General features: G+C 71.6%; 51 protein-coding genes, 1 pseudogene and 1 riboswitch (2 of these 53 cut by a window edge). Of the genes and pseudogenes, 14 read left to right on the top strand and 38 right to left on the bottom strand.

Going from position 1 to position 56256, the window contains the following annotated elements:
• Nucleotides 1-980, top strand: the 3' portion of a protein-coding gene (locus tag ACIGDI_RS15940; RefSeq protein WP_399896245.1) for a YbfB/YjiJ family MFS transporter. It extends 241 nt beyond the left edge of the window; 980 of the gene's 1221 nt are visible here — the last part of the coding sequence; the start codon falls outside the window, past its left edge; the stop codon is at nt 978-980.
• A gap of 13 nt (nt 981-993) precedes the next feature.
• The gene (locus ACIGDI_RS15945; protein ID WP_399896248.1) at nt 994-1599 is read left to right on the top strand and encodes a GPP34 family phosphoprotein; all 606 of its coding nucleotides are present in this window, start codon (nt 994-996) and stop codon (nt 1597-1599) included.
• Between the two features lie 412 nt (nt 1600-2011).
• On the opposite strand, the gene ACIGDI_RS15950 is transcribed toward ACIGDI_RS15945, so the two are convergent.
• The 8 genes from ACIGDI_RS15950 to ACIGDI_RS15985 all read right to left on the bottom strand — a co-directional run bounded on the left by ACIGDI_RS15950 (nt 2012) and on the right by ACIGDI_RS15985 (nt 9593).
• Entirely contained in the window at nt 2012-2611 is a 600-nt protein-coding gene (locus ACIGDI_RS15950) for a TetR/AcrR family transcriptional regulator (RefSeq protein ID WP_399896251.1), read from the bottom strand.
• Nucleotides 2612-2668: 57 nt separating this feature from the next.
• Nucleotides 2669-3253: a GAF domain-containing protein gene (locus ACIGDI_RS15955; RefSeq protein ID WP_399896254.1), complete on the bottom strand. Its 585-nt coding sequence runs from the start codon at nt 3251-3253 to the stop codon at nt 2669-2671.
• A gap of 61 nt (nt 3254-3314) precedes the next feature.
• Nucleotides 3315-3914: an ATP/GTP-binding protein gene (locus tag ACIGDI_RS15960; RefSeq protein WP_058921822.1), complete on the bottom strand. Its 600-nt coding sequence runs from the start codon at nt 3912-3914 to the stop codon at nt 3315-3317.
• A complete protein-coding gene (locus ACIGDI_RS15965) occupies nt 3892-4263 on the bottom strand; it encodes a DUF742 domain-containing protein (RefSeq protein WP_272174712.1) in 372 nt (123 codons plus the stop codon). Before ACIGDI_RS15965 ends, ACIGDI_RS15960 begins: the two co-directional genes overlap by 23 nt.
• A 2-nt stretch (nt 4264-4265) precedes the next feature.
• Nucleotides 4266-4700, bottom strand: a complete 435-nt coding sequence (locus ACIGDI_RS15970) for a roadblock/LC7 domain-containing protein (protein ID WP_272174322.1) — start codon at nt 4698-4700, stop codon at nt 4266-4268.
• 68 nt (nt 4701-4768) lie between these two features.
• A complete protein-coding gene (locus ACIGDI_RS15975; RefSeq protein WP_399896259.1) occupies nt 4769-6847 on the bottom strand; it encodes an ATP-binding protein in 2079 nt (692 codons plus the stop codon).
• A gap of 529 nt (nt 6848-7376) precedes the next feature.
• Nucleotides 7377-8045 carry a hypothetical protein gene (locus ACIGDI_RS15980; RefSeq protein ID WP_399896262.1) on the bottom strand — a complete coding sequence of 223 codons (669 nt, stop codon included), beginning with the start codon at nt 8043-8045 and terminating at the stop codon, nt 7377-7379.
• Nucleotides 8046-8348: 303 nt separating this feature from the next.
• Nucleotides 8349-9593 carry an MBL fold metallo-hydrolase gene (locus ACIGDI_RS15985; protein WP_399896265.1) on the bottom strand — a complete coding sequence of 415 codons (1245 nt, stop codon included), beginning with the start codon at nt 9591-9593 and terminating at the stop codon, nt 8349-8351.
• Between the two features lie 425 nt (nt 9594-10018).
• On the opposite strand from ACIGDI_RS15985, the gene ACIGDI_RS15990 reads away from it, so the two are divergent.
• The 3 genes from ACIGDI_RS15990 (at nt 10019) to ACIGDI_RS16000 (ending at nt 12279) form a co-directional block, all read left to right on the top strand.
• The gene (locus ACIGDI_RS15990) at nt 10019-11197 is read left to right on the top strand and encodes a Glu/Leu/Phe/Val dehydrogenase dimerization domain-containing protein (RefSeq protein WP_399896268.1); all 1179 of its coding nucleotides are present in this window, start codon (nt 10019-10021) and stop codon (nt 11195-11197) included.
• A 124-nt stretch (nt 11198-11321) separates the two neighbouring features.
• Nucleotides 11322-11654, top strand: a complete 333-nt coding sequence (locus tag ACIGDI_RS15995; protein WP_399896271.1) for a hypothetical protein — start codon at nt 11322-11324, stop codon at nt 11652-11654.
• A 4-nt stretch (nt 11655-11658) separates the two neighbouring features.
• A complete protein-coding gene (locus tag ACIGDI_RS16000) occupies nt 11659-12279 on the top strand; it encodes a TetR/AcrR family transcriptional regulator (RefSeq protein WP_399896274.1) in 621 nt (206 codons plus the stop codon).
• A gap of 103 nt (nt 12280-12382) precedes the next feature.
• Here the strand turns inward: ACIGDI_RS16000 and ACIGDI_RS16005 are convergent, their stop codons facing one another.
• The 3 genes from ACIGDI_RS16005 to ACIGDI_RS16015 form a co-directional block, all read right to left on the bottom strand.
• Nucleotides 12383-13168, bottom strand: a complete 786-nt coding sequence (locus ACIGDI_RS16005; RefSeq protein ID WP_399897631.1) for an SGNH/GDSL hydrolase family protein — start codon at nt 13166-13168, stop codon at nt 12383-12385.
• A gap of 245 nt (nt 13169-13413) precedes the next feature.
• Nucleotides 13414-14349: a peptidoglycan DD-metalloendopeptidase family protein gene (locus ACIGDI_RS16010; protein ID WP_399896277.1), complete on the bottom strand. Its 936-nt coding sequence runs from the start codon at nt 14347-14349 to the stop codon at nt 13414-13416.
• A gap of 4 nt (nt 14350-14353) precedes the next feature.
• A riboswitch (cyclic di-AMP (ydaO/yuaA leader) is annotated at nt 14354-14511 on the bottom strand.
• 314 nt (nt 14512-14825) lie between these two features.
• The gene (locus tag ACIGDI_RS16015) at nt 14826-16898 is read right to left on the bottom strand and encodes an alpha-galactosidase (RefSeq protein WP_399896279.1); all 2073 of its coding nucleotides are present in this window, start codon (nt 16896-16898) and stop codon (nt 14826-14828) included.
• A gap of 170 nt (nt 16899-17068) precedes the next feature.
• On the opposite strand from ACIGDI_RS16015, the gene ACIGDI_RS16020 reads away from it, so the two are divergent.
• On the top strand, nt 17069-17866 hold the full coding sequence (locus ACIGDI_RS16020) for a tyrosine-protein phosphatase (RefSeq protein ID WP_399896282.1): 798 nt from the start codon (nt 17069-17071) through the stop codon (nt 17864-17866).
• A gap of 12 nt (nt 17867-17878) precedes the next feature.
• On the opposite strand, the gene ACIGDI_RS16025 is transcribed toward ACIGDI_RS16020, so the two are convergent.
• The 20 genes from ACIGDI_RS16025 to ACIGDI_RS16120 form a co-directional block, all read right to left on the bottom strand.
• Nucleotides 17879-18004, bottom strand: coding sequence for a DUF6126 family protein (locus ACIGDI_RS16025; RefSeq protein WP_399896285.1), 126 nt, complete (start codon nt 18002-18004; stop codon nt 17879-17881).
• Nucleotides 18001-18621 carry a helix-turn-helix domain-containing protein gene (locus ACIGDI_RS16030; protein ID WP_399896287.1) on the bottom strand — a complete coding sequence of 207 codons (621 nt, stop codon included), beginning with the start codon at nt 18619-18621 and terminating at the stop codon, nt 18001-18003. Before ACIGDI_RS16030 ends, ACIGDI_RS16025 begins: the two co-directional genes overlap by 4 nt.
• A 73-nt stretch (nt 18622-18694) precedes the next feature.
• A complete protein-coding gene (locus ACIGDI_RS16035; protein ID WP_399896290.1) occupies nt 18695-20080 on the bottom strand; it encodes an aspartate aminotransferase family protein in 1386 nt (461 codons plus the stop codon).
• Nucleotides 20077-22011 (bottom strand): 1-deoxy-D-xylulose-5-phosphate synthase, encoded by a 1935-nt coding sequence (dxs, locus tag ACIGDI_RS16040; protein WP_399896293.1) that lies wholly within the window; start codon nt 22009-22011, stop codon nt 20077-20079. Before dxs ends, ACIGDI_RS16035 begins: the two co-directional genes overlap by 4 nt.
• Before the next feature lie 27 nt (nt 22012-22038).
• Nucleotides 22039-23196 carry a flavodoxin-dependent (E)-4-hydroxy-3-methylbut-2-enyl-diphosphate synthase gene (gene ispG / locus ACIGDI_RS16045; protein WP_399896296.1) on the bottom strand — a complete coding sequence of 386 codons (1158 nt, stop codon included), beginning with the start codon at nt 23194-23196 and terminating at the stop codon, nt 22039-22041.
• 4 nt (nt 23197-23200) lie between these two features.
• Nucleotides 23201-24223, bottom strand: coding sequence for an adenosyl-hopene transferase HpnH (hpnH, locus tag ACIGDI_RS16050; protein WP_399896299.1), 1023 nt, complete (start codon nt 24221-24223; stop codon nt 23201-23203).
• A 5-nt stretch (nt 24224-24228) separates the two neighbouring features.
• The gene (locus ACIGDI_RS16055) at nt 24229-24996 is read right to left on the bottom strand and encodes a 1-hydroxy-2-methyl-2-butenyl 4-diphosphate reductase (protein WP_399896302.1); all 768 of its coding nucleotides are present in this window, start codon (nt 24994-24996) and stop codon (nt 24229-24231) included.
• Nucleotides 24996-26987 (bottom strand): squalene--hopene cyclase, encoded by a 1992-nt coding sequence (shc, locus tag ACIGDI_RS16060; RefSeq protein WP_399896305.1) that lies wholly within the window; start codon nt 26985-26987, stop codon nt 24996-24998. The genes ACIGDI_RS16055 and shc overlap by 1 nt, the downstream gene beginning before the upstream one ends.
• A gap of 119 nt (nt 26988-27106) precedes the next feature.
• On the bottom strand, nt 27107-28171 hold the full coding sequence (locus ACIGDI_RS16065) for a polyprenyl synthetase family protein (protein WP_399897634.1): 1065 nt from the start codon (nt 28169-28171) through the stop codon (nt 27107-27109).
• 68 nt (nt 28172-28239) lie between these two features.
• The gene (gene hpnE, locus ACIGDI_RS16070; RefSeq protein WP_399896309.1) at nt 28240-29667 is read right to left on the bottom strand and encodes a hydroxysqualene dehydroxylase HpnE; all 1428 of its coding nucleotides are present in this window, start codon (nt 29665-29667) and stop codon (nt 28240-28242) included.
• Entirely contained in the window at nt 29664-29801 is a 138-nt protein-coding gene (locus tag ACIGDI_RS16075; protein ID WP_399896312.1) for a DUF6380 family protein, read from the bottom strand. The genes hpnE and ACIGDI_RS16075 overlap by 4 nt, the downstream gene beginning before the upstream one ends.
• Nucleotides 29801-30751, bottom strand: a complete 951-nt coding sequence (gene hpnD, locus ACIGDI_RS16080; protein WP_399896315.1) for a presqualene diphosphate synthase HpnD — start codon at nt 30749-30751, stop codon at nt 29801-29803. The genes ACIGDI_RS16075 and hpnD overlap by 1 nt, the downstream gene beginning before the upstream one ends.
• On the bottom strand, nt 30748-31650 hold the full coding sequence (gene hpnC, locus ACIGDI_RS16085) for a squalene synthase HpnC (RefSeq protein ID WP_399896317.1): 903 nt from the start codon (nt 31648-31650) through the stop codon (nt 30748-30750). The genes hpnD and hpnC overlap by 4 nt, the downstream gene beginning before the upstream one ends.
• A gap of 386 nt (nt 31651-32036) precedes the next feature.
• Complete coding sequence (locus ACIGDI_RS16090) at nt 32037-32816, bottom strand: ABC transporter ATP-binding protein (protein WP_200700133.1); 780 nt, start codon at nt 32814-32816, stop codon at nt 32037-32039.
• The gene (locus tag ACIGDI_RS16095) at nt 32809-33738 is read right to left on the bottom strand and encodes an ABC transporter permease (RefSeq protein WP_399896321.1); all 930 of its coding nucleotides are present in this window, start codon (nt 33736-33738) and stop codon (nt 32809-32811) included. The genes ACIGDI_RS16090 and ACIGDI_RS16095 overlap by 8 nt, the downstream gene beginning before the upstream one ends.
• Nucleotides 33739-33835: 97 nt before the next feature.
• Entirely contained in the window at nt 33836-34708 is an 873-nt protein-coding gene (locus tag ACIGDI_RS16100) for a glycosyltransferase family 2 protein (protein ID WP_399897637.1), read from the bottom strand.
• A gap of 5 nt (nt 34709-34713) precedes the next feature.
• Nucleotides 34714-35493: a CDP-alcohol phosphatidyltransferase family protein gene (locus tag ACIGDI_RS16105; RefSeq protein ID WP_399896324.1), complete on the bottom strand. Its 780-nt coding sequence runs from the start codon at nt 35491-35493 to the stop codon at nt 34714-34716.
• Nucleotides 35471-36532, bottom strand: coding sequence for an iron-containing alcohol dehydrogenase family protein (locus ACIGDI_RS16110; RefSeq protein ID WP_399896327.1), 1062 nt, complete (start codon nt 36530-36532; stop codon nt 35471-35473). Before ACIGDI_RS16110 ends, ACIGDI_RS16105 begins: the two co-directional genes overlap by 23 nt.
• The gene (locus tag ACIGDI_RS16115) at nt 36520-37272 is read right to left on the bottom strand and encodes a phosphocholine cytidylyltransferase family protein (RefSeq protein WP_272174306.1); all 753 of its coding nucleotides are present in this window, start codon (nt 37270-37272) and stop codon (nt 36520-36522) included. The genes ACIGDI_RS16110 and ACIGDI_RS16115 overlap by 13 nt, the downstream gene beginning before the upstream one ends.
• Entirely contained in the window at nt 37269-39056 is a 1788-nt protein-coding gene (locus ACIGDI_RS16120) for a DUF5941 domain-containing protein (protein ID WP_399896331.1), read from the bottom strand. Before ACIGDI_RS16120 ends, ACIGDI_RS16115 begins: the two co-directional genes overlap by 4 nt.
• A 279-nt stretch (nt 39057-39335) precedes the next feature.
• Between ACIGDI_RS16120 and galE the strand changes: the two genes are divergently transcribed.
• From galE to idi, 3 genes are all read left to right on the top strand, one after another.
• The gene (galE, locus tag ACIGDI_RS16125) at nt 39336-40304 is read left to right on the top strand and encodes a UDP-glucose 4-epimerase GalE (RefSeq protein WP_399896334.1); all 969 of its coding nucleotides are present in this window, start codon (nt 39336-39338) and stop codon (nt 40302-40304) included.
• Nucleotides 40305-40438: 134 nt separating this feature from the next.
• Nucleotides 40439-41380 (top strand): cation diffusion facilitator family transporter, encoded by a 942-nt coding sequence (locus tag ACIGDI_RS16130; RefSeq protein ID WP_399896337.1) that lies wholly within the window; start codon nt 40439-40441, stop codon nt 41378-41380.
• A gap of 254 nt (nt 41381-41634) precedes the next feature.
• Nucleotides 41635-42228 carry an isopentenyl-diphosphate Delta-isomerase gene (idi, locus tag ACIGDI_RS16135; RefSeq protein ID WP_399896340.1) on the top strand — a complete coding sequence of 198 codons (594 nt, stop codon included), beginning with the start codon at nt 41635-41637 and terminating at the stop codon, nt 42226-42228.
• Nucleotides 42229-42231: 3 nt separating this feature from the next.
• Here idi and ACIGDI_RS16140 read toward each other — a convergent pair whose 3' ends face one another.
• The gene (locus ACIGDI_RS16140; protein WP_399897641.1) at nt 42232-42741 is read right to left on the bottom strand and encodes an ATP-binding protein; all 510 of its coding nucleotides are present in this window, start codon (nt 42739-42741) and stop codon (nt 42232-42234) included.
• Between the two features lie 224 nt (nt 42742-42965).
• Here ACIGDI_RS16140 and ACIGDI_RS16145 point away from each other — a divergent pair, with 224 nt between their 5' ends.
• The gene (locus ACIGDI_RS16145) at nt 42966-43721 is read left to right on the top strand and encodes an enoyl-CoA hydratase/isomerase family protein (RefSeq protein ID WP_399896343.1); all 756 of its coding nucleotides are present in this window, start codon (nt 42966-42968) and stop codon (nt 43719-43721) included.
• Here ACIGDI_RS16145 and ACIGDI_RS16150 read toward each other — a convergent pair.
• A pseudogene (locus tag ACIGDI_RS16150) lies at nt 43693-44343 on the bottom strand (DJ-1/PfpI family protein). The gene ACIGDI_RS16145 and the pseudogene ACIGDI_RS16150 overlap by 29 nt on opposite strands.
• A 34-nt stretch (nt 44344-44377) precedes the next feature.
• Nucleotides 44378-45331 carry a GlxA family transcriptional regulator gene (locus ACIGDI_RS16155; protein ID WP_399896346.1) on the bottom strand — a complete coding sequence of 318 codons (954 nt, stop codon included), beginning with the start codon at nt 45329-45331 and terminating at the stop codon, nt 44378-44380.
• 139 nt (nt 45332-45470) lie between these two features.
• Here ACIGDI_RS16155 and ACIGDI_RS16160 point away from each other — a divergent pair, with 139 nt between their 5' ends.
• Together ACIGDI_RS16160 and ACIGDI_RS16165 are read left to right on the top strand one after the other, a co-directional pair.
• A complete protein-coding gene (locus ACIGDI_RS16160) occupies nt 45471-45602 on the top strand; it encodes an LPFR motif small protein (protein ID WP_260844787.1) in 132 nt (43 codons plus the stop codon).
• 101 nt (nt 45603-45703) lie between these two features.
• Nucleotides 45704-48094, top strand: a complete 2391-nt coding sequence (locus tag ACIGDI_RS16165; RefSeq protein ID WP_399896349.1) for a Tex family protein — start codon at nt 45704-45706, stop codon at nt 48092-48094.
• Between the two features lie 93 nt (nt 48095-48187).
• On the opposite strand, the gene ACIGDI_RS16170 is transcribed toward ACIGDI_RS16165, so the two are convergent.
• Together ACIGDI_RS16170 and ACIGDI_RS16175 are read right to left on the bottom strand one after the other, a co-directional pair.
• Nucleotides 48188-49828, bottom strand: coding sequence for an ABC-F family ATP-binding cassette domain-containing protein (locus tag ACIGDI_RS16170; RefSeq protein WP_399896352.1), 1641 nt, complete (start codon nt 49826-49828; stop codon nt 48188-48190).
• A 37-nt stretch (nt 49829-49865) separates the two neighbouring features.
• The gene (locus ACIGDI_RS16175) at nt 49866-50888 is read right to left on the bottom strand and encodes an oxidoreductase (protein WP_399896355.1); all 1023 of its coding nucleotides are present in this window, start codon (nt 50886-50888) and stop codon (nt 49866-49868) included.
• A 66-nt stretch (nt 50889-50954) separates the two neighbouring features.
• Between ACIGDI_RS16175 and ACIGDI_RS16180 the strand changes: the two genes are divergently transcribed.
• Nucleotides 50955-51911: an NAD(P)/FAD-dependent oxidoreductase gene (locus ACIGDI_RS16180; protein WP_399896358.1), complete on the top strand. Its 957-nt coding sequence runs from the start codon at nt 50955-50957 to the stop codon at nt 51909-51911.
• A 16-nt stretch (nt 51912-51927) separates the two neighbouring features.
• On the opposite strand, the gene ACIGDI_RS16185 is transcribed toward ACIGDI_RS16180, so the two are convergent.
• Entirely contained in the window at nt 51928-53889 is a 1962-nt protein-coding gene (locus ACIGDI_RS16185) for a Xaa-Pro dipeptidyl-peptidase (RefSeq protein ID WP_399896361.1), read from the bottom strand.
• Nucleotides 53890-54090: 201 nt separating this feature from the next.
• Between ACIGDI_RS16185 and ACIGDI_RS16190 the strand changes: the two genes are divergently transcribed.
• The gene (locus ACIGDI_RS16190; RefSeq protein ID WP_399896364.1) at nt 54091-55578 is read left to right on the top strand and encodes a M1 family metallopeptidase; all 1488 of its coding nucleotides are present in this window, start codon (nt 54091-54093) and stop codon (nt 55576-55578) included.
• 15 nt (nt 55579-55593) lie between these two features.
• Here the strand turns inward: ACIGDI_RS16190 and ACIGDI_RS16195 are convergent, their stop codons facing one another.
• Nucleotides 55594-56256, bottom strand: partial view of an adenosine kinase gene (locus ACIGDI_RS16195; protein ID WP_399896367.1) — the 3' portion only. Its footprint extends 240 nt past the window's final position; 663 of the gene's 903 nt are visible here — the last part of the coding sequence; its start codon lies off the right edge, out of view — the gene reads right to left on this strand; the stop codon is at nt 55594-55596.

The raw sequence follows: 56256 nt of genomic DNA on the forward strand, positions 1-56256 counted from the left end.
TGCTGCTGCTGACCGGGACGCTCGCGGCGATGCCGCTCACCCGCAGCACAGCGGTGTGGGCGCTGCTGCGGCTGGCGGCCGGGGCGGCCAGCGCCCTGGTGTTCGTCGTCGCGGCCGGATCCCTCCTGCACCACCTGCGCGACCACCCGCCGCACCTGTCCGGCTGGGCGTTCGGCGGCGTGGGCGGCGGAATCGCCCTGTCGGGCGTCCTGGTGCTGGCCCTGCGGTCCTTCGGCGACTGGCGTACGGCCTGGTGGGCGGCGGCCGCTCTCACCGCGCTGCTCACCGCCGCCTGCTGGAACCTGCGACCGGAGGCGGCGCCCGCCGCCCGGGTGGCCGGGGGCGGCTCGCGGCCCCGCACGCACCGCTGGTTCGGCGCGCTGTTCGTCAGCTACACCCTGGAGGGCGTCGGGTACATCGTCGCCGGGACCTTCCTGGTCGCGGCGATCGGGCAGGAGGCCCCCGGCCCGGTCGGCAGCGGCGCCTGGGTGCTCGTGGGGCTGGCCGCCGTACCGTCCTCGGCGCTGTGGGCGCGGCTGGGGCGCCGCTGGTCACGTCCCGGGCTGCTGGTCGCGGCGCTCGTCGTGCAGGCGGCCGGGATCGCCCTGCCCGCCCTGGCCGGGGGTACGGCGGCCGCCTACGGCTCGGCGGTGCTGTTCGGCGGCACGTTCATCGGCGTCAGCACGCTCGCCCTCGCCACCGGGGCCCACCTGCGCTTCCCGCGCTCGGTCGCCCTGCTGACCGCCGGATACTCCGTCGGCCAGATCCTCGGCCCCCTGGCGGTGGCGCCGCTGCTGCACCACGGATACCGGCAGGCGCTGCTCCTGGCCGCCCTGGTCGTCCTCGCCGCGGCAGCGGCCGCCGCCGTGCTGCGCGTCGGTTTCCCGCACCACATGGTCGTAAGGGAACGCACGGAACCGCTCGGGCGGCGACAATCGAGCGAGGAAGCGGGCGCGCTCGCCCCGCATTCGGCCGACTGACGTGGAGCCGCACATGACCACCGCACGGGACCTCGCGATCGTCGCCCTGGACGTGGCGACCGACACGCCGGTGGAACAGGGCGACCTGTCGCTCGCGCTCGCGGCGGCCGAGGTGTTCGACCTCGTCGAGGCGAAAGCCCTCGTCCTGGACGGCGACCGCATCCTGCCCAGCGCCCAGTCCCCCACGGGCGACCGGCTGTTGGACGAGGCCGCCGCGGCGCTCGTACGGCAGGAGCCGTACGAGTCGGTCGAGGACTGGCTGTGGCGCCGGGGCCGCGGGCTGTCCGCGGCCTACGTCGAGGACCTGGAGCGGGTCGGGCTGACGGCCCGGCCCCGGGGCCGCCGGATTCCGCTGCGGACCGGGCGCTCGGTCCTGGTCGACTCGGCGGCCCGGCGCGCGGCCGAGGAGCGCCGGGCGGCGGGCGAACCCGTCCTCGCCGCCCTCGCCGCCGCGGCCGGCATCGGAGCCGAACCGGCCGAGATCCCCGAGGAGTTGGCGGGCGAGACGCCCACGACCGTGCTGGCCGCCGTCGGAAACGCGGTGATGGAACTGGAGGCGGTACGGCAACGACGCCAGATCGAGGACGCGGCGTTCGACAATGTGTGGCGGGGTTATTAGGGGTGGTGGCCTGGGCCGGGGGGCGGCGGGCGGCATCCAGGGCGGGCCAGCCACCTACGGCCTGCGGCGAGCGGCGTACGACGTGCTCGCGGCCAGCGGCATACGGCGTCCCGCGCGAATAGCGGCGGGCCCGCGGCGAGCGGCGTTCGGCGTTCGGCGTTCGGCGTCCCGCACGGGTAGCGGTGGGCGTGCGGTGTGCGGCAAGCGACCTGCGGCAAGCGGCGGGCCCGTGGCCAGCGGCCAGCGGCCAGCGGGCCAGCGGGCCAGCGGGCCAGCGGGCCAGCGGGCCAGCGGGCCAGCGGGCCAGCGGGCCAGCGGCCAGCGAGCGTGCCCGGCGTCGGGACACCGCCGAGATCCGTCAGCTCGGTCCTGGATACGTCAGCTCGGCCCTGTGCCGGCCGGCCCCCGGCGGTCAGGCGGCGGTGGCGCCCAGCAGGGCCCGGCAGTTGTCCCACAGGGGGCTCAGGCGGCCGGTGTCGTTGTAGAGCTTGGCGAACATCACCTGGCCCTCGAGCTGGGCCACCACCGCGCGCGCGGCCGCGCGGGTGTCGGTGGCGGTGGTCTCACCGCGCTCACGGGCCTCGGCGATCACCGCCTCGACCATGTCGATCTGCGCTTCGAAGATCTCCTGCAACCGCTCGCGGACGGCCTCGGTCTGGTTGCTGAGCTCCAGCGTGAGGTTGCCGAACAAGCAGCCCGAGACGGTGCCGCAGCCCTCCTGGACGGCCCGCTGTCCGGCCTCCGTCTCCTCGAACAGCCGCCGCAGCCGCCGCAAGGGCTCCGCGTCGCCGCCCAGAGCGCGCGTCCAGTCGCGCTTCTGGGCCGCCCAGTGCTCGTCGACGACGGCGAGCGCGAGCGCCTCCTTGGACTCGAAGAAGTAGTAGAAACTCCCCTTCGGCACCCCGGCGGCCTTGCAGATCTCGGCCACGCCCAGGGCGGAGTAGCCGCGCCCCTCGATCAGCGAGCGCGCGGCACCGAGGATCTTCTGCTTGGCGTCGCTGGTGCGTCCCATGCGGACAGTGTACGGAAGTATTAGACCGGTCGGCTAGTGAGAGCGGCCGGCCCCCGGTCACAGCAGCGGAAGCCCGTCCGCCTCGCGCCGCTCCAGCCGCGCCACCAGCTCCGCCGCCGAGGCCTTGATGCTCTCCAGTCCGGGCCTGCCCCACGGCCGCGGCTCCACGTCGGCCACGCACACCGTGCCGAGCACCATGCCCGTACTGTCGACGAGCGGTGCGCCCAGGTAGGAGCGGACGCCGAACTCGTCGACGATCGCGTTGCCCGCGAACCGCGGGTAGTCGCGCACGTCCTCCAGCACCAGCGCCTTGCGCCGGACCACCACATGGGGGCAGAAGCCGTGGTCGCGGGTGAGTTCGCGGCCGAGGACCGGTGCGCTGCCGTCGGCCCTGACGACGGCGGCCGGCGGTACGTCCGGCACGTGCAGGCCCGCGAAGAACTGCCGGTTCTCGTCGATGAAGTTGACCATGGCGTACGGCGCCCCGGTGACCTCGGCGAGGCGGCCGGCGTAGGCGTCGAGCCAGGGGTCCGGGCGTTCGTTCAGGCCGAGTTGGCACAGGCGCCGGGTGCGGGCGGGGGCCTCCTTGTCCTCCGGGGTGAGCAGCAGTCGACCGGCGGGGCGCGACGGGTCGTACCTCATGGGCGGGCTCCGTCACTGTGGACGCAGGTCATGTAGGGGCTCCATGGCGGGTGTTCGGGAATCACATGTGGGCGCCGTGGCTCGGCGCGTGGGCCGGGGCGTGTGCGATGAGGTGGCGGACGAGGGTGAGCAGGGTCTGCACGCCCGAGCTGGAGATACGGGCGTCGCAGCGCACGACGGGGATCTCCGGGGGCAGGTCGATGGCGGCCCGGACCTCTTCGGGGTCGTAGCGGTAGGAGCCGTCGAACTCGTTGATGGCGACGATGAATCCGAGGCCGCGCTGCTCGAAGAAGTCGACCGCGGCGAAGCACTCCTCCAGGCGGCGGGTGTCGGCCAGGATGACCGCGCCGAGCGCCCCTTCGGAGAGTTCGTCCCACATGAACCAGAACCGCTCCTGCCCGGGCGTGCCGAACAGATAGAGCACATGCTCCGGATCGAGGGTGATGCGGCCGAAGTCCATGGCCACCGTCGTCTCGACCTTGTTCTCGATCCCGTCGAGACGGTCGGTCGCGGCGCTGACCGTGGTGAGCAGCTCCTCCGTGCTCAGCGGCGCGATCTCGCTCACCGCGCCCACGAAGGTCGTCTTGCCGACTCCGAACCCTCCCGCGACCAGGATCTTCAGTGCGGTCGGGAAGGGGTCAGAGCTGTCGTCGTAGTCCATCGAGCACTGCCTCCAGTAGGGCCCGGTCGGTCGGGGCGTGGTGGAACTCGGGGGGCTTGGTGGTCAGCGCCCCGCAGTCGACGAGGTCCGACAGCAGCACCTTGGTGACCACCGCCGGCAGCTTGAGATGCGCGGCCAGCTCGGCGACCGAGACGGGCGCGCGGCACAGGTCGAGGGCCTGCTGGTGCTCGGGGCCGAGATAGCCGAGGGGCGTGGCGCCCGTGGCCATCACGTGCGACAGGAGGTCGAGGGAGATGGTCGGCCGGGTGCGGCCGTTGCTGACCGTGAAGGGGCGCACCAGCCGGCCGGCCGCGTCGTCGAGCCAGGGCCCGTCGCCCGCCGCCGCCACGTTCAAGGCCTCATCGCCGTGGGTTCGACGGCGTGCTGCCGGGGTGCGGTGGCCAGGTACGGGCGGACGCTCTTGACCAGCATGGCCATCTCGTAGCCGAGCACGGCCGCGTCGGCCTCGCGGCCGGCGAGCACCGCGAGACAGGTCCCGGAGCCCGCGGTGGTCACGAACAGCAGCGTCGAGTCGAGTTCGACGACGACCTGGCGGACCTCTCCGCCGTCGCCGAAGCGGACCCCGGCGCTGCGGCCGAGGGAGTACAGGCCTGAGGCCAGCGCCGCCATGTGGTCGGCGCTGTCCGCGTCGAGGCCGTGGACCGACTTCACGAGCCCGTCGCAGGAGAGGAGTACCGCGCTGGTGGTGTGCGGTACGCGCTGCACGAGGCCGCTCATCAGCCAGTCGAGATCGGATGCATGGCCGGTCGGCGCATCGCTCGCCATGGTGGATCGACTCCTTGGGGTACGAAGGTCTGCGGGAGCGGTGGGGGCGGGGGTGGGGGCTGCGGTGGTCATCCGGCGGGTGCGCTCCCGTCGCGCCGGGTGGGGTGGTCGGTGCCGCGCGCGGAGGCGGGGCGCGCCTGGGCTATGTGGGCCGGGTCCATGGGCGATACGCCCATGGGCGAACCGTCCCTGGGGGGCCGGTCCCTGGGTGACACGTCCATGGGGCGCGGCGGAGTGGTGGCGGTGACCTCCGTGCGGTGATCGTCCGGGCGGGCGGTGGGGAACCTGTGCGGGCGCTCCATGTGCGGTGACGACATGTGGTCCGCCCCGGTGTGCGCAGCCCCCGTGTGTTCCGACTCCAGGTGCGCGGACTCCGGGTGCTCCGACTCCAGGTGCGCTGACTCCAGGTGCTGCTGGGCCTCGGCGAGACCGATGCCGCGCTGGAAGGCGGCCATCAGTCCGGGGTCATGACCGGCGACGTGGTCGGCGTCCGGGCGGGGTGCCGGGCCGTCGCGCAGCTGCGGCGCGATGTGTTCCTGGGCGCGGCGGCGGGGGAGCTGCGGGGGCCTGCCCATGGTGCCTCGGACGGTGCCGCCGCGGGGCGTGGGCGGCGCGGTCACGTGGTCCGCGACGAGGTGCCGGTCGTCGGGCCTGATGCCGGGAAGCGCCTCCGCCGGGTTGGGCCGCTCCTCGTGGGAGCCGCGCACGGGCAGGGGCGCGGGACCGCCGCCTGCCGTGGTTCCGTGCGCCACGGCGCCGTCCCACTGCTCGCCGTGGCGCGCTGCGGACGGCGGGGATGCGGCCCGGCGCCCGGTGACGTCGGCTCCGTTCCGGGGCGAGGACTGGAGCTGCGGCTGCGGCTGCGGGGGTTGTGGCGCTACGGCCGCTGCCGTGCCGCCGGTGCCGCCCTGCGGCTGCGCCGCGCCCCCGGGCAGGCCGGGCGTCGGCCCCAGCAGCCCCTGCGGTACGACGAGTACGGCCTGCACTCCGCCGTAGATGTTGGTCTGCAGCCTCACGTTGATGCCGTGCCGACGCGCCAGCTGCGAGACCACGAACAGTCCGATCCGGCCGTCGGCGAGCAGGCTCGCGACGTTGACCTGGTCGGGGTCGGCCAGCAGGGCGTTCATCTTCTTCTGCTCGGCGACGGGCATGCCGAGACCCCGGTCCTCGACCTCGACGGCGAGGCCGGAGGTGACGAGGGTGGCCCGGAGCAGGACCTGGGTGTGCGGGGCGGAGAACACCGAGGCGTTCTCGACGAGTTCGGCGAGCAGGTGGATGACGTCGGCGACGGCGTGGCCGCGCAGTTTGCCGTCGATCGGCGGCACCAGCTTGACCCGGGAGTACTGCTCGACCTCGGCGATGGCGGAGCGCAGCACCTCGGTCATGGGGACGGGGTGGCTCCACTGGCGGCGGGAGACCGCGCCGCCGAGGACGGCGAGGTTCTCCGCGTGCCGTCGGATGCGGGTGGCGAGGTGGTCGACGTGGAAGAGGCCCTTGAGCAGGTCCGGGTCCTCGATCTCGTTCTCCAGCTCGTCGAGGATCGAGATCTCCCGGTGCACCAGGGACTGGAGCCGCCGGGCGAGGTTCACGAAGACCTCGAGCTTCTGCTCGCTGCCGGCCTGGCTGGAGAGCTGGGCGGCCTGCACGACGGCGGTGACGGCGCCGTCGTGCGCGCGGGCGAGGTCGGCGGCGAGCAGCTCGAAGTCCTCGGCGTCGTCGGCGGGCGCGACGCGCGGCTTGCGCTGGGGCGGGGCGTCGCCGCGGCGCAGTGCCTCGACGAGGGCACGCAGGTCGGCCTCGCCGCGAGCGGTACTGCGGCGCAGGGCGCCGATGCGGTCGCTCACGGCCCTGGCGGCCCGGTCGGCGGCGACGGCGGCGATCACGATGCCCGCCAGGGCGACGGAGACGGCGCCTGCGAGGACGCCCCACAGGGTGAGGCCGGGGCGGGCTCCGGTGGAGCGGACCGTGAACAGGACGGCCGCGCTGGCGCTCAGGGCGACCGCGACGGGCGGCAGCACGGCGAGCCGGAGCAGCTGGGGCCGTATGTGGGTTTCGGGCAGCGAGGGCGCTGTGCGGGCGACCGGTCGTCCGTGCCGTCCGCCCTCGCGGCGGTCTGCGCGTGCGGCCGGTGCGCGGAGGTGAGACATCGGATTCCTCGTCGTGCTGGTCCGTCGGTGCCTGGGGCGCGGGCGTGCGCGGTTCGGGCATGCGCCGTCGTGTCGGTCGAGAGGGGGGCAGGAATGCGGCCCCGCTTCGCCCGACGGACACTCACAGTAGTCGGCAAGGCATCATGTGCGGTGGGCAGTTGACAAAGTCCCACGCGGAGCGTCCCGCTCTGGTATGAGGCGTCGTACGACAGACCGATAAACCCAGGGGCCGGGCGATCCCGCCCGACAACGGATCGATCAGAGCTGGTCAGAAGCGGTCACGGCGAAGCAGGGGCCCTGTCGCCGTGATTGCGGGGACGGAAAGGAACCGACCGCGGAAACCGCCCACCCCTTGTCCGCTCCCCACCCCGACCGGACCGTTTCGACCCCTTTCTCGCCCACCCGAGTCACCGCCTGAACGTCACTGTCCGTGTCAACCACGAGGACGCGACATCACCCGCCAGGAGACCGCGAAGCCCGGAAATCAGAGACGCGCCCCACGACGCATGATCGACAGCGGCGCGTCCGGTCAAGGCCGAACTTCGGCAGCCTTGCCCTCCTCGACGCGCGTCTGCGCGGCCGACAGCGTGAGGCTCCCCGCGCACACGGCCCGGTGCAAGGAGTTCTCCAGCCGGTCGTCGACACGGGCTCGCGCGACGGGCACAGGCCTCAGGTTGGCCGGATCGGAGGCGGCTCCTCCGAGCTCCAGGGGGATGATGTGGTCTTCTTCGTAGTGCGCGGGGTTCTTGTCGCTCACACCGGACGCCGCGAGTTGCCGCCGCTTCAGCTGTTCGGTCAGGTCGGACGGCGGCCGTACAGCCGCTGTCCAGCCCCGGACGCAGATCGTGTAGTGGATCGTGGACTGGGTCACGGCCGGGTCGAGGGCTCCGGGCGCTCCACCGGGGACCGGCCGGGAGAACCCGCCGGCGCCCACCGGATGCGGCGACGCCTGGCTGAGCGTGCCGCCGCGCACCGTGTAGGAGCCCGCGTAGTCGGCGGTACTGCCGTCGGTGTGAACGGCGTGCAGGTGGACCTGTACGGAGTCCCCCGCCACGGAGTCGACGCGGATCTCGTCGGCGGCGGTGTCGGCGAAACCGGCGACGAACTGCTCGTAGGACCGCGCGAAGTGGCTGCCGCCGAGGTCCCAGGCCCGAGAGTAGTCATGGCGGTTGATCGCGGCGTAGTACTCCTCCACCACGGAAACCGGGTCTGGTCCCCCGCCCTGGGTCATGGTCCGCGCAACGTGCGCGATCCGGAGCGGTCCGGTTTCAGCGGCGCCCGTTACGGCGGGGCGGCCGGGCGGCTGCGGGTGAGCGGTCAGTCCCAGGGCGGCGACGGCACAGAGCCCGGCCACGGCCTTCGACGTCCACATCGGCCCTCCCGGGCGAGACGTGTGCGGCCTGTAGAGGACTTTTTATGATAATCGACCCATTTCAGGCCGAACAGTCGATCCGCTCCGGGCCCCCTTCGGACCCGCCGCCCGGAGCCGCCCCCACCGGCCTCACCCAGCAGGTACCGCCTCCGGCTCCCCCGTGCCCTCGTCCGCGCCCCGTCCGGCGTCGGCGTGGTCGTCGGTCGCCGAGTTGGCCGCCGTCTTGATCGCCGCTCCGGTGAGGGCCGTCGGCCAGCCGCCGTCGGGGGTGTGGGCGACCTCGCGCCACCAGGGGGCGGAGGGGATCGTCTCGGCGGTGGGTTCGAAGGGCTCGCCGGGGCGGGGCAGGGCGATGCGGGAGCCGGTGGCGTGGGCGGCCTCGATGGTGCCCTCGCCGGGCTCGGCCCAGGGGTGGGGTGCCAGGTTGAAGGTGGCCCAGTGGATCGGCAGCATCACGCCGTGCGGCTGTCCGCCCTGGAGGTCGAGGTGGGCCCGCATGCCCTCCTCGGGCGTCATGTGGATGTCGGGCCAGAAGTCGGAGTACGCGCCGATCTGGATCATGGTGGCGTCGAAGGGGCCGTGCGCGGCGCCGATGTCCCGGAAGCCGTCGAAGTAGCCGGTGTCGCCGCTGTGGTAGACGCGGTGCTCGTCCCCGGCGACGGACCACGACGCCCACAGGGTGTGCTGGGTGTTGCGCATCCCGCGGCCGCAGAAGTGGCGGGCCGGAGTGGCGGTCAGCGTGAGGCCGCCGACCTTCGTCGCCTCGTGCCAGTCCAGCTCGCGCAGCCGGTCGGCGGAGACTCCCCAGTGTTCGAGGTGGGCGCCGACGCCCAGCGGGACGGCGAAGAGGGTGTCCGTGTCGGCCAGCGCCTTGATGGTGGGCAGGTCCAGGTGGTCGTAGTGGTCGTGCGAGATGACGACGACGTCGACCGGGCCGAGCGCGGCCAGTGGCAGCGGCACCGGGTGCACCCGCTTGGGGCCGATGAAGGGGAACGGGGAGCAGCGCTGACCCCAGACGGGGTCGAAGAGCACCCGGTGACCGTCGATCTCCGCGAGCACGCTGGAGTGCCCCATCCAGGTCAGCCGCAGCCCGGTGGCCGGCGGCTTCGCGATGTCGGCGAGGGTGGTGGCGTGCACCGGAACGGTGCCCCGGGGGCCGCGGCGGGGCCGCTCGTCCTTGTCGAAGTAGACCTTCGCGAAGTCCACCATCGAGATGGAGGGGCGGCTCGTCGGGCCGCCGGGATTCTGGAAGACCCCGTCCTTGAAGTGCGGTGATCTGCGGATGCGCGCCAGGCGCTCACCGGTGGGATCCGCGCCGAAAGCCTCGGGCTGCAGCGCCTTGAGCCCGGAGCTCAGGGGACGGAAACCGGACACGGTACCTCCAGGTGGAGTCGGTGAGGCATTCCATTATGGTCGGCTCCACTGACAACACCCGAGTCATGCGGTCCCGGCGGGCTCTTTCCAAGGAAAGCCCAAAGATACGGCCGCTCTCGACCTCTGCCATGCAGAGGTCGAACTGCCGCTCCCCGGCTCACCTGCGCACCGCGGCGCCCGCTCCCGCGGGAGGCGGGAGGCGGAGCCACCACCTGGGAAACCGGGGACGCCCGGCGCCCATTCCCGCCGCCGCCACGGAACCTCGTCGGAGCCGTGATCCTGCCCCTCCCCCGGGCTCCGTTGACAAGCGGAGGCACCCTCTCGATACTGACCGACGATTCAGTAATTCCCCTCGCCGCCGTACCCGCCGGGGCGCTCGCCCCGCCGCCCGGTCCCCGTCTGATCGCCGTCTCCGAGGAGACCTCATGACCGCCCCCCTGATGTCGCTCACCTGGACCGACCACATCACCGGCCGCCAGGGCTTCCTGGTCGTCGACCGGCTGGTGCGCGGTGTCGCCAGCGGCGGACTGCGGATGCGCGAGGGATGCACGCTGGACGAGGTCACCGGCCTCGCCCGCGGGATGACCATGAAGGAAGCACTGCACTACAACCCCGAAGGTCGTTACGTCCCGCTGGGCGGCGCCAAGGGCGGCATCGACTGCGATCCCCGGGACGCGGCGGCCTACGGACTGCTGGTGCGCTACCTGCGCGCCATGAAGCCGTACGTCGAAGGCTTCTGGACCACCGGTGAGGACCTCGGCCTCACCCAGGACACGGTGGAGCGGGCGGCGGCCGAGGCGGGACTCGTCTCCACCATCCAGGCGGTGTACCCGCTGCTCGACGACGAGGTGACGGCGCGGCGGCGGCTCGCGGACGCCTTCGCCGTCGAGGTGGACGGCATCGGCCTGGACGAACTGGTGGGCGGCTGCGGCGTCGCGGAGTCGGCGCTGGCCGCCCTGGACCGGGCGGGCGTGCCGCACGCCGGGACGCGGGTCGCCGTGCAGGGTCTGGGCACCATGGGCGGGGCCACGGCCCGCTTCCTCGCGCGCGCGGGGCTCACGATCGTGGCGGTGGCCGACATCAAGGGCACCATCGCCAACCCGGCCGGCCTCGACGTGGAGGCGCTGCTGGCGGCGCGCGACGGGTACGGCACCGTGGACCGGGCGGTGTTGCGGCCCGGGGACCGCGAACTGCCGGGCGACGCCTGGCTGGCGGCCGAGGCGGAGGTGCTGGTGCCTGCGGCCGTCTCGTACGCGATCGACGCGGCGGACCAGGAGCGGATCCGGGCCCGTTGGATCGTCGAGGCGGCCAACATGCCCGTACTGCCCGAGGCGGAGGAACTGCTGGCCACGCGCGGTGTCACCGTGCTGCCCGACGTCGTCGTCAACTCCGGGACCAACGCCTGGTGGTGGTGGACCCTGTTCGGCGACATCGGCCCGGACGCGGACGAGGCGTTCGCCCATACGCGCCGCTCGATGCGCGCCCTGGTCGAGCAGATGCTGGCCCGCGCGGAGGCCGACGGCACGACCCCGCGCGCGGCCGCCCACGCCATCGTCGCGGACCGGCTGCCGGTGATCGCGGAGCGGTTCGGCTGGTACCGCTGAGGGCGGCGGCCGGAAGGGCCGGTCCACTGCCGACGACCTCGGGTCGAGGCACGCGGGCTGACCCGCGCGAAACGGCCGATCCGGGGCGGGAGTTGAGGACGCGCCCCGGATAGGGTCGGACACCATGACGATTCGTCTGTGCTGCCTGCTCTGGGCCCGTCCCGGCGCCGCCGGGGCCCTGGCCGCGTACGAGGACAAGGTGCTGGCCCTGCTCGGCGAGCACGACGGCCGGATTCTGCAGCGTGCGCGGGCCGACGGCGCCGAGGGCCGCCCGGACGAGATCCAGCTGATCGAGTTCGCCTCGCAGGCCGGTTACGACGGGTTCATGGCCGACGAGCGCCGCACGTCTCTGGCCGGCGATCGCGACGCGGCGATCGCCAGGACCGAGCTGTACCCGGTGGAACTGGTCGAAACAACGGTCTCACCCGGCGCCGTCAGGGACGACGGAATAGGGTGACGACGTGGCGAGAGTGCGGTTGAGCGTGGCCGAGCGGCGTGAGGAACTGCTGCGGGCGGCCATCCAGCAGATCGAGGCGCGGGGCGTGGCGGCGGTCAGGATCGCCGACGTGGCGTCGGCCCTCGGCGTCAGCAACGCCCTGGTGCTGTACCACTTCTCGACGAAGGAGAAGCTGGTCGCCGCCGCGTTCACCTACGCCGCCGAGGACGACCTGGCCCATCTGCGCAAGCTGCTCGGCCGTCGCACCACGGCGCTACGGCGACTGCGCGCCGCCGTGCGCTGGTACGCGCCGACCGGCCAGGCCAAGGGCTGGCGGCTGTGGATCGAGGGCTGGGCGGCGGCGCTGCGCGAGCCCGCGTTGCGGGAGGTGGCGCGGGACCTCGACAAACGGTGGAAGGCGGCGCTCGCCGAGGTCATCGCGGAGGGCGTGGCCGCGGGCGAGTTCCACTGCCCCGACCCCTTCGGTACGGCCCTGCGCCTGACGGCCCTGCTGGACGGGCTGGCGGTCCAGCTGACCTCGTACGCCGGAGCGGTCTCACGGGCCCGGGCGCAGGAGTGGGTGGACGAGGCACTGGCGCGCGAACTGGGTCTGGACCGAGCGGCGTTGACCGCTTCGCAGACATGAGCTCTGCAAGTAGGGACCATCACAGACCTGGGCCCTCTCGGGTTCGCCCAGTCACAGAATGAGGCCCCCCGGTTCGCACCAGGAGGCCCCACCCAGTCAACCGTCACGCGACGGCGGCGATCCGTGTCCGGATGTCCTCGGGTGACAGCGCGCCCTTCGCCGTGACGTGGTCGCCGGACGACTCGCCGCGCAGTCGGCGCCCGATCCACGGCACCAGGTACTCGCGCGCCCACTGCACGTCGTCCCGCCGTACCTCCAGCGTGCCGCGCGGCGGCAGCGGCGGCCAGGGCTGGTCGGGGTCGGCCGGGATCTCCAGGCCGAGGACCTGTCCGGCGCGCAGCGCCACGCGCGTGTGGCCCTCGGGCGAGAGGTGGAGCCGGTCGCCGTCCCACGCCCTGCGGTCCTGAACCGACTTCAGCGACCACAGGTCGAGCACGGGGCAGCCGTACCGGTCGGCGATGGCCCGCACATGCCCGTTGTAGGTGGCGATCTTGCCGCGCAGGTGCTTCAGCACGGGCACGCCACGGGTGTCGAACCCGGTCGTCACCATGACGGTGCCGGCGACCTGCGTGAGCCGGATGATCGCGCGCTCGAAGCGCTCGGCCACCTCGTCGGGGTCGGTGCCCGGCCGGATGATGTCGTTGCCGCCCGCGCAGAAGGAGACCAGGTCCGGGGCCAGCTCGACGGCCTGCGGGAGCTGGTCCGCAACGATCTGGTCGAGCAGTTTGCCGCGCACCGCGAGGTTCGTGTACCTGAAGTCGCCCTCGGGACGCCGGTCGGCGAGGAGTACCGCGAAGCGGTCCGCCCAGCCGACGAAGGCCCCGTCGGGGCCGGGGTCGCCGACGCCCTCGGTGAAGCTGTCCCCCACCGCGACGTACGACCCGATCACTGATCTGCTGTCACTCTTCGAATCGTCTGCCACAGCCGTCATGATTCACCTTCGAATGTGACCTACGCGACCGTAGGCAGGGCTTGACGGTCGGTGAGATAAGCCACTCGCAAAGTGTTGACCAAGGTCGGAATAACCCCTCGATGTGCGCTGTTGCTGGGTCAACAGTCGGACACACCGAAGGCCGGACCCGGGGATCGAGGTCCGGCCTTCGGCAGCGTGTCAGGCGGCGTGGCGGCGGGGGGTCAGCCGACGGCGACGCCCTTGGAGCGGAGGTAGGCGACCGGGTCCACGTCGGAGCCGTAGTTCGGCGTGGTCCGGATCTCGAAGTGCAGGTGCGGGCCGGTGACATTGCCCGTAGCGCCGGAGAGGCCGACCTGCTGGCCCGCGCTCACGCTCTGGCCGGCCGAGACGGAGAGCTGCGAGAGGTGCCCGTACTGGGCGTAGTAGCCGTCGGCGAGCCTGATGACGACCTGGTTGCCGTACGCGCCGCCCCAGCCGGCGGAGACGACGGTGCCCGCGCCCACGGCCTTGAGGGGGGTACCGGTGGGGACGACGAAGTCGACGCCGGTGTGGTAGCCGCTGGACCACATGCTGCCGGCCACGCGGTAGCCGGTGCCGACGGTGGCGCCGGAGACGGGGAGCTGGAAGCCCGTGGCGGAGGCGGTGGTCGCGGCAGCGCTGCGGGTGGTGCCCTCACCGGAGGAGGACGAGCGCTCCTTCGACGAGGTCGAACCCTGCGAGGACGAGGACTTGGCCGTGGAGGACCTGTGGGCGCTCGTCGCGGCCTTCTTGCCGATCGTGAGCTTCAGACCGGGGTGGATGAGCGACGGGTCGTCGCCGACGACGGTGCGGTTGTCGGCGTAGAGCTTGTGCCAGCCACCGCTGACGTGCTGCTCCTCGGCGATCTTCGAAAGGTAGTCACCGGACCGGACCGAATAGACGTGCACCGCCTTTTCGGAGGCGGAGTTCTTCTTTTCGGTCGCCTTCTTCACGGTATTCGGAAGGGACTGAACGGCCTTTTCCGAAACCGACTGGGAAGCGGACTGGGCGGTGGCCGCGTGGGCACCCGTGGCACCCATCAGCGGGAGGGCGAGCGCGGCGCCGCCGGTTCCGGCGACGGCGATGGAGCGAGTGAAGCGCTGGGACTTCGGACGACGGTGCTTACCCTTCGCGGGCATGGCGAATTCCTCTCCGGCGCCTGCGAGGTGAGCTGTCGGGTGCGGGCTGGAGATGCCCGGCCGCGCGCTGGTCGCGGCTGTACCCCTAGCCGTTCCGGAGACCGGAACAGGCGTTGTACCTGTGGGTCCCCCGCTCCTGCCGTACACGGGTGATTGGTGCGGGCTCCGGGCGGCGGCAGGATTGGGCGTCCGTCCGGATTGGTGTGGAACGTAAGCGACGAGGACGCGAAGGGACAAGCGACGGTTCCCCGTGAATCCGTTTCCCTTGATCCTCTGCGGAAATCCACGGTCACTCTCCGTGAATTTCCGCTTCGTCCCACTCTTCAATCCGCAGGAAAGACAGATTGATTACGTGAGCATGACGAGGTACGCACCGTCACGGCTATGACGCTGCTCACGTGACGCTGCTCCAGCTTCCCTTGTCACAGCGCGAGTTGGAATGAAGCCCAATCAACGCAGCAATTCGGACAGAAGAGTCAGATGCGGCGCAGGCGGAGAACTGCCGCATCGAGGTCGCCCCGAAGTCCGGTATGCAGACCGTGATGCAGCAATACGGCACCTCGATGCACTTCGCCCGTTTCGAGGCATTCGTACGACGCTGTCGGGTCGAGGGCACGCAGCCGCAGGGCCGGCACGGGCTCGCCGTAGCTCTGTGCCTGCAGCCAGGCGAGGACGACGCTCTGGTCCCCGCGCGCGTACTGCACGGCGCTCAGCCCGCCCGTCGGCGGCCTGAGGCGGTGGAGCTCGCCGTGCTGGACGAGCGGCCGGATCTCCTTGTAGAGGCTCACCCAGTCGCGGGCCTCGGCCAGCTCCTCCTCGGTCCACTGCGTGAGGTCCCCGCCCACCCCGAGCACTCCGGCCATGGCACTGACGAACCGGAAGCGCAGCGAGCTGACGCGCCCGTTGAGCTGGGTGTTGGGGCTGTCGGTGACCCAGGCGGCCATCACGCGCGCGGGGTGGATCTGGCTGAAGCCGTGCTGGATGGCGAGCCGGTCGAGCGGATCGGTGTTGTCGGAGGTCCACACCTGGTCCGTACGGCTCATGATCCCGAGGTCGATCCGTCCGCCACCGCCCGAGCAGGACTCGAAGACGACACCGGGGTGGGCCGCCCGCAGCCGGTCCAGCAAGGCGTAGAGGGTGTGGACGTGGTCGACCCAGAGGCGCTGCGGGTAGGCGTCACCGGGCCAGCCGGCGTCCGTGAAGCAACGGTTGAAGTCCCACTTCACGTAGTCGATCTGAGCGCTGGACAGCAGTGCGTCGAGCCGCTCCCAGAGGTACTCCTGGACGTCCTCGCGGGCCAGGTTCAGTACGAGCTGGTTGCGCAGCTCCGTCCGCCTGCGTCCGGGCTGGAACTGGACCCAGTCGGAGTGGGCGCGATACAGGTCGCTGTCCGGATTGACCATCTCGGGCTCGACCCAGATGCCGAACTGCATGCCGAGCGCGTGCACATAGTCGGCGAGTGGGGCCAGGCCCTTGGGGAAGCGGTCGGGGTTGGGTGTCCAGTCGCCGAGCCCGGCCCGGTCGCTGGTGCGCTTGCCGAACCAGCCGTCGTCGACGACGAACAGCTCCACGCCGATCGCCGCGGCCCGCCGTGCGAGGGCGCTCTGCTGTTCCTCGGAGATGTCGAACTCCGTGGCCTCCCAGGAGTTGAACAGCACGGGGCGGTCCTGGTCCGCGTCCGGGACGACGTACGCGCGTTGGTAGGCGTGCCAGGCCCGGCTCGCCCCGCCGAAGCCGCCGTCGCTCCACAGCCCGGCGAAGACGGGGGTGGTGTACGACTCCCCCGCCGCCAGGCTCAGCAGTCCGGAGTCGTCGTAGCCCGCGCCGCCGGTGATCTGCACGCGCGCGTCCGGGAGTTGGGCCACCGCGATGCGCCAGGAACCGGACCAGCCCAGGGCGCAGCCGTAGACCTCGCCGCGCTCCTCGGTGGCGTCGGTGTCGAGGGCGACCCAGGGCAGGTGCTGGTGCCCGGTGTGCCCGCGGCGGCTGCCGATGACCTTCTCACCGTAGGTGAGCGGCGAACTCGTGAGCCGGGACTCCGCGGCCCAGCGGCCGTGCAGCTGGGACAGCCGCCAGCCGTCGCGGTCGGGGAGGGTCCAGGTGGCGGCGTCCGCGCGCAGCAGCTCCAGGGCGCCCGGGCCCTCGTTGTCGAGGGTCACCCAGCGCTCGACGACGTCGTGCCGCATCCGGTGGTGCAGGGTGATCGCGAGCCCGCCGTCGCGGAACCTCAGCCGGAGGTGGTCGCCCTCCGCCTCGTACGTCTCGAAGCGCCACTCGGTGCCGCGCCGCTCCTCGGAGCGCACGGACAGGGCGGGCCTCACGAACCGCGGGCCGCCCTCGACCGGGTACTCCTCACGGCCGTCGAGCGGGGACTCGAAGGGGCGGTAGTCCGGCAGCGGGCGTACGGCGAGGGCCTCGGCGTCGGCGAGGGCGATCCGGGGGCCCCAGTGCAGGTGCAGGAGCTCGTCGTCCTCGGTGAGATGGATCGCGTAACCGCTGGTCGGCCCGGTCAGGAGCCAGGTACGGCCGTTCTCGGAGATCTCCAGCATCAAGCCCTCACATATTCGAACAGGTGCGATCAAGCAGCAACATCATCAGTGCCGGTGGGGGCCGACGGCAACGCCTGTGGACAACTCATTGCCCAAGGAATGCATGTCGTATCGTCGACACGGTGCCCGTCGTCGAGCCGAGTCGGCGGGGCCGACTGGGAGGAGCCCCCGTGACGCAGCAGATCCCGTCGACCGAGCCGGAGCTGGCCGGGGTGCGCAACTTCCGCGACGTGGGCGGGCTGCCGACGGTGGACGGGCGGCGGGTGCGCCACGGGGTGCTGTTCCGCAGCGGGCACCTGGCGCACGCGACCGGGGAGGACGCCGCGTTCCTCTCCTCGCTGGGGCTGCACACGATCTTCGACTTCCGCAACGCCGCGGACCAGAAGCTGGAGGGGCCGGACGTCGAGCTGCCGGGCGTGCGCAATGTGAACCTGCCGCTGTCCGACCCGGCGGACGGCGTCGGCTTCTGGAAGATGGTGCGGGACGGCGAGATCGAGCAGCTGCGCGAGGTCCTCGGCGACGGCAAGGCCGCGGGCCGCATGATCACCTCGTACCGCACGATCATCAGGGAGCGCACCGCCGAGCACACGCGCGTGCTGCGCTCGCTCGCCGAGGACAGCGTGCCGGCGCTCATGCACTGTGCGGCGGGCAAGGACCGCGCGGGCCTGTCCATAGCCGTCACGCTGCTCGCCCTGGGCGTCGAGCGGGAGGCCGTCGTCGCGGACTACCTGGAGTCCAACGCCAAGCACCGCCGCTACAAGGTGCACCGCAGCAGCAGCTCCTCCGCCGGCTACTCCCCCGAGGTCATGGAGCTGCTCAGCCCCCTGTTCGAGGCGCGCGCGGAGTATCTGGCGGCGGCCTTCGAGACCATCGAGGAGACGTGGGGCGGGGTCGAGGCGTATCTGGAGCAGGGGCTCGGGGTCACACCGGAGATCCGTGAGCGGCTGCGCGGGCGGCTGCTCGACTGACGGGCATCCGGGCTACTTCGCCCCCACCGCGAACAGCAGGTAGATGAAGGCCGCGAACAGGTGTCCGACGGCGATGTAGATGATCAGCCTGACCCACAGGCCGCGAGGGAACTTCTCCTCCATGTCGGTCTTGCTCATGGCATCTCTCCATAGGTGGGGCCGAGGCACAGGGTGGCCGTCGGACTCTGCAGCAGGGTGTGGACGAACAGGAGCTCGACACCGTCGGGGTCCTGCGCGGCGATGCGGTGCGGGGTGAGCGAGTCGAAGTGCGCGCTGTCGCCGGGGGCGAGCCGGTGCGTGGTGTCACCGAGGCGCAGCCGCAGCCGGCCGCTGAGGACGTACAGCCACTCCTCGCCGGGATGCACGCGCACGATGTCGCCCTGCGAGCCGTGCGGTACGCGGACGCGCAGGGCCTGCATGCCACGGCCGGGCGAGCCGGCCTGCCAGTAGGTCCAGCCGCCCGCCTGCGTCGGTTCCATGTCGGTACCGCGCACGACGGCGTCCCGGTCGGCGACCCGCTCGCCGAGCAGTTCCGAGACGGTCGTACCGTAGATACGGGCGAGGGCGAGCAGCATCGGCAGCGAGGGCTGGCGCTGCCCGGTCTCCAGCCGGGACAGATGGGCCGGCGAGAGCCCGGCGGCGCGCGCCGCGGCCTCCAGCGTGAGGGCGGCACGTCGGCGCAGGGCGCGCAGCTGGGGCGCGACGGCGGGCAGGTCCGGTCCGGGGAGCGGCTCGGACTCTTCCGGAGAGCTCATACCTCCATTCAGCCGCGACTTTGCCTCTGCGGCAAATTTCTTGCCTCAGAGGCAAAGACCGCGGCGGGGCGGCTCACCGGTTGGCGACCGCCTGCTTCACGAGCGTCTTGCCGAAGTCCCACATCAGTCCGCCGCCGCTGTGCGCGTCGTCCATCACGGCGGTGAAGGCGTCCACGAACCGGTCCACGTCCCGCTCGCCGATGATCAACGGCGGGATCAGCTTGATCACTTCGAGGTGGTCGCCGGAGACCTGGGTGAGGATCCGGTGCCGCTGCAGCAGCGGTACGACGACCATCTGCGCGAACAGGCCCTTGCGCGCGGCCTGCAGCATCGTCCAGCGGCTGCGCAGCTTCAGCGACTTGGGCCTGCCGAACTCGATGCCGATCATCAGTCCGCGGCCGCGGACGTCGGCGAGCAGCTCGTACTTGTCGACGAGCGCCGCGAGCCGGGACTTCAGCTGCTCCCCGGTCGCCCGGGCGTTCGCCACGATCTGCTCGTTCTCCATGACGGACAGCACGGCGAGCCCCGCCGCCATGGCCTGGGCGTTGGAACCGAAGCTCGCCGAGTGGACGAGCACCCGGTCCATCGACGAGTAGACCTTCTTGAAGATCCAGTCCTTGCCGAGGGTGGCGCCGACCGGGACGTAGCCACCCGACAGCGCCTTGGCCACGCACACCAGGTCGGGCTCCACGCCCTCCTCGTGCTGGAAGGCGTAGAAGTCACCGGTGCGGCCGAGGCCCGTCTGCACCTCGTCGGCGATGAGCAGCGCCTTGTGCCTGCGCAGCAGTTCCTGGGCGGCGCGCAGATAGCCGGGCGGGGCCTCGTGCACGCCCTTGCCCTGGATCGGCTCCACGATCAGGGCGGCGACGTCCCCCTTGTTCAACTCCCGTGCCAGGGCGTCGAGGTCGCCGAGCGGGACGGCGGTGTCCGGCAGCAGCGGGGCGAAGCCGTCCCGGAAGCCGGACTCGCCGTTGACGGACAGCGAGCCCGTGGTCAGGCCGTGGAAGGCGTGGTCGCAGTACAGCACGCGCGGCCTGCCGGTGGCGTAGCGGGCGAACTTCAGCGCCGTCTCGACGGCCTCCGTACCGCTGTTGCCGAAGAACACCCGGTCCAGGTGCGGGCTGTACGTCAGCAGCTTCTCGGCCAGCAGTCCGGGCAGCGGCTGGCAGTCGAAGCGGGTGAGGTCGGCGAGCGAGGCGTCGAGGACGTCGTGCAGCGCCTTGCGGACGACCGGGTGGTGGCGGCCCAGGCCCATCACCCCGAACCCGGCGAGCATGTCCAGGTAGTCGTTGCCGTCCGCGTCCCAGAAGTGGGCGCCCTCGGCGCGCTCGTAGACCTTGTCGAAGCCGATGGTGTGCAGCATGCGCGGGAGCTGGTGGTTGAGGTACTTCCCGTGCAGCTCGTAGCGTTCGGCTCCGCGCTCGGACAGGAGCGCCCCGAGGTCGAACTCCTTGGTCATTCAGCCCTCTCCTTGACGGTGCCTTTCACCTGTTCCTTGACGGCCAGGGTGTCCTCGGCCTCCTTGACGGCCAGGCTCGCGCTGATCCGCCCGGCCACCTCGACCGGCGTGAGTCCGATGTCGGCCAGCACCTCCCCGCGCTTGGCGTGCGCGAGGAACTGCTCCGGGATGCCGAACCGCCGTACGGGCACGTCGACTTCGGCGTCGCCGAGGGCCAGCGCAACAGCCGAGCCCACACCGGCCGAGCGGCTGTTGTCCTCGACGACGGCCACCAGCCGGTGTTCCGCGGCGAGGCCCGGGAGCGCCGGGTCGACGGGCTTGACCCACCGGGGGTCGACCACGGTGCAGGAGATCCCGCGCGCCTCGAGCAGCTCGGCGGCCTGCAGGCAGACGGGCGCCATCACCCCGACGGCGACCATCAGCACGTCCGGCGTGCCGGGGCCGCGGTGCAGGACGTCGAGGCCGCCGACTCGGTCGACCGCCGGGATCTCCGGGCCGACGGACTCCTTCGGGAAGCGGACCAGGGTCGGTGCGTCGTCCACGGCGACCGCCTCGCGCAGCTGCGCCCGCAGCTGGTCGGCGTCGCGTGGCGCGGCGATCCTGAGCCCCGGCACGACCTGGAGGATCGACATGTCCCACATGCCGTTGTGGGAGGGCCCGTCGACGCCCGTCACGCCGGCACGGTCCAGCACGAAGGTGACTCCGCAGCGGTGCAGGGCGACGTCCATCAGGAGCTGGTCGAAGGCGCGGTTGAGGAAGGTGGCGTAGACGGCGACGACGGGGTGCAGCCCGCCGGTGGCGAGCCCCGCCGCGCTCACCGCGGCGTGCTGCTCGGCGATGCCCACGTCCCACACCCGGTCCGGGAACTTCGCGGCGAACTTGCCGAGCCCCACCGGGTGCAGCATCGCCGCCGTGATCGCGACGACGTCCTCCCGCTCCTCGCCGATCCTGACGATCTCGTCGCCGAACACCGACGTCCAGGAGGGGCCGTTGGAGGGCGCGAGGGGCTCGCAGGTGAGCGGGTCCATCACGCCGACGGTGTGGAAGTGGTCCTCCTCGTGGGCCAGAGCCGGCTCGTAGCCGCGGCCCTTCTCGGTGAGGCAGTGGACGAGGACCGGGCCGTGGAAGCGTTTCGCGCGCCGCAGCGCCGACTCGACGGCCCCGATGTCGTGTCCGTCGATCGGGCCGACGTACTTCAGGCCCAGGTCCTCGAACATGCCCTGCGGGGCGAAGGCGTCCTTGAAGCCCTTCTTCGCGCCGTGCAGGGACTCGTAGATGGTGTTGCCGACGACGGGTGTGCGCAGCAGGACGTCCTTGCCCCAGGCGAGCACCTTCTCGTAGGAGTCGGTGGTGCGCAGGGTGGCGAGGTGGTTGGCGAGCCCGCCGATGGTCGGGGCGTACGACCGCTCGTTGTCGTTGACGACGATGATCAGCGGCCGGTCCTTGGCGGCCGCGATGTTGTTAAGCGCCTCCCAGGCCATGCCGCCGGTCAGCGCGCCGTCGCCGATCACGGCGACGACATGCCCCTTCTCGCCCTGCACCTGGCGGGCCTTGGCGAGGCCGTCGGCCCAGCCGAGCGCCGTGGAGGCGTGGCTGTTCTCCACGATGTCGTGCTCGGACTCCTCGCGCGAGGGATAGCCGGACAGGCCGCCCTTGCCGCGCAGCTTGGAGAAGTCCTTGCGGCCGGTGAGGATCTTGTGGACGTAGCTCTGGTGGCCGGTGTCCCAGACGATGCGGTCCACCGGTGACTCGAAGACCCGGTGGAGCGCGATGGACAGTTCCACCACGCCCAGGTTGGGCCCGAGGTGTCCGCCGGTCCTGGCGACCGCGTGCACCAGGAACTCCCGGATCTCCTCTGACAGTTCGCGAAGTTCCGCCTCGGACAGCGCCTTAAGGTCGCGTGGTCCCCGGATGTTCTCCAGAATGGTCACGCTCGGGCCCCCTTCGGTCCGTGCTGTTCAACTCACGGTGACGGCCAGCTCCCCCGAAGCGACACCGTCCTGTTCCATCTGTTCGGCGATCTTCATCGCCTCCTCGATGAGGGTCTCCACGATCTTCGACTCGGGTACGGTCTTGATGACCTCGCCCTTGACGAAGATCTGCCCCTTGCCGTTGCCGGAGGCGACGCCCAGGTCCGCCTCCCGCGCCTCACCGGGGCCGTTGACCACACAACCCATCACGGCTACCCGCAACGGGACCTCCATCCCCTCCAGGCCGGCCGTGACTTCGTCGGCGAGCTTGTAGACGTCGACCTGCGCCCTGCCGCAGGAGGGGCAGGAGACGATCTCCAGGCGCCGCTGCCGGAGCCCGAGGGACTCCAGGATCTGGATGCCGACCTTGACCTCCTCGGCGGGCGGGGCGCTCAGCGAGACCCTGATCGTGTCGCCGATGCCCTGCGAGAGCAGCGCTCCGAAGGCGACGGCCGACTTGATCGTGCCCTGGAAGGCGGGACCGGCCTCGGTGACCCCGAGGTGCAGCGGGTATTCGCACTGCTCGGCCAGCAGCCGGTAGGCGTTGACCATCACCACGGGGTCGTTGTGCTTGACCGAGATCTTGATGTCCCGGAAGTCGTGCTCCTCGAAGAGGGACGCCTCCCACAGGGCGGACTCCACCAGCGCCTCCGGCGTCGCCCTGCCGTACTTCTGCAGCAGCCGCTTGTCCAGCGACCCGGCGTTGACCCCGATCCGGATCGGCGTGCCGTGGTCCCGGGCGGCCTTGGCGATCTCCTTCACCTGGTCGTCGAACTTCTTGATGTTGCCCGGGTTCACCCGCACCGCGGCGCAGCCGGCCTCGATGGCCGCGAACACGTACTTCGGCTGGAAGTGGATGTCCGCGATCACCGGGATCTGCGACTTGCGCGCGATGGTGGCCAGCGCGTCCGCGTCGTCCTGCGTGGGGCAGGCGACGCGGACGATCTGGCAGCCGGACGCGGTGAGCTCGGCGATCTGCTGCAGGGTGGCGCCGATGTCGGAGGTACGGGTCGTCGTCATCGACTGCACCGACACCGGTGCCCCGCCCCCGACCGCCACCGGCCCCACGTGGATCTGCCGCGACACGCGCCGCTCGGCGATCGGCCGGGCCGGCACCTCGGGGACACCGAGGGAAACGGCGGTCATGACGTCACTCCCGGTTTCCGGAGACCGTCTCGCGCATGGCGCGCAGGGACTCCTTCAGCGATCCCATGGTGGCGAGGACGGCGGTGGGCTCGTAGCCGCAGTGCGCCATGCAGTTGGCGCAGCGAGGGTCCTTGCCGCGGCCGTACTTGTCCCAGTCCGTCTCCTCGATCAGCTCGCGGTACGTCGGCACGTACCCGTCGCTCATCAGGTAGCAGGGGCGCTGCCAGCCGAAGAGCGAGTAGTTCGGGATGGCCCAGGCGGTGCAGGGGAAGTCGACCTTGCCCTCGAGGAAGTCGAGGAACAGCGGGGAGTGGTTGAGCCGCCACTTGCGGCGGTTGCCGCCCGCGAAGGCCTTCTTGAACAGCTCGCGGGTCTGCTCCACGCCCAGGAAGTGCTCCTGGTCGGGCGCCTTCTCGTAGGCGTAGGCGGGCGAGATCATCATCTCGTCGACCTTGAGGTCGTCGTTGAGGAAGTTGAGCACCTCGATGACGGTCTGCGGGGTGTCGGTGTTGAAGAAGGTGGAGTTGGTGGTGACCCGGAAGCCGCGCCGCTTGGCCTCCTTGATCGCCTCGACGGCCTCGTCGAAGACGCCCTCCTTCGCCACCGACTCGTCGTGCCGCTCGCGCAGTCCGTCGATGTGCACGGCGAAGGCGAAGTAGGGAGAGGGCTTGAACTTGTCCATCTTCTTGCGCAGCAGCATGGCGTTGGTGCAGAGGAAGACGTACTTCTTCTTGGCCACCAACTGCCGCACGATCTCATCGATCTGAGGGTGCATCAGGGGCTCGCCGCCGGCGATGGACACCATCGGGGCACCCGACTCCAGCACCGCCCCCACGGCCTGCGCGACCGGCATGCGCTGCTTGAGCACGCCCGCCGGATGCTGGATCTTGCCGCAGCCCTCGCACTTCAGGTTGCATGCGAAGAGAGGTTCCAGCTCCACGATCAGAGGGAACTTGTCCCGCTTGCGGAGCTTCTGTTCGGCCAAGTATGTAGCGACCTTGATGGACTGACGCAGCGGCATGGCCATCTGGCTCACCTCCTGGGGAGCAGCAAATTACGGTGCCATTCGAAAAAAGCCGGAAGTACGGAACGAAGAACGCGGAAAGCTGATATTCCACCGCGGACCGTGCCGATACGGACGAGTTCATGTTCAGGAGCGTCCACGACCACCCGTACGGCCGCAACCGGGCGCTCACCGGCGCGCACGGCGCTCAGGAGCGTCGCCGCGGACTCCATGTCGACCGCGACTGCGCCGGTGGCGAGCAGCTCCGACCGTTCATGACCGCGGACGACGTGGTCCGAGCCGGTGAGCGGGCCGGTGTGGACGGTGCGGCCGGGTACGGCGCGCACGAGCTCCTTGACGAGCAGGTCGGTCCCCGTGCACGGAACGGTTCCGTCCGGGGCGCGGGTCTCCTCGGCGACGACCAGGTCGCCGGGGTGCATCCCCGGCGCGAGCCCCGCGCAGAACCCGGTGGCCAGCACGGCGGCCCCGGCGAGGGCCGGGTCGGCCAGGGCCCGGGTGACGGACCGCTCGGCCGCCTCGGGCCCCATGCCGGTGCGCAGGACGGTGACCGGCCCGCCGGCGCCCCACTGGTTCGGTTCGGCTCCGAGGCGCTGAAAGCCGGTGTCGAGTGCCCGACCGTGCTCAGCCCCTCCTCCGTCGGGGCCTCCGCGCGCTCGGCCTCTCGGCACCGACGCGCCCCTCCGCCTCACGCCGCGGTCGCTCGTGCGCAGGGCGAGGTGCTCGATGCCGAGCGCGCAGGCGATCAGCAGCGGTGCCGGGGCGGGCTGGGTGCTCATCAGCCCCCCTTGCCGGTGGAGAACGGTTCTCCGTGCACGTAGCGGCCGAGCGCGGTCAGCGGGAAGACCTGCCGGTAGAGGTGGTAGTTGATGGAGAAGTCCCAGGGGAAGCCGGTGCCGGTGAAGTAGGGCTCGTCCCAGGAGCCGTCCTCGCGCTGGGTGGCGGCGAGCCACTCGACGCCCCGCTCGACGGACCTGGAGTCCTTCTCCCCCGCCGCGAGCAGGGCCATCAGCGCCCACGCGGTCTGCGAGGCGGTGGAGGCGCCCTTGCCGCTCCACTCCTTGCTGTCCTTGTAGGAGCGCAGGTCCTCGCCCCAGCCGCCGTCGTCGTTCTGCACCGACTCCAGCCAGGTCACCGCCCTGCGGATCGCCGGGTGCGAGCCGGGGAAGCCGGCCGCGACGAGGGCGGGTACGACGGACCCGGTGCCGTAGACGTAGTTGACGCCCCAGCGCCCGAACCACGAGCCGTCCGGCTCCTGTTCGGCCAGCAGCCACTCGATGCCGCGCCGGGTGCGCGGGTCGTGGGAGAGTCCCTCGAAGGCCAGCATCTCCACCACGTGGGCGGTGACGTCGGCGGACGGCGGGTCGATGACCTCGCCGAAGTCGCAGAACGGCAGCCGGTTGGGGAACGGGCTGGTGTTGTCGACGTCGAAGGCGCCCCACGCCCCGTTCTTCGACTGCATCCCGAGGTTCCAGCGCACCCCGCGTCCGATGGCCTTCTCCACCCGCTCGGGGTCGTGGTGCCTGACCCGGCGCAGTGCGAGGACCACCTCGGCGGTGTCGTCGATGTCGGGGTAGTTGTCGTTGTGGAACTCGAACGCCCAGCCGCCCGGCGGGAGCCCGGGCCGCTTGACGGACCAGTCGCCGGGCCGGACGATCTGCTCGCCGAGCATCCAGTCCGCGGCCTTGACCAGCTGCGGATGGTCGGCCGGCACACCCGCGTCGGCGAGCGCGATCATCGCCAGACAGGTGTCCCACACCGGCGACTGGCAGGCCTCGATCATCCGGGCCCCGTCCTCCCGCCACACGGCGAAACGGTCCAGCGAGGCCAGCCCCTCGCGCATCACGGGGTGTTCGAGGTCGTAGCCCAGCAGATAGAGCGCGATGACCGAGTACACGGCCGGCGGCTGGATGCCGCCCCAGCAGCCGTCGTTCTCCTGCCGTTCGATGATCCAGCGGGCGGCGCTGTTCATGGCGGCCTTGCGCAGTCTGCGCGGCACGGCCTTGCGCAGTTGGTGCAGGACCTTGTCCAGCCGCTGGAAGGCACCGTCCCAACTGGCAACGGGGGCAAGGGGCTTGGGCGGGTTGGGGTCGGCCGGGTCGGTGTGCAGCTCGTCCAGCGGGAAGGGCGCGGGCCGCACCGGCCGCTTCGCGGACACGATCGTCAGCGGGACGATGGTCTGCCGCGCCCAGCACCCGAAGTCGTAGATGTTGAGCGGCATCCACTTCGGGAAGTAGATCAGTTCCGGCGGGAGTTCGGGCAGGTCCTCCCACTTCCACCAGCCGAAGAGCGCGAGCCAGATCCGGGTGAACACCCGGGCGGCGGCGATGCCCCCCTGCTCGCGGACCCACGCGGCGGCCTTCGCCATGTGCGGGGCGTCGGGCTCGTCGCCGGCCAGCCGGAGGGCGACGTAGGCCTCGACGGTGGTGGAGAGTTCGCTGGGTCCGCCGTAGAAGGTGGCCCAGGTGCCGTCCTCGCGCTGCTCGCCGCGGATGAACAGGGCGGCGGCGTGCGCGGTGGCCTCGTCGAGGATGCCCAGGAACTGCCGCAGGAGCAGGTCCTCGGCGTCCATGGTCACATTGGTCTCGAGGTCGCCCTTCCACCAGCCCTGGGCGTCCTGCCGGGACAGCAGGAAGTCGGTCGCCCGCTGGGTCGCGCGCACGGCGACGTCGTGCACCCCGGCCGCCACGGGGTTGGTGCTGTGTGTTTCGCTGGCCGAGGCAGCTCGGGGCGGCAGTGCCCCGGTGCTTCCGTCGGTCGTCGCTGTCATGGCTTCCCCTTCGTGCAGTCGTGCGAGTCGTGCTGCTGTGGGTCCGCCGTCGGCCGGTGCCTGAACCTCTGCTGCGGCGCCGGCCGGCGACTACGCGAGGGCTATTCGACCGATAATGATCATCTCTTTCGTACGACGACGAAGTCCGCGAGCGCCGCGAACCGATCCCGCACCCGGTCGGGCATGTCGATGGCGTCGAGGGCCTCGATGGCGATGGTGTGCTGGCGGCGGGCCTCCTGCGCCGTCCACTCGCGGCCGCCCGCCTCCTCGATGAGGGCGGCCCGGGCCGCGAACTCCTCCTCGGAGAAGTTCTCGAAGTCGCTGCTCTTGGCGTCGGCGGCGAGGATCTCGCCGAGCCGCTCGGAGGCGGGGCCGCCCGCCGCGAGGGCGGCCACGACCGGCAGGGACTTCTTGCGCTGGCGCAGGTCGCTCCAGGTCTGCTTGCCGGTGGAGACCGGGTCGCCCCAGATGCCGAGCAGGTCGTCCACGGCCTGGAAGGCGAGGCCGAGGTGGTAGCCGTACTTCTCCAGCGTGTCCGCGGTGCGGTCGTCGGCGCCGCCGAGGACCGCACCGATGGAGGAGGCGCAGGCGAGCAGGGCGCCGGTCTTGTTGCCCTCCATCTCCAGGCACTCCTCGACGCTGACGCGGTCGCGGTGCTCGTAGGAGATGTCCTGGGCCTGGCCGTCGATCAGGGCGCGGGTGGCGGTGGTCAGACGGCGGGTGGCGCGGCCGGCCTCGACCGAGCCGAGTTCGAGGAGGACCTCGTTGGCGAGGGCGAACAGGGCGTCGCCGACGAGGATCGCCTGGGCGGGGCCGTGCACCTTCCAGACGGTGTCGCGGTGGCGGCGCTGTTCGTCGCCGTCCATCAGGTCGTCGTGCAGGAGGGAGAAGTTGTGCACGAGCTCGACGGCGACGGCTCCGGGGATGCCGACCTCCGGGGCGGCGCCGGTGACCTCGGCGGACAGTACCGCGAGGGCGGGGCGTACGGCCTTGCCGCCGTCGCCGTCGGCGGGCCTGCCGTCGGCGTCGATCCAGCCGAAGTGGTAGGCGGAGACGGTGTCCATGGGAGGGGCCAGGCGGTCCACGGCCGCGCGCAGTACCGGTGTGGCAAGGGTCCGGCCGCGCTCGAGGAGCGCGGTCACGTCCACTGCGGTCTCTCGATCGGCCTTCTCGGCCGGGGGCACAGTGGGCACAGTCTCTCCTCTTGTTGCGGTACCGGGGGTGCGGGGACCTGCCGCATGCTGATCGAGCATCAGGCCGCCTCCTCGAACTCGAAGAGACGTTGCGGGCGGGGCCGGCCCAGGGCGCTCAGCGCGGCGTCCGCCGCACTGACACCACTGCGGACCGCACTCTCCATGGTCGCGGGCCACCCTGTGGCGGTCCACGCTCCGGCCAGGTAGAGGCCGGGGGCCTTGGTACGGGCGCCGGGCCGCAGCCGTCCGACGCCGGGGGTGGGAGCGAAGGTCGCCGTGCGCTCCCTGGTCACGAAGAAGTCCTCGACCACGGCGGCGCGGGTACCGGGAAGGAGCCGTTCCAACTCGGGCAGATAGCGCTCGCGCAGCGCGGCGACCGGCTCGTCGATCTCGTCGTGCGCCGCCGACTGGGAGAGCGCGAGGTACTGGCCCTTGCGCAGTCCGGAGGCGTCGGTGCGGTCGAAGACCCACTGGACGGGGGTGCCGAGGGCCGCGAAGAACGGCTTCTCGAGCACCTTGCGGTCGTAGACGACGTGCACGTTGAGGATCGGCGCGGTGCCGATCCGCAGAAGATTTTCCGGGGCGTCGAGCGCGCCCTGGGGCAGCAGGTCATGGGCCTCGCGCTGGGGTACGGCGAGCACGACGGCGTCCGCCGTGAGCCGCTCGCCGGGAACCTGAACGCTCCAGCGCCCGTTTTCGTCAGTGAGGATGGAGGTGACGCGTGTACGGACCTCGGTACGGACGCCCGCGGAGTCGAGCGCCTTGCGGGCCAGCCGGTCGTGCAGTTCGCCCAGCGGGACGTGGGCCCATCCGATGTCGGCCGCGCCCGGGTCGGACAGCAGACCGGTCTTGAACACCATCGCGGCGAGCCCCAGCGAGGCGTCGTCCGCGACCGCGTTGAGGGTGGCGACCCCGACCAGGTCCCACAGGGCCTCGACGGCACGCGCCGACTGACCGTGCGCGGTCAGCCAGCTGCCGAAGTCCTGCGAGTCCAGGTCCGGATCGGCGAGGTCGAGGCCCTTGAGCGCGAGCGCGGCACGGCCCACTTTGGCCCGCTCGGCGAGCGAGAGATGCGGGTAAGTCGCCAGGCTGCGCCCCAGATGAAGGGGCACCGGCAGGGCGTCGCGCCGCAGTCTGCCCAGCCGCCGGCCCTCGGGCCTCGCGACGTCGAGGACGGGCACGTCGAGACGATCCTGCAGCGGCGCCAGCGAGGCCGCCTCGATCCGGTCGAGGAACCAGCGGTAGGCGGTGCAGCAGCGCAGGTACACGTGCTGGCCGTTGTCCACGGTCAGGTCGCCGCGCTGGAAGGAGAAGGCCAGGCCCCCCAGTCTCGGCCTGCCCTCGACCAGAGTGACGTCGACGCCCGCGTCGGCGAGGGCGAGCGCGGCGGTGATGCCGGCGAGCCCGCCGCCGATCACGACGGCGTGCCGCCCGGACCGTCCCGGGATGTCGGCGGCCGGTCCCCCCGACTGCGTGCCGTCGCTCATCGTGCGTCCTCCCGTGCGCGACCGCCGTGGTCGAACCGTGCACGGCGGGCCGTCGCAGTCAGGGACGCCGTCCTCGTCCGGAGGGTTGCGTGCCGCTTTTCACCACTGGAATCACTTTGGACCGCTTTGTCCATCAGGCGCGCCTCCTGACGGTCCTCCGGGTCACATGCCGGGTGTCCAGGCCGGACAGCCCGCGGACGGCGACGTAGGCCTTCTCCCGTCCGGGCAGCGAGACCCGGCCGCGCAGCACGGCCTCCGGGTCGCGCTCGATGCGGTCGAGCAGGCGGCGGTAGATGCCGGCCATCGCCGCCACGCAGGCGCCGCTGCGCCGGTCGAGCATGGGCAGCAGCCGGTAGCCCTCGGCGAAGAGGGCGCGGGCCCGGCGCACCTCGAAGTGCACGAGGCCCACGAAGTCGGAGCCCTCCGGTGGGGTCGGGCCGTGGAATCCGGCCGAGCACCCGAACTTCGCGAGGTCGTCGGAGGGCAGGTAGGTGCGTCCGCCCTCGGCGTCCTCGCGGATGTCCCGGAGGATGTTGGTGAGCTGCAGCGCGAGGCCCAGGGTGTCCGCGTACTCGGGCGCGCGCTCGGCGCCGCGCGCTCCCGGTTCGGTGCCGAAGACGCCGAGCGAGAGCCGCCCGATGGCGCCCGCGACACAGCGGCAGTACACCTTCAGGTCGTCCCAGGTCTCGTAGGTCTCGCCACGGACGTCCATCAGCACACCGTCGATCAGCTCGTCCAGACCGCCGAGCGGGATCGGGAAGGCCTCGGCGGCGTGGGCGAGCGCGACCGCGACGGGGTCGATGTCGTCCTCGGCGACCTCGCCGGCGCGCACCCGGGTCAGCAGTGCCCTGGTGTCCTCGAGTCTCGCGGCCTTGACGTCCCCGGCGAGCGCACCGTCGCCGATGTCGTCCACGCGCCGCGAGAACGCGTACAGCGCCGACATCGCGCGCCGCTTCGGCGTCGGCAGCAGCCTGATGCCGTACGCGAAGTTACGGGCCTGCTGTCCGGTGACGGCCTCGCAGTAGCTGTAGGCGGCGAGTACCGGTGCGGACACGTGCTGTTCCGACTCCACGGTCCGGATCACCCCTCTCCTCGCAGAGTCCCGCCCACCTCGCGCAGCAGCCGGAGCTTGCCGGGCTTGGGAGGGCCGGGAAGTACGTCGTATTCGGCGGCGGCGATCGCTCGGACCGCCGCCCTTCCCCCCGCCACGAACCCCGCGAGCAGCAGCTTCAACCTGCCGTGGACGCTACCCACCAGGGGGGCGCCTTCATTCAGGAGGGAGCGGGCGCGTTCTGCTTCGTATGCAACCAGTGCGCGCACCGATGCGCCCGCGGTGGGCGTGGCGAGATCCGCCTCCTGAACATGGAATCGTTTCATGTCCTCGGCGGGCAGGTAGATGCGGTCGCGGCCGAGGTCCTCGGCGACGTCCTGCAGGTGTTCGACGATCTGCAGCGCCGTGCAGATCGCGTCGGAGAGCCGGACCCGCTCGGGGGTCGAGGTGCCGGTGACGGACAGCACCAGACGGCCGACGGGGTTGGCCGAGAGTTCGCAGTACGCGAGCAGGTCGTCGTAGGTCTCGTAGCGGCTGACCAACTGGTCCTGGCGGTTGGCCGCGATCAGGCCGAGGAAGGGCTCGGGCGTGAGCGAGCGGCGGCGGACCGTCGGCTGCAGGCGGCGCAGCAGGGGGTGGCGGGGCTCCCCGGAGAAGACCCGGTCGAGGTCGGCCTCGAAGGCGTCCAGGAGGAGCAGCCGGTCCTCGGCTTCCGCGGGCGACACGCCGAGCAGCCGGGCGTCGGCGCCGCCGGGCGCCAGATCGCCGTCACCGATGTCGTCGACGAGGCGGGCGAAGCCGTAGACCGCCATGAGGTCGTCGCGCCAGTCCCTGGGCAGGAAGAAAGGCGCCACGGGGAAGTTCTCGCCCGCGGCCTTGTCGAGCGTGCCGCGCTCCGGATCACCGGGGCGCGACGAGTCGCCTGCCGTCACCGCTCGCTGCCCGGCGCGGGGACGGCACACGCTGCGTGGAGCTGGGGAGTTTCCGTAGCCATTGCCGTCACATCTCCCGTTCTACACCGCAGACCCAATACACACTATTTCGGACACGCCGCCCAGCCGTCCGCACGACTGTCCCGCTTGAGGGTGTCGCGCATTATCGCCCCACTTGCCGCGTTTCGGGACCGGTACAGCTTACGTTGTACAACGCAGCGAGGATCCCTGGGGTGTCCTGCACATCACAACAACACACCGATTGGCGTCAAGATTCCTAAGCCATGGCCGAGTTGACGTTTCCTTTACAGACGCGGGGCCCCGCCGCGGAGGTTGCGGCGGGGCCCGGCGATCCGTCCTGGCGTTTACGTCCAGGCGCGGGTGGACTACTTGCCCGTGAACTTCTCGTACTCCTTGAGGACCTCTTCGGTCGGCCCGTCCATGCGCAGCTCACCGCGCTCCAGCCACAGCACGCGGTCGCAGGTGTCACGGATCGACTTGTTGTTGTGACTGACCAGAAACACCGTGCCCGCCTCCTTGCGCAGCTCACGGATGCGTTCCTCGGAGCGCTTCTGGAACTTGCGGTCACCGGTGGCCAGCGCCTCGTCGATCATGAGGACGTCGTGGTCCTTGGCGGCGGCGATGGAGAAGCGCAGCCGGGCCGCCATGCCGGAGGAGTAGGTGCGCATCGGCAGCGTGATGAAGTCGCCCTTCTCGTTGATGCCGGAGAAGTCGACGATCGACTGGTAGCGCTCCCTGATCTCCTCGCGGCTCATCCCCATGGCGAGGCCGCCCAGGATGACGTTGCGCTCGCCCGTCAGGTCGTTCATCAGGGCCGCGTTCACGCCCAGCAGGGACGGCTGGCCGTTGGTGTAGACCTTGCCGCTCTCGGCGGGCAGCAGGCCGGCGATGGCGCGCAGCAGGGTCGACTTGCCGGAGCCGTTGGAGCCGATCAGACCGATGGCCTCGCCGCGGTAGGCGATGAAGGAGACGCCCTTGACGGCGTGCACCTTGCGCACGCCCCGCTCCTCGCCCCGCTTGACGATCCGGCTGAGCGCGGCGGTGGCGCTGCCCTTGCCGGTCTTCGCGCCGTGGACGCGGTAGACGATGTGCAGCTCGTCCGCGATGACGGTGGGGACGGCGTCCCCGGTGTTCTGCTCAGCCACGGCCGTACCGCTCCTCTGCCTTCCAGAAGTACACGAACCCACCGACGAAAATCACGACGGACCAGAACACGGCGACGGCCCACACGTGCGGGGGCAGGTTCGAGGCGCCGTAGCCGTCGATGAGGGCGAAGCGCATCAGGTCCATGTAGATGGCCGCCGGGTTCAGCTGCATCACGCGGATGAAGGCCTCGGAGCGACCGGCCAGCATGTGGTTGATCGAGAACATGACGCCCGACATGTACATCCAGGTGCGCAGGATGAACGGCATCAGCTGGGCGAGGTCGGGCGTCTTGGAGCCCATGCGGGCCACGATCAGCGCGAGCCCGGTGTTGAAGAGGAACTGCAGCACCAGGATCGGCAGGATCAGCAGCCAGGACAGGCCGGGGTAGCTGCCGAACGCGATCACGATGACGAACAGCACGATCATCGAGAACAGCAGCTGCTGGAGCTGCTGCAGCGCGAAGGAGATGGGCAGCGAGGCCCGCGGGAAGTGCAGGGCGCGCACCAGGCCGAGGTTGCCGGAGATCGCCCGCACGCCCGTCATGATCGAGCTCTGCGTGAACGTGAACACGAACACGCCGGTCACCAGGAACGGGATGTAGACGTCCTGCGGCAGACCCCGGCTGGCGTGCAGGATGACGCCGAAGATGAAGTAGTACACGGCCGCGTTCAGCAGCGGTGTGGCCACCTGCCACAGCTGGCCGAGCTTGGCCTGGCTGTACTGGGCGGTCAGCTTCGCCTGCGAGAAGGCGAGGATGAAGTGACGCCGGTCCCAGAGCTGGCGGACGTACTCGACGAGGGAGGGCCGGGCGCCGCTCACGGTCAGCCCGTACTTGGTGGCGAGCTGAGCCGCCGTAAGGCCCTCGTCGGGCGGCGGGAACGCGCTCAGCGCGACCGTGCCGTCGTGCGTTGTCTCACTCACTGGTGGAAACCTTCGTCTTCGTGATGCGCAGCCTGTGCGGGCATGGCATGGAACCTGGGGCCCTTGGTGGGGCCGAGGGGTCACAGGAACGAGCTTGTCAGATCACAGGGGGCCGGCCCAGTCGGGTCAGCCGCCACACGGTACGCCACTTCATCGGCCTGCGCGGCCCGCACGCGGTGGCCCAGCCTTCCCGGAACCCGCCGAACCACGCCTTCAGGGCGGGCCGCGAGGGGCGGCGGACGAGGGTGAGCAGCAGCCAGACCCCGAGGTAGACCGGGACGAGCGGCGCGGGGAGGTTGCGGCGGGCCAGCCAGACGCGGTTGCGGGCGACCATGCGGTGGTAGACCGCGTGCCGCGAGGGCGCGGTCGTGGGGTGGAACAGCACCATGTCGGACCGGTAGTCGATCATCCAGCCCGCGTCGAGGGCCCGCCATGCAAGGTCGGTTTCCTCGTGCGCGTAGAAGAATTCGTCCGGCAGGCCGCCGACTTCGGCGAAGACCTGGGTGCGGACGGCGTTGGCGCCGCCGAGGAAGGTCGTGACCCGGGAGGAGCGCATCGGGTCCTTGGCGTTCAGGCGCGGGACGTGGCGGCGCTGGGTGACACCGGTGTCGGGGTCGGCGATGCGGAAGCTGATGATGCCGAGCTGGGGGTCGGCCTCGAAGGCCCGGCGGCACAGTTCGGCGGTGTCGTGGTTGGCCAGCAGGCCGTCGTCGTCGAGGAACAGCAATATGTCGACGTCGCGGCCGCTGGGGCCGAAGGCCTCGATGCCGACGTTGCGGCCACCGGGGATGCCGAGGTTTTCGGGCAGCTCGATCGTGCGGACGCCCTCGGGGACGTCCGGCACGGGTGAGCCGTTGCCGACCACGACCACCTCGACGCGGTCGCCGTCCTGCTTGGCGACCGAGTCGAGCAGGGCGCGGAGCTCGTCGGGGCGGTTGCCCATGGTGATGATCACCGCACCGACCTTCATGCCGCTCACTTCAGCCTACTGGAGGCGAGGATGGACACGAGGTGCAGCAGGGTCTGCAGCAGGGCGATGCCGGCCAGTACGGCCACGCCGAGCCGGGTGAAGAACAGGTCGCCGCGCGCCTGGTCGGCGATCGCCAGCACCAGGATCAGCAGGGACGCCTCTATGCCGAGGATGAGCCGGTGGAACTTCAGCATCGCCGCGGCCCGGCGCGCCAGGGCCATGCCGGAGGAGCGCATCTCGGCTGCGGACTCCTGCACCGGGGGCTTGCCCGCCTGGTGCCGGGCCACGCCGACCAGGTCCGTCTCGGCCTTGATCAGGATGGCGCCGAGCCCGGCCAGCGTGCCGAGGAACGCCCACAGCCAGTCGACACGGCCGCTGCCGAACAGATCGGCGGCGCGCAGCCCGAAGCCGACGAGCACGGCGGCGTCGGTGAGGTAGGCGCCGACCCGGTCCAGGTAGACGCCGTTGAGCGAGTACTGCTTCTTCCAGCGTGCGATCTCGCCGTCGACGCAGTCCAGGAGCAGGTACATCTGGACGCAGACGACGCCGAGCACGGCGCCCGGGATCCCCGGCACGAGCAGTGCCGGGGCCGCGAGCACGCCGAAGACGGTCATCAGGTACGTGAGCTGGTTGGGCGTGACCCTGGTGTTCACCAGGTAGCGGTCGACCCGCAGGGACACCTCACGCATGTAGAGGCGTCCCATCCAGTGCTCACCGCTGCGCCGGTCCTTCACCCCCGCGGGGTGGACGACCGGACGGAGTTCAGCTACCGATGGCCTTGACATAGTCGGCGTATGTGTCCTTGATCTGGTGGGTTTTCAGGTCGAGGTGTTCCAGGATGGTGTAGCGGCCGGGCCGGGTCTGCGGAGCGAACTCCACGGCCCGGACGAACTCGTTCACCGTGAAGCCGATCTCCTCCGGCAGCACCGGCAGCCCGTGCCGGCGCAGCACCTCGGCCATGTACGCCGACTCCTCGTGCGCGCCGCGCAGGTACATCGCGAAGGCTGCGCCGAGGCCGCACTGCTCGCCGTGGGCGGCCGCCCGCTTCGGGTAGAGCAGGTCGAAGGCGTGGTTGATCTCGTGGCAGGCGCCGGAGGACGGGCGGGAGTCGCCCGACACGGACATGGCGATACCGGTGAGGACGAGGGCCTCGGCGAGCACCTGCAGGAAGTTGTCGTCGCCGACACCGCCCGGGTGCCGCAGCACCGCCTCGCCGGCCTGCCGGGCCATGGCGGCGGCGAGGCCGTCGATCTTCTCGCCCTTGACCCGGTTGGCCAGCTCCCAGTCCGCGACCGCGGAGATGTTGGAGATGGCGTCGCCGATTCCGGAGCGCACGAAGCGCACGGGGGCCTCGCGGATCACGTTCAGGTCGATGACGACGGCGATCGGGTTCGGCACGCCGTAGGAACCGCGGCCGGCGTCGTTGTCGAGGGTCGCGACCGGCGAACACAGGCCGTCGTGGGCGAGGTTGGTGGCGACCGCGACCAGCGGGAGGCCGACCCGGGCCGCCGCGAACTTGGCGCAGTCGATGATCTTGCCGCCGCCGAGCCCGACGACGGCGTCGAAGCGGCCGGCCTTTATGTCGCTCGCCAGCCGCACCGCGTCGTCGATCGTGCCGCCGCCGACCTCGTACCAGGTGGCGCCGGGCAGCGTGGGCTCCAGCCGCTGCCGCAGCCGCGCGCCGGAGCCGCCGCTGACGGCGACGGCGAGCTTGCCGGACTGCGAGATCCGTTCGTCGGCGAGTACGCAGGCCAGGTCGTCGAGGGCACCCGGGCGGATGTCCACGACGACCGGCGAGGGAATCAGCCTTGTCAGTACCGGCACGCGATCTCCCGTCCACGGGCGAGATCGTCGTGGTTGTCGATCTCGACCCACTCGACGTCGCCGATCGGCGCCACGTCGATCCGGAAGCCGCGGTTCACGAGCTCCTGGTATCCGTGCTCGTAGAACTGCTGCGGGTCGGTCTCCCAGACCGTCTTGAGGGCGTCGGCCAGCTCGGGGGCGGCGTCGCCCTCGATGAGCGTCACGCCGATGTACTCGCCGGTCGCCTCGGCCGGGTCCATCAGCTTGGTGATCTTCGTCATGCCCTTGGCGGGGTCGACGACGACCTTCATCTCCTCGTCGGCGAGGTTCTTGACCGTGTCCAGGGCGAGGATGATGCGACGGCCCTCGCCGCGCGCCGCGAGCAGCGTCTTCTCGACGGAGACCGGGTGGACGGTGTCGCCGTTGGCGAGGATCACGCCGTCCTTGAGGGCGTCACGGCCGCACCACAGGGAGTAGGCGTTGTTCCACTCCTCGGCCTTGTCGTTGTCGATGAGGGTGAGCTTGAGGCCGTACTTCGCCTCCAGCGCCGCCTTGCGCTCGTACACGGCCTCCTTGCGGTAGCCGACGATGACCGCGACCTCGGTCAGCCCGATCTCGGCGAAGTTGCCGAGGGTCAGGTCGAGAACCGTGGGTTCGCCCTCTATGCCCGCGGGCCCCACCGGCACCAGCGCCTTGGGAAGGCTGTCGGTGTAGGGGCGCAGACGCCGTCCGGCGCCGGCCGCCAGCACGAGGCCGATCATGCGGGTTCTCCTTCATCGTGTACGGCGGGGGCCCCGGAGGACACCCAGAAGCGGATGCTCTCGACGAGCACCACCAGGGCCACGGCCACGGCGAGGACCGTGAGCGCGACCTTGAACTGCGAAGCGGTGAGCACCGCGGCCAGGACGGTGACGAGCAGCGTGCGTCCTTCGTGCCCCCCGATGGCCCGCGTCAGCCAGGCCGGGGGCGCTCCGGCGTCGCCGCGGATGCGGTACACCGTGTCGTAGTGATGGTAGGCGACGGCCGCCACCAGGCCGAAAGCCGCTGGAAGGGCCCCGTTCACGTCCGCCTGGGCCGCCAGGATCAGGACGGTGCCGTACTCGGCGGCGCGGAACAGCGGAGGGACGAGCCAGTCCAGGGCGCCCTTGAGAGGGCGGCACAGGGCCTGACCGGCGGTGACGGTGTAGACGACGGCTCCGGCGACGGGCGCCCAGGTCACTCCGGAGAAGAGGGAGACGGCGAGGACCACCGTGCCGGCCGCCGCGACCAGGAGCGGGTTGCCGAGGCGGACGGGTGTGGCACGCGCCACCAGCGAGGCGAGCGGTCCGTTGTCCGCGAGGTCCGCCAGCGCCCGCGCGGCCCGGTCGGTGCGCCGTGCCTTGCGGGTCAGCGAGCGCAGGACACGGCCCGCCGTCGTGTACGTCGCCGCGAACGCGCAGCCGACGAGCAGGACGTAGAAGGTGATCCGGGGCGTGGTGACCGCCGTGAGCACCGCGATCATCGCCCAGCGCTCACCGATCGGCAGCACGATCATCCGCCGTACCCACACCGTCCAGCCGACGCTGTCCAGCTTGTCCGAAAGGGCCGCGGTGGGGCTGGTGTTGGCCGTCGCGTCGTGGTTGGCCTCGTTGAAGGAGAAGTCGACGACGTGCCGGCAGGTCTGCAGGACCATCGCGCCGAGGGCCAGCGCCCACACGTCGTCGCCGCCGCGGGCCGCGCCCAACGCCAGCCCCGCGTAGTACGCGTACTCCTTGGCCCGGTCGAAGGTGGCGTCCAACCAGGCGCCCAGCGTGGAGTACTGCAGCGAGTAGCGGGCCAACTGGCCGTCGGTGCAGTCCAGTACGAAGGACGCGATCAGCAGGACGCCGGCGGCGACGAAGCCGATCCGGGTGCCGGTGGCCGCGCAGCCCGCCGCGATCAGCGCGGTGAGCAGGGAGGCCGTGGTGACCTGGTTCGGGGTCAGGCCGCGGCGGGCGCACCAGCGGGCGATGTAGCGGGAGTAGGGGCTGATGAAGAACGTGGTGAAGAAGCCGTCGCGGGCCTTCACGGCGGACTTCAGGCGTACGGCCTCGTCGTCGACGTCCGCGACGGCCTGCCGTGCCTCGTTGCGGGCCTGCGGGTCGGCGGGAACGGCGGCGACCAGGCTGCCGAGTTCGGGGCGGTGGACGCCGGCGCCGTCCGCGTCCAGGGCGGCGACGACACGGTCGGCGAGGCTGTCGACCGCGAGTGCGGTGCCGCCGCCGACGGAGTTCTCGCGGGCCATCGCGCGGGTCAGCGCGTGACGGCCGGCCGGCTGCGCGGTGACCGCGCCCGGGATCGCGGCGAGGTCGAAGCGCGGGTCGGTGAGGCCGAGCCGCAGCGCGTGCAGGTGTCCGACGAAGCGGGGGTCGACGACGGCGACCCGCCGGCCGGCCGGCACCTGGGCGAGCAGGGTCTCGGCGTCGGAGGCGTCGGAGGCGATCCGTACGTCGAAGCCGAGGGACCGCAGATCGCCCTCGATCGACGATCCGGGGACCGGCTGACCGGTGAGGATGGCGGTCGACAACCGAACTCACTCCCTGGGTGCCGACGCGCGGGCGCCGGTCATGTGCACGGTGGGGGCGCCCCTTGGCAGCACCAGGCGGGCGGCATGTCGGCAGAGGCTATCGGATGCCCGGAGAGAGCCGTTCACCGCCCGTTCACGGGCCGATCAACACCGTCTCCACCGGCCTTTGCCGCGATCATCATCGGTGATGCGGGGGCCCGCCCACAAACCGCGCGGGGCAGATCAGGCATCCCGGGACATTGGGGATGGCGGGTGGGCGCCGACATAGGGTGGGCGACCATGACATGGCTGATCACAGGCGGAGCGGGATACATCGGGGCGCATGTGGCGCGGCTCATGGCCGACGCCGGGTACGGGGTCGTCGCGCTGGACGACCTCTCGGCCGGCTTCCCCGAGCGGCTGCCGGCCACCGTGCCGCTCGTCGAGGGTTCGGCGTACGACGGGCAGCTGCTGAAGCGGGTGTTCGCCGAGTACGACGTGACGGGCGTCGTCCATCTCGCCGCGCGCAAGCAGGTCGCCGAGTCGGTGGCGCAGCCCACCCGTTACTACCGGGAGAACGTCGGCGGCCTCGCGACCCTGCTGGAGGCGGTGGCCGGGGCCGGGATCGGACGGTTCCTGCTCTCCTCCTCGGCGGCCGTGTACGGCAACCCGGACGTCGAACTGATCACGGAGACCACCCCCTGCCTGCCGGTGAACCCGTACGGCGAGACCAAGCTGGCCGACGAGTGGCTGGTCCGGGCGGCCGGGCGGGCGCACGGCATCACGACGGTGTGCCTGCGCTACTTCAACGTGGCGGGCGCGGGCGCGCCCGAGCTGGCCGACACGGGCGTGTTCAACATCGTCCCGATGGTCTTCGACCGGCTCACCCGGGGCGAGGCCCCGCGGATCTTCGGCGACGACTATCCGACGCCGGACGGCACCTGCGTGCGTGACTACATTCACGTCGCCGACCTGGCCGAGGCCCATCTCGCGGCGGCGCGGGCGCTGGACGCGCGCGCAAGCGGCGATCTGACGGTCAACATCGGCCGGGGCGAGGGCGTCTCCGTACGCGAACTGATCACTGTCATCGGCGAGGTGACCGGCGACCGCCGTGCTCCGGTCGTCGAGGGGCGCCGTCCCGGCGACGCTCCGCGCGCCGTCGCCTCCGCCGCGCGGGCCGCCGAGGAGCTCGGCTGGACGGCCCGGCGCGGGGTGCGGGAGATGGTCGAGTCGGCCTGGCAGGGCTGGCTCCACCACCGCTCCAGCTGAACTTAGGCTCTCCTGACCTGCACTTTGTTTCTGCAGGTCAGGGCACATGACAACGGTGTTCAGTGCCGCGTTGCCGGGTACCCCCGCCCCGTAGTTCACTGTGATCCCGGGCGGAAATCAGGAGGGCGGCCGACATGGGGGCTGGGCACGATCACGGGCACGGGCACACGCACGCCCCGCCCACCGGCACGGCGGCGGCGGCGTACCGCGGGCGGTTGCGGGTCGCGCTGTCGATCACGCTCACCGTCATGGTGCTCGAGATCGTCGGCGGGGTGCTGGCGGACTCCCTGGCGCTGATCGCGGACGCCGCGCACATGGCGACCGACGCGCTGGGCCTCGGCATGGCGCTGGTCGCCATCCACTTCGCCAACCGCCCGGCGACGGGCAACCGCACGTTCGGCTACGCCCGCGCCGAGATCCTCGCCGCGCTGGCCAACTGCCTGCTGCTGCTCGGCGTCGGGGGCTACATCCTGTACGAGGCGATCCAGCGGTTCATCACCCCGGCCGACACCGCGGGCGGACTGACCGTCCTGTTCGGCACGATCGGCCTGGTCGCGAACATGATCTCCCTCACGCTGCTGGTGCGCGGCCAAGCGGAGAGCCTGAACGTACGCGGCGCCTTCCTGGAGGTCGCGGCGGACGCGCTGGGCTCGCTCGCGGTGATCGTCGCCGCGCTGGTGATCCTCGCCACGGGCTGGCAGGCCGCCGACCCCATCGCGTCCCTCGTCATCGGCCTGATGATCGTGCCGCGCACCCTGAAGCTGCTGCGCGAGACCCTGGACGTCCTGCTGGAGTCGGCGCCCAAGGACGTCGACATGACCGAGGTGCGGGCGCACATCCTCGCCCTGGACGGTGTCGAGGACGTCCACGACCTGCACGCCTGGACCATCACCTCGGGCATGCCCGTGCTGTCGGCGCACGTGGTCGTGCGCTCCGACGTGCTCAGCGCGATCGGCCACGAGAAGATGCTGCACGAGTTGCAGGAGTGCCTCGGCGACCACTTCGACGTGGAGCACTGCACCTTCCAGCTGGAGCCGAGCGGGCACGCCGAGCACGAGGCGAAGCTGTGCCATTGAGGCAGGTGGGACGCCCCAGGGGCGGAACGCGGCGATCCGGCGCGCGCTCGCGCCCTTGAGTCCACAGCCCGCCCGGACGGTTCCCCGCCGACCGCGCCGGGCACGATCAACCACCGGGTCCCTTTCCGGCGTCCGACCGGTGTACGGCCACAGGGCCGCGCCGCGCGCGGGACATGCGGTCGTGCCGCGAAGTGCCGGGAGTGCCGGTTTCGTGCGGCACACTTGGGGCGCGAAGACCGATGCGAAGGATGGGTATGCCGATCACACCTGCCACCGCGACGCACAGTCCGTCGAACGGCACCTCAGACGCGATTCTGCTGGAACTGGTCGACGAGGACGGCGTCACGATCGGCACCGCGGAGAAGCTCGCCGCACACCAGCCACCGGGCCGGCTGCACCGGGCCTTCTCCGTCTTCCTCTTCGACGAGCACGGCCGGCTGCTGCTGCAGCAGCGGGCCCTGGGCAAGTACCACTCCCCCGGTGTGTGGTCCAACACCTGCTGCGGCCACCCCTACCCCGGCGAGGCGCCCTTCGCGGCGGCGGCCCGGCGGACGTTCGAGGAGCTGGGTGTCTCGCCGTCGCTGCTCGCCGAGGCGGGCACGGTCCGCTACAACCACCCGGACCCGGACTCGGGCCTGGTGGAGCAGGAGTACAACCACCTCTTCGTCGGCATGGTGCAGTCCCCGCTGCGGCCCGACCCGGAGGAGGTGGGCGCGACCGCCTTCGTGACCCCCACCGAGCTCGCCGAGCGGCACGAGAAGGACACCTTCTCGTCCTGGTTCATGACGGTGCTGGACGCCGCCCGCCCGGCGGTCCGGGAACTGACGGGCCCGTCGGCCGGCTGGTGAGCGTCACGGCACACGCACGGGTTCGAGCGGCAGGGCGGCCCAGATCACCTTGCCGCCGCTCGCCGTGTGCGCGACGTCGCAGACGCCGCCCGCCTCACGGGTGACCTCGGCGACGAGGAGCAGCCCCCGGCCGCCCTCGCCCACGTGGTCGGCCTCCAGGGCGGTGGGTCGGTAGGGGTGGTTGTCCTCCACGGACACCCGCACCCACTCGGCGCCGACGGCGACCTCCACGGCGAGCATCGGCGACAGCAGCGCCGCGTGCTTGACCGCGTTCGTGGCCAGCTCCGAGACGATCAGCAGCAGACCGTGCACCATCTCGTCCGAGACGGGCACGCCCTGGCGATACAGCAGGTCCCGTACCGCGTGCCGCGCCTGCGGGACCGAGGCGTCGACGGCGGGAGCGGTGAACCGCCAGACGCCTTCGTACGGCAGCGGATCCGGCGGCCCGGGATCGAGGGGGTCCTGCCCCTCGTCCTCTGGGCGCGAGCCTGACCCGCGCCCGTGGTTGTCCATCGTCCGGTCGCCACCCTTGCGCTCGATTGTCACCACACGTCGAGTGTTGGTAACCGCCCGCCGCGACCCGGATGACTGAACAGAAGTCAGCGGGTATCGAGCGCGTGTGACCTCTTTTTGTGCGTTACGGGTTCGTCGGCGACCGGACCGACGACATGCCCGTCCTCTTTTGTACCGACACCTCGCCTGCGGCGCGGACGGACACGGCGGTTAGCATCCGGCCCATGGAGCCCCAGCTGCAGCACGGCGTGACCGACGCGGTCGCCACCGTCGTCATCCACCATCCGGCCAAGCGCAACGCCATGACGGCCGCGATGTGGGCGGCCCTGCCGCCGCTGCTCGACGACCTCGCCGCCGACCCGGGCGTACGGGCGCTGGTGCTGACCGGCGAGGGCGGGACGTTCTGCGCCGGCGCCGACATCTCCACCCTGCGCGGGTCACCGGAGGAGGCGCAGCGGCTGGCGGTGCGGGCCGAGGAGGCGCTGGCCGCCTTCCCCAAGCCGACACTGGCCGCGATCCGGGGGCACTGCGTGGGCGGCGGGTCGCAGCTGGCCGCCGCCTGTGATCTGCGGTTCGCCGAGGAGGGCGCGCTGTTCGGGGTGACGCCGGCGAAACTCGGCATCGTCTACCCGGCCTCCTCCACCCGCCGTCTGGTCTCGCTGGTGGGGCCGGCCACCGCCAAGTACCTGCTGTTCTCCGGCGAGTTGATCGACACCGGGCGAGCGCTGCGCACCGGCCTCGTGGACGAGGTGCTGCCCGAGGGCGAACTCGCCAAGCGGGTCGCGGAGTTCACCCGGATCCTGGTGTCCCGCTCCCAGCTCACGCAGGCCGCCGCCAAGGAGTTCGCCGACGGCCGCACCGACCGGGACGCCCACTGGACACGGCAGATGCGGGCCGGCGGGGACACCGCCGAGGGCGTCGCCGCCTTCCTGGAGCGCCGCCCGCCGAGGTTCACCTGGGCTCTTCCCGGCCGAGGATGAACCGGCTACGCGAGCGCATCAGCTCCACGACGTCCGCGGGCGCCTTCTGCGGGGCCCCCGCGTCGTAGGGCGGCTGCGGGTCGTACTCGATGCCCAACTGCACGGCTTGGGCCACGAAGTCGCCGGCGATCCGGCCCACCAGGGTGAGCCCCATGTCGATGCCGGAGGACACCCCGGCGGCGGTGACGTACTTGCCGTCGGTCACGACCCGCTCCCCCGTCGGCTCGGCGCCGAACCTCTTCAGCTCGTCGAGGGCCAGCCAGTGCGAGGTGGCCCGGCGTTACTCGAGCAGGCCCGCGGCGGCGAGCAGCAGGGAGCCGGTGCACACCGACGTCGTCCAGGTGCTGGTGGCGTCGGCGGCCCGGATCCAGCCGAGCAGGGCCTCGTTCTCCATCTGCCCGGTCTGCCCGGGGCCGCCGGGCACGACCACGACGTCGGGGCTCGGCACCTCGGCCAGGGTGCGGTCCGCGGTGAGCGCCAAGTGGGCGTTGTCGGTGCGGACCGGGCCGGTGCGTTCGGCGACGAACACGGTCTCGGAGTCGGGCAGCCGGCCGAGTGTCTCGTACGGTCCCACGGCGTCGAGGGCGGTGAAGCCGTCGAAGAGGACGATCGCGATCTGCATGGTTCCCCCTTGGTCCGGTCGCTTCGGTGGGCGGTCAGTGGACGGGTGCGGGACGGAATCTGCGCCGGTACTCGGCGGGTGCGGTGCCGAGGGTGCGGACGAAGGCACGGCGCATCGCCTCCGGGGTCCCGTAGCCGCAGGCGCGGGAGATCTCCTCGACGCCGTCGGCGGTGTCCTCCAGCAGGCCCCGGGCGTGTTCGAGGCGGACGCGGTCGACGTAGCGGCCGGGCGTCATGCCGGTCTCGGTCTGGAAGGCGCGGGCGAAGTGGCGGGGCGAGAGGCGGGCGCGGGCGGCCAGCGCGTCGACCGACAGGTCGCCTCCCGGGTGCTCGGTGATCCACTGCTGGACCTCGCGCAGCGGCTCGCGCCGGGCGGTCTGCGCGGTGAGCTGGGCGCTGAACTGTGCCTGGTTCCCGGGCCGCCGCAGGAAGACCACCAGGTGCCGGGCGACGGACAGGGCGATGTCACGGCCGGTGTCCTCCTCGACGAGCGCGAGCGCGAGGTCGATGCCGGAGGTCACGCCGGCCGAGGTGGCGAGGTTCCCGTCGCGGATGAAGATGGGGTCCGGGTCGACCTCGACGGACGGGTGGTCGCGGGCGAGCCGGGCACACACCGACCAGTGGCTGGTGACCCGGCGGCCGTCCAGCAGTCCCGCCTCGGCAAGCAGCAGCGCACCGCTGCACACGGAGACCAGCCGCTCGGCCCGGGGCCCGTGCTCGCGCAGCCAGTCCACCAGGCCCGGATCGGGCCGCCTGGTGCCCTCGCCGCCCGGGACCAGCAGGGTGTGCGCGGCCGGTGCGTTCGCGAAGGAGTGGTCGGGTACGAGGGTGAGGCCGCTGGACGTGCGCGCCTGCCCGCCGTCCGCGGTCACGGTACGGATCCGGTAGGTGCCCGGGCAGTGCCGCTCGGCGCCGTTGAAGACCTCCACCGGGCCCGAGACGTCGAGGCTCTGCACGTCGTCGAAGAGGACGACCAGCACGGTTCGCATGTCTTCCATCCTTGGCGGCCCCCGCGATGACCGCAATGACGAGCACCCCACCTTTCCTGCCATGCCGAGGTGGAATCCGCGCAGGCCGGGGTACCCGAAGGCTCCCGGTCGTCGCGGCCGGGTGAGGAAAGGGGAAGTTGTGTTCCGTGCGATAGCCGACGTACTGCGCCAGATCGGTGGCGCGATCGCCACCGTCGTGACGTTGCCCTTCCGGGCCCTGGCCCGACTCTTCGGCGGAGCCTCCGGTTCCGCACGCGGTCACCGGGCCTGACCCCCGCGCGTCCCGGCCCGCCGAAGCCGCCCTGATCCCCGAGTGTCGGTGTCACCTGCCACAATTGCCGCGCAACCTCAGTGAGAAGGCGGTACGGGATCGTGACCACACCCGGGTCCCTGGCAGCAGGGTCCATCGAAGGCAGGATCGCCGAGGAGCTCGGCGTACGGGAGCGGCAGGTCAGGGCTGCCGTGGAGCTGCTCGACGGCGGTTCGACGGTGCCCTTCATCGCCCGCTACCGCAAGGAAGCGACCGAGATGCTCGACGACGCGCAGCTGCGCACGATCGAGGAGCGGCTGCGCTACCTGCGGGAGCTGGAGGAGCGGCGGACCGCGATCCTCGACTCGGTGCGCGAGCAGGGCAAGCTCACCGAGGGGCTGGAGGCGCGGATCCGGGGCGCGGAGACCAAGGCCCGCCTGGAGGACATCTACCTGCCGTTCAAGCCCAAGCGGCGCACCAAGGCGCAGATCGCGCGTGAGGCGGGGCTGGAGCCGCTGGCCGAGGGGCTGTTGGCCGACCCGACGGTCGAGCCCCTCGCCGCGGCGGCCGCGTTCGTCGACGCCGACAAGGGCGTCGCCGACCCGCAGGCCGCCCTCGACGGCGCCCGGGCGATCCTGACCGAGCGGTTCGCGGAGGACGCCGATCTCATCGGGGAGCTGCGCGAGCGCATGTGGGTGCGCGGGCGGCTCGCCGCCAAGGTGCGTGAGGGCAAGGAGGAGGCGGGCGCCAAGTTCGCCGACTACTTCGACTTCTCGGAGCCGTTCACCGAGCTGCCCTCGCACCGCGTCCTGGCGATGCTGCGCGGCGAGAAGGAGGAGGTCCTCGACCTCGTCCTGGAGCCGGAGGAGCCGACCGAGGGACCCTCGTCGTACGAGGGGATCGTCGCGTCGAGGTTCGGCATCGCCGCCCGGGGCCGGGCCGCCGACAAGTGGCTGACGGACACGGTCCGTTGGGCCTGGCGCACCCGCATCCTCGTGCACCTCGGCATCGATCTCCGGCTGCGGCTGCGGACGGCCGCCGAGGACGACGCCGTCCAGGTGTTCGCCGCCAACCTGCGCGACCTGCTGCTCGCCGCCCCGGCCGGCACGCGCGCCACGCTGGGCCTGGACCCCGGGTTCCGCACGGGCGTCAAGGTCGCTGTGGTCGACGCTACCGGCAAGGTGGTCGCGACGGACGTCATCTACCCGCACGTGCCCGCCAACAAGTGGGACGAGGCGATCGCCAAGCTGGCCCGGCTGGCCAAGGAGCACGCGGTCGAGCTGATCGCGATCGGCAACGGCACGGCGTCCCGCGAGACCGACAAGCTCGCCGGTGAACTCATCACCAAGCACCCCGAGTTGAAGCTCACCAAGGTGATGGTCTCCGAGGCCGGCGCCTCCGTGTACTCGGCGTCCGCGTTCGCCTCGCAGGAGCTGCCCGACATGGACGTGTCGCTGCGCGGCGCCGTGTCGATCGCGCGCCGGCTGCAGGACCCGCTCGCCGAGCTGGTGAAGATCGACCCCAAGTCGATCGGCGTCGGCCAGTACCAGCACGACCTGTCCGAGGTGAAGCTGTCGCGCTCGCTGGACGCGGTGGTGGAGGACTGCGTGAACGGCGTGGGCGTCGACGTCAACACCGCCTCGGCGCCGCTGCTCGCGCGGGTCTCCGGCATCACCTCCGGTCTCGCCGAGAACATCGTCGCGCACCGCGACTCCAACGGGCCGTTCAAGTCCCGTACGGAGCTGAAGAAGGTGGCCCGGCTCGGCCCCAAGGCGTACGAGCAGTGCGCGGGCTTCCTGCGCATCCGCGGCGGCCACGACCCGCTCGACGCCTCCAGCGTGCACCCGGAGGCGTACCCGGTGGTGCGGCGCATGGTGAAGACGTCCGGTCAGGAGGTCGCGTCCCTCATCGGCAACACGGGCGTCCTGCGCTCGCTGCGGCCGGACGACTTCGTGGACGAGACGTTCGGACTGCCGACCGTCACCGACATCCTCAAGGAGCTGGAGAAGCCGGGGCGCGACCCTCGGCCCGCGTTCAAGACGGCCACCTTCAAGGAGGGCGTCGAGAAGATCTCCGATCTCGCCTCCGGGATGGTCCTGGAGGGCGTGGTCACCAACGTGGCCGCCTTCGGGGCCTTCGTGGACGTCGGTGTGCACCAGGACGGCCTGGTGCACGTCTCGGCGATGTCGAAGACGTTCGTCAAGGACCCGCGGGACGTGGTGAAGCCCGGCGACATCGTCAAGGTGAAGGTGCTGGACGTCGACATCCCGCGCAAGCGGATCTCGCTGACACTGCGGCTCGACGACGAGGCCGCCCCGCAGGCCCAGCAGGGCGGTGGCGGCGAACGCCGGCAGCGCGGCGGGCGTCCGCCTCAGCAGCGGCAACAGCAGCAGCGCCAGGGCGGCGGCGGACGCCAGGGCGGCGGCAACCGCCAGGCCGCCGCACCCCCGGCCAACAGCGCGATGGCGGACGCCCTGCGGCGGGCCGGCCTGCTGGACCAGAAGAAGCGCTGACCGCGGCGGGCCGGGGCCGAGCGGCTCCGGCCCGCTTCCGGGCGCACAGCGGCGACCGGACGATTCAGTTGCGCGCCCGGTCTCGCGGGTGCGTCAGCGCTCGGTCACCTTGCCGTCCGCGACCTCCAGGCGGCGGGTGACGTGGACCGCGTCCAGCATGCGGCGGTCGTGGGTGACGAGGAGGAGGGTGCCCTCGTAGGAGTCGAGTGCGGACTCCAGTTGCTCGATGGCCGGCAGGTCGAGGTGGTTGGTCGGCTCGTCCAGGACGAGCAGGTTGACGCCGCGGCCCTGGAGCAGCGCCAGAGCGGCGCGGGTGCGTTCGCCGGGTGACAGGGTCCCCGCCGGGCGCAGGACGTGGTCCGACTTCAGGCCGAACTTGGCCAGCAGGGTGCGGACTTCGACCGGCTCGGTGTCGGGCACGGCGGCGCAGAACGCGTCCAGCAGGGCCTCGGTGCCGTGGAACAGCTTGCGGGCCTGGTCGACCTCGCCCACCAGGACGCCGGAGCCGAGGGCGGCCGCACCCGCGTCGAGGGGGACGCGGCCGAGCAGGGCGGCGAGCAGGGTCGACTTGCCCGAGCCGTTGGCGCCGGTCACCGCGACCCGGTCCGCCCAGTCGATCTGCAGGGAGACCGGGCCGAGGGTGAAACCGCCGCGCCGTACCTCGGCGTCGCGCAGGGTGGCCACGACGGCTCCCGAGCGGGGGGCCGAGGCGATCTCCATGCGCAGTTCCCACTCCTTGCGGGGCTCGTCGACGACGTCCAGGCGCTCGATCATGCGCTGGGTCTGGCGGGCCTTGGCAGCCTGCTTCTCGCTGGCCTCGCTGCGGAACTTGCGGCCGATCTTGTCGTTGTCGTTGGCCGCCTTGCGGCGCGCGTTCTTGACGCCCTTGTCCATCCAGGAGCGCTGCATCTGGGCCCGGTCCTGGAGGGCGGCGCGCTTGTCGGCGTACTCCTCGAAGTCCTCGCGGGCGTGCCGGCGGGCGACCTCGCGTTCCTCCAGGTAGGCCGCGTAGCCGCCGCCGTAGAGGGTGATCTGCTGCTGGGCGAGGTCGAGTTCGAGGACCTTGGTGACCGTGCGGGTGAGGAACTCGCGGTCGTGGCTGACGACGACGGTGCCCGCGCGCAGGCCGCCGACGAAGCGTTCGAGGCGCTCCAGGCCGTCCAGGTCGAGGTCGTTGGTCGGCTCGTCGAGGAGGAAGACGTCGTAGCGGGACAGCAGGAGGGAGGCCAGGCCCGCCCGTGCCGCCTGCCCGCCGGACAGGGACGTCATCGGCTGGTCGAGGTCGACGGCGAGGCCCAAGGAGTCGGTGATCTCCTCGGCCCGCTCCTCCAGGTCCGCGCCGCCGAGGTCGAGCCAGCGCTCCAGGCTCGTCGCGTAGGCGTCGTCGGCGCCGGGCGCGCCGTCGACCAGCGCCTGGGTGGCCTCGTCCATCTCACGCTGGGCCTCGGCGACGCCGGTGCGGCGGGCGAGGAACTCACGGACGGTCTCCCCCGGGCGCCGCTCCGGTTCCTGCGGGAGGTGGCCGACGGTCGCCGTCGGCGGGGAGAGCCTGAGCTCGCCCTCCTCCGGGGCGAGGAGTCCCGCGAGCATCTTCAGCAGGGTGGACTTGCCCGCGCCGTTGGCGCCGACCAGTCCGATCACGTCGCCGGGCGCGACGACGAGGTCCAGCCCGGAGAAGAGGGCGCGGTCGCCGTGTCCGGCGGCGAGGTTCTTGGCGACGAGGGTGGCAGTCATCAGGTCGTCGATCCTAACCGTCACGGCGCGGTGGCGGTCAGGGTGTCATCGCCTCCACCAGCACGCTCCCGGCCGTCCGGGCCACGACGTAGGACTCCCCCTTCCTCGCCTTGGCGTCCAGGGCGATGCGGTGGCGGCCCGGTTCGAGGACGCCGTCGAAGACCTCGTGGGTGTGGGTGCGGTACAGGCGGTCGAGGCGGTACGCGGTCAGGCGCACCCGGCAGGGCGAGGTGACCTCGACGCCGGCCTCGCCGTCGGCCGCCACCAGCCGGGTGAGGCGGCGCTGTTCGGCGGGGCTGCGGTCCAGGGCGTGTTCGATCTGGGCGACCAGGAGGGGCACGATCGGGGCGAGCCCTTCGACGTACGCCACGTCGAGGCCGGCCTGTTCGAAGGAACGGCGTACCGCGGCACGTTCCTCCTGGGTGATCGCGCGGCCGAAGGCGACGGCGCCGTAGGCGCGCAGTTCGTCGGCGGGCACGCCGTGCGCGTCGTGGGCGATGTCGGCGCCGATGCCGATGGTGCGCAGGGCGGCGGCGAGCTTGGCGAGGAGGGCGACGCGGGCGCCGATGAGCAGGACGCGGCGGCGCTCGGACGGGGTCTCGCCGTCGAGGAGGGCGGCCAGCGCGGCGCGGTACTCGGTGCCGCGGAACCGGAACGGCCCTATGCCGTGGTAGCCGTTGAGTTCCAGGTCGGCTCGGTCGTCGGTCTGCCAGGCGAAGTCCCGCCAGACGAAGTCCTCGCCGTCCCGGTCGATGACCGCGGTGACCGCGCCGCACGCGAGGTCGGCGCACTCGGGGCAGCCGTAGATGACGTGCCGGCCGTCGGGCAGCGGGGCGCCCGTCTCCAGGAGCAGCCCGCGGACCTGCTCGGTGAAGATCGCGGGCGGGACGTCGGAGGCGAGCGGGGAGACTGCGTCGAGGTCGGAGAGCTGGAACAGCAGCGGGCGCCCGTCGACGAGGAAGTCCACGAAGTCCCGGTGCACCTGGTAGTCACCGTTGGCGAGGAGTCCACCGGCACGCATCGCCGGTGCCAGGCCGAAGGTCGCGTACTCGGCAGACATGCTGTGAGTATTCCCGCAGCGGGGGCGGTCTGCGCACGGCATGGGACATTCCGCTACGGTCCGGGCGTGGAGAGTGGATCGAACAACGATGTCGTGGTGGTGGGCGGCGGGGTCATCGGGCTCTCGACCGCCGTCGTCCTCGCCGAGCGCGGGCTGCGGGTGCGGGTGTGGACGCGCGATCCGGTCGAGCGGACCACCTCGGTGGTCGCGGGCGCGCTGTGGTGGCCGTACCGCATCCGCCCGGCCGCGGCGGCGCGCGCGTGGGCGCTGCGGTCGCTGGACGTGTACGAGGAGCTCGCGTCGCGGCCGGAGGTGACCGGCGTACGGATGGTCGAAGGCGTAATGGGCGAGACCGCCCTGGACGAGAAGGTGGCGTGGGCCGCCGCCCGGCTGCCGGGGCTGCGGGCGTCCACGGCCGAGGAGTACGCGGGCTCGGGACTGTGGGCGCGGCTGCCGCTGATCGACATGGCGGCCCATCTGCCGTGGCTGCGGGAGCGGTTGGTGCGGGCGGGCGGCGTGGTCGAGGAGCGGGCGGTCGGCGGCCTCGCGGAGGCGGACGCGCCCGTCGTGGTCAACTGCACCGGTCTGGGCGCGCGGGAGCTGGTGCCGGATGCCGCGGTACGGCCCGTGCGCGGGCAGTTGGTCGTGGTGGAGAACCCGGGGATCCGTACCTGGCTCGTCTCCACCGGCGCCGACGGGGAGATGGCGTACTTCTTCCCGCAGCCGGGGCGGCTGGTGCTGGGCGGGACCGACGAGGAGGACGTGTGGTCCACGGAGCCGGATCCCGCGGTGGCCGAGGCAATCGTACGACGGTGTGCGGCGCTGCGGCCCGAGATCGCGGGCGCTCGGGTGCTGGCGCACCGGGTGGGCCTGCGGCCGGCCCGTCACGCGGTGCGGCTGGAGCGCGAACTGCTGCCGGACGGGCGGGTGTTGGTGCACAACTACGGTCATGGCGGAGGCGGCGTGACGGTTGCCTGGGGTTGCGCGGAGGAGGCGGCCGGGCTGGTGGGCCCGGCCGCCTGACCCGTGGGTCGCGGGATCACCCGAGGCCGGTGTCCCCGGGAACGCGCTGTGCGCCGCTCGGTTCGCCGACGCCGGACGGGCGGGTGACCGGCGGGGACGCGGGTGCCGTACCGGACGTCGCCCGCGCGAAGGCCGGGACGCCGCCGAGGAGCGGGACGCGGGCCGAGGTGCGGGAGAGGTCCAGGGTGAGCGTGGGTTTGTCGGCGGGCGGGTCGATGAGGTCCTTGTCGGTGCCCGCGACGATCAGGGCGAGTCGGTGGCCGGCCGGGACGACGTGGTCGGTGGCCGCGAGGTCGACGGTGATGGTGTACGCCTTGCCCGGGGTGAGCGGGACGCCCTTGCCGGGAGAGGCGTAGGTGCCGAGGTCGGCCCAGCCGCGGCTGAACACGGTCTGGTCGACGTCGGCCGTCTTCGCCGCGGTGTTCTTGAAGCAGGCGCTGTCGCCCGAGGTGCTCGCCCCCCAGCAGCTGCGGTCGGTGAGGGTGGTGATGCCCTCGGCGGCGTCGGCGTAGTCGCGGATGGTGTCGGGGCCGAGGTCGACCAGGACGGCGGAGAGGTGGGCCGTCGCGGTGGTCGGGGTCGCGGTGATCGTCACCTTGGACGAGCCGGACAGGCGCAGGTCGTGGGTGAGGGGCCGGGTGACGAAGCCGGCCTTGTCGGACGTCGGCGTGTCGATGTGCGCGGCCCAGTCGGTCTCGCTGTGGCTCGGGTCGTCGGTGAAGGTCTCGGTGCCGGAGCCGGGGGTGAGACCGAGGGTGCCGACGCCGTCCTGGGTGCCCCCGGCCGGGCGCAGCGTGGTGGTGGCGGTGCCCCGCGGCGGCCAGACCTTGGAGGTGACCCACTGGTCGGGGTGGCGTTCGACGTCGGCCATGGGTTCGCGGTCGATGCCGTTGTCGTAGCCGAGGAGTTCGTGGTCGAACCAGCGGTGCAGGGTGTCGACCCAGGCGCCGCGCCGGTAGTCGAACGGGTCGACGTGACCGGTCTGGGAGAGCCAGATCTTGCGCTCGACACCGTGCCGGGCGAGGGCGTCCCACCACTGGCCGAAGTGCTTGGTGCGGACGTTGAGGTCCTGCATGCCGTGGACCAGGAAGACGCTGGCCCGCACCTTGGCGGCGTCCTTGACGTAGTCGCGCTCGGTCCAGAACGGCGTCCAGTCGCCGGTGCGCGGGGCGCCGTCGACGATCTTCCGCTGGACGGCGGCGCACCGGGCGCGGGCGTCGGGGCTGTCGACGTAGTCGCTCAGCCAGTCCGGGCCGGAGTCGTAGAGGTCCGCGCCCTGCTGGAAGTAGTAGTCGTACCAGGAGGAGATGCCGCTGATCGGGACGATCGTCCTCAGGCCCTTGACGCCGGTGGCGGCGACGCCGTTGGCGATGGTGGCGTCCCAGCTCTTGCCGATCATGCCGGTTCTGCCGTTGGTCCAGGTCGCCGTGGCGCGCACGTTTCCGGTCCGGGTGGTGTACGCCCTGGCGCGTCCGTTGAGCCAGTCGATTACGGCCTTGGCGGACCGGATGTCGGAGCGGCCGCCGACGTCCACACAGCCGTCGGAGCGGTTGGTGCCGGCGAGGTCGACGCCGACGAAGGCGTAGCCCCGGGGGACGAAGTAGTTGTCGTAGAACAGCGGCATCTGGACGACGTCGCCGTTCGCGTCGTAGGTCTTCTTCTGGCTCTCGTTGCCGCGGCCGCAGCAGGAGTAGTAGGGGCTGGCGTCCATGATGACGGGGATCTTGCGGTGCTGCCGGGCGGGTTCGCGGGGGCGGACGATGTCGGCGGCGACGCGGTCGGTCTTCCCGTCGCCGTCGCCGTCGAGTCCGGTGTCCACCCATACGGCCTCGCGGATGGCGTTCGTGTACGAGTAGACGGGCCTGCTCTCGCGGGGGGCGCCGTGGGCCACCGCCGGGGTGAGGAAGGCGGCCATGAGGACGGCGACGATCACCGTCGCGAGCGGTCTCCAGGTCGTGAAGCGCGTGCGTGTCGGCATGCGCGGGACGCTACATCGGTCAACTGCCGTGCAAAAGAAGGCGCGTCGGCGACGAGGGTGACGCGTGGGGGCCTACGGTCCGGTCGGTTCATGAAGGCCGAATGGCGATCGTGTGACAGGGGAGGCTGTGGACACATGCGAAGCCACAGGGACTGAATAGGCTCCCAACAGACTTCGCCCCCCTACGACTTGGAGTCTTCCGTGCACCGCAGAATCCTGGCGCCGGGCGCACTCGCCGCGGCCTCCCTGTTGCTGGCGATCCCGGCATCGGCCGCGAGCTTCTCCCCCGGCGCTCCGGGTATCGGCGACCCCTACTACCCGAACTACGGCAATGGCGGCTACGACGTCTCCCACTACGACCTGCGCCTGAAGTACCAGCCCGCGACCGACGAGTTGGAGGGCACGGCGACGATCCTGGCGAGGACGACACAGGACCTGTCGAGCTTCGACCTGGACTTCCTGCTGGACGTGAGCGAGGTGCGGGTCAACGGCGCGGTGGCCTCCTTCACCACTTCCGGCCAGCACGAGCTGGTGGTCACGCCGAAGACGCCGCTGCCCAAGGGCACGCCGGTCACCGTGGTCGTCCGCTACAGCGGGGTGCCGTCCACGAAGAGCGCGTACGGCTTCAACACCTGGCACCGCACCCCGGACGGGGCGGTCGCGGCCGACGAGCCCGAGGCGGCCTGGTGGTGGTACCCGAGCAACGACCACCCGCTCGACAAGGCCACTTACGACGTGTCGGTGGCCGTGCCGGACGGCACCCAGGCGATCTCCAACGGCACGCTGCAGTCGACGAGTTCGAAGCTGGGCTGGACCCGGTACAGCTGGCGGGAGAACAAGCCGCAGGCGACCTATCTGACCACGCTGGCCGTCGGGAAGTTCGACATCACGACCGGCACCTCGGAGGGTGGCGTGCCGGTCGTCAACGCCTACAGCAAGGACCTCGGCGACAACGACGGGGCCGCGCGGGCGAGCGTGGAGCGCACCGGTGAGCTCGTGGACTGGCTGAGCGGCTACTTCGGGCCGTACCCGTTCGCCTCGGCCGGCGGGTACGTGCCCGACACGACCACCGGGTACGCGCTGGAGACGCAGACCCGCGTGTACTACAGCCCGAAGCAGTTCGCCAACGGCTCCAACACGTCCGTGGTCGTCCATGAGCTGGCCCACCAGTGGTACGGCGACAGTGTGTCGCTCAAGGGCTGGAAGGACATCTGGATCAACGAGGGCTTCGCGCGGTACGCGCAGTGGCTGTGGTCCGAGCACGAGGGCGAGGGCACGACGCAGGAGCTCGCCGACTACGTGTACGCCTCGCATCCGGCCGACGACGCGTTCTGGACGGTGAAGCCGGGGGATCCCGGACCGGACGACCAGTTCGACATCGCCGTATACGACCGGGGGGCGCTGGCCATCCAGGCGCTGCGCAACGAGGTCGGTGACGATGCGTTCTTCGCCATTCTGAAGGGCTGGCCGCAGGAGCACGCGTACGGCAACGCCTCGGTCGCCGACTTCCGGGCGTACGCCGAGAGGGTGTCCGGGAAGTCGTTGTCGGCGCTGTTCGACACATGGCTGTTCCAGCCGACGAAGCCCGCGGCGCCCGCGGCACGGGGGGCGGCGATCGCCGGCAAGGCGGGTACGGTCGCGCAGCCGAAGTCGTGGAAGAAGATCGCGGCGACGAACGACGTGCACTAAAGCCGCCTCCGCCTTCTACAACTCGGCCGCCCCGGCGAGCAGCTCCTGCCGGCCGATCGGCTCCGTCCGCGTCGAGGGGACCGTGCAGGCGTGGGCGCCGGCGACGGTGCCGTACAGGGCGCAGCGTCGGGGGGTCTCGCGGTTGAGCCAGCCGTGGAGGAAGGCGGAGACGAAGGCGTCGCCCGCGCCGTTGGAGTCGACCACCGGCGAGGGCGGCGCCACGGGCGGTACGTGGGTGAGCTCGTCGTCGGCGAAGAGGTACGCGCCCTTCGCCCCGGCCATCGCCACGACCACCTCGGCGCGGCCCCGCTCGGTGATCCTCCGCATGGTCCGCTCCGGGTCGGTGAGGGCGGTGGCGGAGAGGAAGACGATGTCGGCGGCGTCGGCGAACGCCTGGTGGTACGGGTTCTCGCCGTCCCAGTCGTGCAGGTCGGTGGAGAGGGTCACGCCGGTCTCGCGCAGCACGGGCAGGGCCTCGGCGCACGGCTGGGTGATGGACACGTGCGCGTGCCGGCTCGCCGTGGCCAGCTCGCGGACCAGGTCCTCCGGGAGGCGGTCCGTGCTCCGGGTGCGGCTGGAGTCGTACAGGGACAGCCGGCGCCCGTCGGGGCCGACGAGGTTGACGGCGCGTTTGGTCCCGGCGGGCTGCGGGACCGCCGTCAGCGGGATGCCGTGGTC

This window comes from Streptomyces sp. NPDC085900 (assembly GCF_044540925.1).
GTDB lineage: Bacteria > Actinomycetota > Actinomycetes > Streptomycetales > Streptomycetaceae > Streptomyces > Streptomyces gilvifuscus.

What these genes read in the sequence shown, in the direction of transcription:
- hpnE (WP_399896309.1), bottom strand. Translation starts at nt 29,667, where the DNA reads ATGAGCGACGGCACGCAGTCGGGGGGACCGGCCGCCGACATCCCGGGA.
- ACIGDI_RS16105 (WP_399896324.1), bottom strand. Translation starts at nt 35,493, where the DNA reads ATGTCAAGGCCATCGGTAGCTGAACTCCGTCCGGTCGTCCACCCCGCG.
- ACIGDI_RS16030 (WP_399896287.1), bottom strand. Translation starts at nt 18,621, where the DNA reads ATGAGCTCTCCGGAAGAGTCCGAGCCGCTCCCCGGACCGGACCTGCCC.
- ACIGDI_RS16010 (WP_399896277.1), bottom strand. Translation starts at nt 14,349, where the DNA reads ATGCCCGCGAAGGGTAAGCACCGTCGTCCGAAGTCCCAGCGCTTCACT.
- ACIGDI_RS15990 (WP_399896268.1), top strand. Translation starts at nt 10,019, where the DNA reads ATGACCGCCCCCCTGATGTCGCTCACCTGGACCGACCACATCACCGGC.
- ACIGDI_RS16170 (WP_399896352.1), bottom strand. Translation starts at nt 49,828, where the DNA reads ATGACTGCCACCCTCGTCGCCAAGAACCTCGCCGCCGGACACGGCGAC.
- ACIGDI_RS16155 (WP_399896346.1), bottom strand. Translation starts at nt 45,331, where the DNA reads ATGCGAACCGTGCTGGTCGTCCTCTTCGACGACGTGCAGAGCCTCGAC.
- ACIGDI_RS16015 (WP_399896279.1), bottom strand. Translation starts at nt 16,898, where the DNA reads ATGCTGGAGATCTCCGAGAACGGCCGTACCTGGCTCCTGACCGGGCCG.
- idi (WP_399896340.1), top strand. Translation starts at nt 41,635, where the DNA reads ATGCCGATCACACCTGCCACCGCGACGCACAGTCCGTCGAACGGCACC.
- ACIGDI_RS16075 (WP_399896312.1), bottom strand. Translation starts at nt 29,801, where the DNA reads ATGGACAAAGCGGTCCAAAGTGATTCCAGTGGTGAAAAGCGGCACGCA.
- hpnH (WP_399896299.1), bottom strand. Translation starts at nt 24,223, where the DNA reads ATGGCCATGCCGCTGCGTCAGTCCATCAAGGTCGCTACATACTTGGCC.
- ACIGDI_RS16130 (WP_399896337.1), top strand. Translation starts at nt 40,439, where the DNA reads ATGGGGGCTGGGCACGATCACGGGCACGGGCACACGCACGCCCCGCCC.
- ACIGDI_RS16035 (WP_399896290.1), bottom strand. Translation starts at nt 20,080, where the DNA reads ATGACCAAGGAGTTCGACCTCGGGGCGCTCCTGTCCGAGCGCGGAGCC.
- ACIGDI_RS15975 (WP_399896259.1), bottom strand. Translation starts at nt 6,847, where the DNA reads ATGTCTCACCTCCGCGCACCGGCCGCACGCGCAGACCGCCGCGAGGGC.
- ACIGDI_RS15995 (WP_399896271.1), top strand. Translation starts at nt 11,322, where the DNA reads ATGACGATTCGTCTGTGCTGCCTGCTCTGGGCCCGTCCCGGCGCCGCC.
- ACIGDI_RS16185 (WP_399896361.1), bottom strand. Translation starts at nt 53,889, where the DNA reads ATGCCGACACGCACGCGCTTCACGACCTGGAGACCGCTCGCGACGGTG.
- ACIGDI_RS15960 (WP_058921822.1), bottom strand. Translation starts at nt 3,914, where the DNA reads ATGGACTACGACGACAGCTCTGACCCCTTCCCGACCGCACTGAAGATC.
- ACIGDI_RS16175 (WP_399896355.1), bottom strand. Translation starts at nt 50,888, where the DNA reads ATGTCTGCCGAGTACGCGACCTTCGGCCTGGCACCGGCGATGCGTGCC.
- ACIGDI_RS16025 (WP_399896285.1), bottom strand. Translation starts at nt 18,004, where the DNA reads ATGAGCAAGACCGACATGGAGGAGAAGTTCCCTCGCGGCCTGTGGGTC.
- galE (WP_399896334.1), top strand. Translation starts at nt 39,336, where the DNA reads ATGACATGGCTGATCACAGGCGGAGCGGGATACATCGGGGCGCATGTG.
- ACIGDI_RS15955 (WP_399896254.1), bottom strand. Translation starts at nt 3,253, where the DNA reads ATGAGGTACGACCCGTCGCGCCCCGCCGGTCGACTGCTGCTCACCCCG.
- ACIGDI_RS16100 (WP_399897637.1), bottom strand. Translation starts at nt 34,708, where the DNA reads ATGAAGGTCGGTGCGGTGATCATCACCATGGGCAACCGCCCCGACGAG.
- ACIGDI_RS16140 (WP_399897641.1), bottom strand. Translation starts at nt 42,741, where the DNA reads ATGGACAACCACGGGCGCGGGTCAGGCTCGCGCCCAGAGGACGAGGGG.
- shc (WP_399896305.1), bottom strand. Translation starts at nt 26,987, where the DNA reads ATGACAGCGACGACCGACGGAAGCACCGGGGCACTGCCGCCCCGAGCT.
- ACIGDI_RS15970 (WP_272174322.1), bottom strand. Translation starts at nt 4,700, where the DNA reads ATGGCGAGCGATGCGCCGACCGGCCATGCATCCGATCTCGACTGGCTG.
- ACIGDI_RS16145 (WP_399896343.1), top strand. Translation starts at nt 42,966, where the DNA reads ATGGAGCCCCAGCTGCAGCACGGCGTGACCGACGCGGTCGCCACCGTC.
- ACIGDI_RS15945 (WP_399896248.1), top strand. Translation starts at nt 994, where the DNA reads ATGACCACCGCACGGGACCTCGCGATCGTCGCCCTGGACGTGGCGACC.
- ACIGDI_RS16055 (WP_399896302.1), bottom strand. Translation starts at nt 24,996, where the DNA reads ATGAGCACCCAGCCCGCCCCGGCACCGCTGCTGATCGCCTGCGCGCTC.
- ACIGDI_RS16115 (WP_272174306.1), bottom strand. Translation starts at nt 37,272, where the DNA reads ATGATCGGCCTCGTGCTGGCGGCCGGCGCCGGACGGCGTCTGCGCCCC.
- ispG (WP_399896296.1), bottom strand. Translation starts at nt 23,196, where the DNA reads ATGACCGCCGTTTCCCTCGGTGTCCCCGAGGTGCCGGCCCGGCCGATC.
- ACIGDI_RS15950 (WP_399896251.1), bottom strand. Translation starts at nt 2,611, where the DNA reads ATGGGACGCACCAGCGACGCCAAGCAGAAGATCCTCGGTGCCGCGCGC.